The organism is Pseudomonas sp. NY15437, assembly GCF_048068435.1.
In the GTDB taxonomy this organism is placed as follows: Bacteria; Pseudomonadota; Gammaproteobacteria; order Pseudomonadales; family Pseudomonadaceae; genus Pseudomonas; species Pseudomonas nitroreducens_B.
Genome location: NZ_JBLUQC010000004.1, coordinates 1 through 55,323, shown reverse-complemented (window position 1 = coordinate 55,323; position 55,323 = coordinate 1). Strand labels below are relative to the sequence as shown.

Genomic DNA, 55,323 nt, shown 5'->3' with positions numbered 1-55,323 from the left:
ATGCGCGTGCTGGAAAATGCCCGCGACGCCAAGGGCCGCCAGCTGACCGTGCACAAGATCGTCATCCCCGGCCCGATCCACGCCACCGAGGCCGAGTGCGAAGGCATCGACCTGGTGATCGGCACCCAGCCGCGCGATCCATCGATCCGCCTGGCCGGCTCCTACGTCAACTTCCTGATCGTCAACGGCGGCATCATCGCCCCGCGCTTCGACGACCCGGCGGACGCCGAGGCCGAAGCGACCCTGAAGCGCATCTTCCCCGAGCACGAGATCGTCATGGTGCCCGGCCGCGAAATCCTCCTGGGCGGCGGCAACATCCACTGCATCACCCAGCAGCAGCCGGCACCGCAGCAGCGCTGATTCGCCAGCGGCAAAAAAGGCCGTCGCTCCCTGCGGAGCGACGGCCTTTTTCATTGCACCGCACATGCAGGAACGGGCCACACCCGTGACCGTGAACATCGTCCGCGGCCCGCGGCAAGTCCGCAGCGCCGTGAGCCCTGCTCACGGATCGCGGGCATGGCCCGCTCCTGCAAACGCTGCCCATGAAAAAGCCGCCGCCTCTTGCGAGGTCGGCGGCTTCTTTTCAGCCCGCAGGAATTACAGCAGCGGGATGGTGTAGCTGACGATCAGGCGGTTTTCGTCCTGGTCGCGCTGGGTCGCGGTGCCCGAGCCGCTGACCGGCAGACCGCTGCGCAGCGCGGCGTTCTTCCAGGTGAAGCCCAGGCCCTTGAGGGTGCCATCCGGGATCACGTAGGCCAGGGAGATATCACGTTCCCACTCGCTCTTGTCGCCGTACTTGGTGTCGATGTTGTCACCGTGCAGGTACAGGGTCTGGAAGGTCAGGCCCGGCAGGCCAGCCTGGGCGAAGTCGTAGCCGTAGCGGACCTGCCAGGTGCGCTCGCCGGCGCGCAGGAACTTGCCGATCTGCACGTCGGTGATCAGGTAGGCGGTAGCACCGTCGCCGTTGTTGATGAACGGGAAGTCGCTGTCGCCGCTGAGCTGCTGGTAGCCGGCGCCGAAGCTGTGACCGCTGACGGTGTAAGTGAACAGGCCGCTCCAGGCGCGGTTGTCGACTTCACCCTTGGTCACGCCGTTACCGTAGTAGCCGTTGGTGTAGTAGGTCTTGTCGTGGCCGTTTTTGCCGTCGTCGCTGCTGTGGAAGTAACGCAGGTCGGATTTCAGTACGCCCGGGCCGATGGCCCAGTTGTGCTGCAGGCCGAGGAAGTGCTGTTTGTAGAAGTCCTGCAGGTTGCCGTAGTAGTACTGCAGCGTCAGGTCCTTGGTCAGCTTGTAGTCGGCGCCGCCGTAGTAGAACTTATTGACGAACTGGCCAGTCTGCGCGTTGTTGGCGCCGGCGATGGACAAGCCTTCGTTGTTGCTGGAGCTACGGCCCTTCATGTGTTCCAGCTGACCACCGAGCAGGGTGAGGTCCTTGAACTCGTTAGAGGTAACCTGGCCACCCTCGAAGGTTTGCGGCAGCAGGCGGCCGTCGTTGTAGGTCACGACCGGCAGCTTCGGCAGCAGAGTGCCGTACTGCAGCAGCGTGTTGGAGACCTTTACCTTGCCGGTAGCGCCTAGGTGAGCGAAGTCGTCCACCGCGCGGCCGTCGCTGTCGGTGGGGAACACGGTACCGGAAAACGCCGAACTGGTCGGGTTGTAATGGGTGCCCTTGCCACTGTCCAGACGTACGCCCAGCAGGCCCAGTGCATCGACGCCGAAGCCCACGGTGCCTTCGGTGAAACCGGAGGTGTAGTTGAGCAGGAAGCCCTGGCCCCACTCTTCGTACTTGCTCGGTTGAGACGAGGTTACGGGGCCGTTACGGTTGTCGGTGTTGATGTAGAAGTTGCGCAGGGTCAGGTTGGCCTTGCTGTCTTCGATGAAGCCAGCGGCGACGGCAGATTGCGCGAGGCCCGCGGCAGCGATGGCGAGCGCGAGGCCCGATTGCGTGAGAGTGCGGCTTTTCATTGGAATTTCCCCATTTTATTGATCTTGGAAACACGCCATTCGCGACAACGACTGGCTCCCCCGGGAGTCCGACCGAACGGCAGCGGCCACGGCGCGCAAGCACGACGGGCATGCAGGATTCGTTGGTTGTTTTCGACGCCCCGCTAGGCGGGAACGAAGCGCAGGCAGGCGGACAGGGATACGGCAGAAGATGGGAAGGGCATGGATCGATTCTCGTGTCTTGTTGTTGTGGCGATGCGCTGGGCATTCGCCACCTGACAAGGCAATCCCCAGGCCAACCGGCGAGCCTTGTCGAACACCCCCGTTTATCCGGCCCCCGGCTCGCCTGACGAGCCATTTCCCCGGGCCGGATCAGCGGAAAACCGCCATCCCGTCACCTTCGGCTGGCGGTTTACCGCCAGCCGCTTCCGTTCTGTCCGAGACAGCTCGCGGCAACGCAGGGGCAACGATAAAAGAACGGCAATAAATCCAAAAAGAATTAATTCTTAATATGTAATTTCTTTATGGAATATATGATACAGCTCTCGCTGGCGTGCTGCAGTCCCTCGCGAGGGGTACCTCCAACGGCGCGTCGGGCGTGGGCCCCGGCCGGAGCGCCGGGCAAAAAAAACCCGCCGGCGCTGCAACGCGGGCGGGTTCGGGGTCTTGTGCTAGGGGAAGACCCCAAAGAGAGCGGTGGAATGGCCTCCACCCAAGGGATGGTGCGTCCTTGCACCCGATGGCCGGATGATGGCGACCACCCCGTGAGGAGTCGATTCCAGCATTCCGCCATGGGCCATAGGAATAATCCTCAAGCCGTCGCGGCGGCCCGCGCCTCAGGCGCGGGCAGCATGTCTTGCGCTCAGTTGCCGCCGATGGCGGCGCTGGTGCTGACGATGTTGGCCGACGGCAGCAGCTGGCTGATGAAGCGGTTCCAACGGGTGATGTTGGCCGGGCCGATGAACACCACGTCCTGCGGCTGCATGGCGAATTCCTTGGCCAGCGCATAGGCCGTCGGGCGCTTGGCTTCCAGGTGGAAAACCTGCGCCTGGAAGGTACTGGGCGCCGTGCCAGCGGCCGGTTGCGGGGTGCCGCGGATCACGTAGACCGAGTCGCCGTCGGAGGTTTCCGGGGCCAGGCCGCCGGCGTTGCCGAGCACTTCCAGCAACGACAGGCCGGTGGTGCGGTAGGTGACCACCTGCGGACGCTCCACTTCACCGACCACATAGACTTTCTTGCGGTCGTTGTACGGCAAGTGGATCTGGTCGCCGTTCTTCAGGTAGATGCCGCTCAGGGTCGAGCCTGCGCGGTTCAGCGCATCGACGTCGAGCTGGTATTCGCGGCCGTCGCGCTTGAGCACCAGGCCGGACAGGTCCGCCTCGCCGGTGATCACGCCGGCCTTGCTGACCGCCTGCACCAGGGTCGTGGGCGTGTTGTTCAATTCCACCTGCCCGCCGTTCTGGAAGGCCCCGGACAGCACCACGTGCTGGCTGGCATAGCGCAGCACGGTGACGTCCACCTGCGGATCGACGATGCCTTTCTTCGCCAGCTGGCTGGCCAGGCGTGTGCGCAACTGCGCCGGCGTCTGCCCTTCGGCGCGCACCACGCCGGCATAGGGGAAGAAGATGTTGCCGTCGGCGCCGACCACGCGGCCGTTGGCTTCCATCTGCTGGGTGGAGCCGGGGCTGGTCAGTTCCGGGTGGTCCCAGACGGTCACCAGCAGCACGTCGCCGCCGCCGATCACATAGTCCTCCTGGGGCGGGCGGTAGTTGAGCAGCTCCGCGGGGACGCCGGGCTTGGCGGCGAAGGCGGCCTCCTGGCGTTGCAGCACCTGGGGCGTGATGGGCACGAGGGTGATGTTCATCCCCTGTTTCTGTGCCTCGCTCTGAATATCGGAATCCGTCATGTGCTGACCGGGGGAGAACACGCAGCCTTGTAGCGCCAGACTGCCGACTACAAAGCTGAAAGCGAGCAGGTTTTTCATGGCAATCCTTCCTTGAAGCGTGTGTGGAAACTCAATAGGCATTGCGGTGGACGAAACCCTTGAACAGGGTCAGCAAGACGATTTTCAGGTCCCACCAGACGGACCAGTTCTCGATGTAGTCCAGATCGAACTCGATGCGTTTCTGCATCTTTTCCAGGGTGTCGGTTTCGCCGCGCCAGCCGTTCACCTGGGCCCAGCCGGTGATGCCCGGCTTGACCTTGTGACGCAGCATGTAGCGGCTGACCTGACGCCGGTATTGCTCGTTGTGCGCCACGGCGTGGGGGCGTGGGCCGACCACCGACATGTCGCCGAGCAAGACGTTGAAGAACTGTGGCAATTCATCCAGCGAGGTGCGCCGCAGGAAGGCGCCCAGCGGGGTGATGCGGCAATCGTTGCGCGAGGCCTGGGTGACGGCGGCGCCGTCCTCCATGACCGTCATGCTGCGGAATTTCCAGACGCGGATGGGCCGGCCATCCATGCCGTAGCGCGTCTGGCGGAACAGCACCGGGCCGCGCGACGTGAGCTTCACCGCGATCGCGATGAGCAGCATCGGCACGGCGATCAGCAGCAGGATCAGCGAGGCCAGCACCACGTCCTCGATGCGCTTGAGCACGGCGTTGGGGCCGTCCATGGGCGTGTCGAAGATGCTGATGGTGGCCAGCCCGTTGATGCTCTCGCTGCGGGCGTGCAGCAGGTCGAACATGAACAGGTCGGGGATCAGGTAGACCGACACCGTGGTGTCGGAGAGCTCGCGGATCAGCTCGTTGAGCAGCGGCTCGCGGGACAGCGGCAGGGTTAGGTAGACCTTGTCGATCTGCCCCGAGCGGGCGGCCTCGATCAGTGCCAGGCGGTCGCCTTTCACCGGCACCCGTTCGCCCAGTTCCATCTGTTGCGGGCGGTCGTCGTAGAAGCCGATCAGGCGCAGGCCCATCCAGGGCGCGGCGAGGATGGTCTCGGCCAGCCGCGCACCGACTTCACCCGTGCCGTAGATGGCCACGTTGCGGCTGTTGAAGCCATGGCGGCGGGCCACGCGCAGCAGCATGCGGATGGCCAGGCGGTAGCCGCACATGATCAGCAGCGCGACAGCGAACCAGCCCAGGCGCCGGGGTTCTTCCAGTTCCACGTGGCGCAGGGAGATGTCCAGCAGCAGCACGGCGAAGAACGCCAGCGACCAGTACAGGGTGACGCTGAGCGATTCGCGCAGCAGCGACTCGCCGCGCCAGGAGCCGTAGAGCTGGTTCAGCTCGCCGAGCCAGTGGAACAGCATCACGCAGAGCAGCACCGAGACCCAGATCTGTGCGTCCAGCACGCCGTTGCCAGCGCTGAGCAGGACCACGCCGGTGAGCACGATCACCACGATGTCGCTCAGGCGATGCGCCAGCGAGATCAGCGATTGGTGGGCGCGCAGGATTCCTTTCGTCTTGTTGGGCATGATGACCTCACGACTGCCGGCGTCGCTCCTGGCGCCGCTGCATCGCAGTCCGTTATCGGGCGCAGTGCCGGCCAGCCCGCCTCGGGCTCGCCGGGTGCGGGTTCACTGTCGCTTGTCCAGCAACAGTTGCTGCAGGTAGCGGCCATAGCCGGTCTTGCTCAGGCGCTCGGCCTGCAAGGCCAGCAGCGTCTCGCTGAGCCAGCCCTGCTGGAAGGCGATTTCCTCCAGGCAGGCGACCTTCAGTCCCTGGCGCTCCTCGATGGTCTGCACGAAATGGCCGGCTTCCATCAGCGACTCGTGGGTGCCGGTGTCCAGCCAGGCGAAGCCACGGCCGAGCAGGCTCACGTGCAGTTCGCCCAGAGCCAGGTAGAGGTTGTTGATGTCGGTGATTTCCAGCTCGCCGCGCGCCGAGGGGCGGATCTGACGGGCCATCTCCACCACGCGGTTGTCGTAGAAATACAGGCCGGTGACGGCATAGTTGGAGCGCGGCACGCGGGGCTTTTCCTCGATGGACAGCACGCGCCCCGCCGCGTCGAACTCGACCACGCCGAAGCGCCCCGGGTCCGCCACCTGGTAGCCGAACACCGTGGCGCCGTGGGGGCGTGCGGCCGCCTCGCGGAGGGTTTCGGTGAAGCCCTGGCCGTAGAAGATGTTGTCGCCCAGCACCAAGCACACCGAGTCGTCGCCGATGAATGGCGCACCGATCAGGAAGGCCTGCGCCAACCCGTCCGGCGAGGGCTGCACGGCGTATTGCAGGCGCACGCCGAACTGCTCGCCGTCACCCAGCAGGGCGCGGAAGTTGGGCAGGTCGCCGGGGGTGCAGATGAGCAGGATGTCGTCGATGCCGGCGAGCATCAGCACCGACAGCGGGTAGTACACCATCGGCTTGTCGTAGATCGGCAACAGCTGCTTGGACACGCCCAGGGTGATCGGGTGCAGGCGCGTGCCGGAGCCGCCGGCGAGGATGATGCCTTTCATGATCTGCCTCCTTGCTTGGCGATCTGTTTGGCGTCGAAGCGCACCGGGAAGTCCGCGCGCTCGGTCAGAAAGGTGTCGATCAGGCTGGAAAGCCGCAGCGCGGAAATGTCCCAGGAGTAGCGCAGCACGTTCTCCTGCCCCAGGCGGCGCAGGTCGGCGCGCAGCTGGTGGTCGAGCAGCACGCGGCGCAGCGCGGCAGCGATGCCGGGCGGGTCCAGCGGGTCGAAGTAGAGCACCGAGTTGCCCAGCACTTCGGGGATCGAGGCACTGCGGGCGGCCACCACCGGGCACCCGCAGGCCTGGGCCTCCAACGGGGGGATGCCGAAGCCCTCGTACAGCGAGGGGAAGGCGAACACGGCAGCATTGCGGTACTGCTCGATCAACTGGTCGTCGTCGAGCCGGCCCAGCCAGCGCACCCGGTCGCCCTGCCCGCTCTGCTGCAGTTGGGCCTCGACGAAGCTGCGGTTGGCGGCGCCGACGATGCGCAGCTCGACGTCCAGCTCACCGAGCAGGCGAAAGGCTTCGATCAGCCGGGCGAAGTTCTTGTGCGTGGCCGGCGAGGACACCGCCAGCACGTAGGGGCGCTCCAGCAGGGTCGGCTCCAGGCCGGTGCAGAACTCGGCGGACACCGCGTTGGCGATCACATGGATGCCATCGGGGTCGATGCCGTAGTGCGAGGCGATCTCCTGCCGGGAGAATTCGCTGACCGTCACCTGCGCCAGCGAGCGCCGCAGCATCAGCGGGATCATCAGCCGGTACAGCGCGCGGAATTTCCACGAGAAGCTCCCCGGGTGGCGCACGTAGGTGATGTCATGGTGCGTCACCACCTGCCTGCCATAGGCCAGCGGCGCCGTGCTGCACAGCGACACCAGCAGCGGCCGGCCGTGGCGGGCCAGCCACAGCGGCAGGTCGAGCTGCTCCCAGAGGTGGCCGCCGTGGCTGCCGATCTGCTCGACCTGCAGTTGCCGGGCGATGTCCGGACGAAGGATGTCCCCGGGCGGCGCGACGAAGTGAAGGTCGCTGCGCAGCCGCGCCAGCGACAGCGAAATCTGTTCGGCGAAGCGCTGCACACCGCTGATGGGCTGGGTAAGGAAACGCGCGTTGATCACGATCATGGGAGGTCTCCGCGAGAGGGTCAGCGCAACGACAGCTGCGGGGCCGACGCGCTGCGCAGCAGCGTGAGCGAGGCGTCGATGCGGATGCTGGCCTGGCAATCGCCGCCGCTCTCGGGGCATTGCCAGGGCACCGGCCGGCCCTCGCGGCGGGCGATGCCTTCCACGGCGTCGAGGCGCCAGAGGGTGTCGCTGCTGCCGGGCTTGCTGGTGATGTCCAGGGTCTGTTCGTGGCCCAGGGTCCAGGCCACCAGGATTTCCTCGCTGGCCTTGGCGAAGCGCAGCAGGTAGACGTTGGGGTCCTGGTTGGGCACGCGGCCGACGAAGCGGTAGCGGCCGATGATGTCGGCGATGCTGGCCATGGCGTGGTACGCCGGCTTGGGTTCGCCGCTGGCGGTGAGCAGGCCGAAGTTGTGCTCCATGTCCGTGCGGTCGATGCCGTCGTCCACCAGGTCGTACCACCAGGCGCCCTTCACGTTGGGCAGGCTGCGCACCAGCACATAGGCGCGGGCCAGGTAGGCGGCCTGGCGTTCGCGGCTGATGCCGCAGGCGCCGTCGTGGGCCGGCCAGCTGAACTCGGTGAAGTACAGCGGCACCGGCTTGCCGGCGGCGCGCTCGAGCTTCTGGTTGACGCCCTGGAACCAGTCCAGCCAGGCCTCGGGGGTGGACATCTCGCCCTCGCAGTACACGGACGGGTGCAGCGAAATGCCGTCGACGACGTCCAGCACGCCGCCTCCGGCGATGCGCTCGGCGAAGCCCTGGCGAATGCCCTTGAGGGTGACCGCGCCGGCCAGCACCCTGGCCTGCGGGTCTTCCTCGCGGATCACCTTGGCGGCGGCGCGCACCAGGGTCAGGTAGTCGTCGCTGAAGTCCTTGTCGGTGGCGTTTTCCGAGTCCCACTCATTCCACACTTCGTAGAAGGCGACCTGGCCCTTGAAGCTGCGCACCACGTAGCGCACGTAGCGCAGGTAGCCCTCGCGGGAGGCCTCGTCGCGCGGCTTGGCGTTGCCGTAGAACTGGTTCTCGTTGCCCAGGATCAGCAGCGTGTCGATCCCCAGGCTGCGGGTGCTGCGCAGCTGGGCGCGCCAGGCGGCGTCGATGGACAGCACGCCGCGCTCGCGCTCGACGCTGGACCAGTAGGCATCGTCGCGGAACGACAGGATGCCGGCCTCGCGGGCCAGGCGATTGATGCCGTCGCGGTTACCGGGGCGGATGTTCTGATGGGTGCTGGCGCCGACGATGAATTCCGCCGGGCCGAGGCTTTCCACCGGCGCCTCCTTGGCCATGCTGGAGGGCGATTGCAGCAGGCCGCCGATCAGCAGCGCGCAGCCCAGCAGGCTGAGCATGCCGCCCTGCAGGCGCAGGGTGCGCGGCGCCGGTTGCGGCGCAGCCTCGCCCGGCAGGCGCAGGGCGCGGCCGATGGCCAGCCCGAGGAACAGGCTGGGGATCGGCGATTCCAGCACGTCGCTGGTCCAGGCGATGAGCAGGATGCAGTAGGCGATGCCGAGCAGCGCGCGGGCCTCGCGGCCGGGCTGGCGTTGCAGGCGCATCAGCATCGGCACGGCCAGCAGGTACAGCGCGCCGCCGGCCACGCCGAACAGGCACCAGAGGTAGAGCAGCGAGTTGTCCGCCACCGCCAGTTGCTCGACGCCGAAGATCGGGAACGCCGCGTAGGCGCTGCCGGTCATGCCCAGCCCCGCGCCGGTGTAGATCCAGCCGTTGTAGTCCATCACCTTGATCAGGTTCGGCCAGGTGTTGACCAGGCGATCCACCATCGACCCCATCAGGTTGTCGCCGGTGGCCGTGGCCAGGTACGGGTCGACATGGCCGTACAGGCCGTAGAGCGGCAGCGCCAGCGCGCCGAGCACCACCAGCAGCGCGGCGAGCAGGAACAGCAGACGCCGGCGGCTGATGCTCATCACCAGCAGGGCCAGGAAGAAGGCCCCGGCGGAGGATTTGTTGGTGGTCAGCACGATGCCCACCAGCGCCACCAGGTAGATCAGCCCGCGAATCGGCAGGATCAGGCGGAACGAGCCCAGGTACAGGCTGAACACCGCCAGCATCATCGCCAGGCTGGAGGACATCCGCGAAAAACCGGCGATGCGGTCCAGCCCGTAGGCGCTCCAGGAGCGGTTGCCGCTGATCTCCACGCCGCCCATGGAATAGGTGTACCCCTTCCACGGCACGTTGATGGTGAGGTCCAGGGCGATGCCGGCCAGGGAGGCGATCAGGCAGAAGAAGATGAGCCAGCCCACCGCCTTGCGGTGCATTTCCAGGTACTGGCCGCAGAGCAGGCCGAACAGCAGCGGCGCGTAGATGAACACCGAGAAGAAGCCGCTCTTGAACTCGGCGCCATGCAGCCGGCCGAGCAGCAGCGAGGCCGCCGCGAGGATCAGCAGCAGCCACAGGCCGCGCTGCTGCGGGCGGGTGAACAGCTCCCAGCCGACCGCGACGATGCAGGCCACCTTGGGCAGGTAGACGATGGCCGACAGCCCGGCCTGGTCGGTGTAGAAGCGCAGCGCGCCGTTGAAGGTCTCCACCAGCAGCAACGCCACCAGCACCCCGAGCGCCAGCAACGAGCGGTCGAAGGTCACGCGACGGTCGAGCTCAAAGCGGGGATACGGGGATTGCAGTTCCATGCTGGACTCCGCGGGTAAGCAGGGTGTGGCGCAGGATGGTTTCGTACTCGTCGAGCATGCGTTCCACGCTGAGCATCGGCGCCACGACCTCACGGGCGCGCCCGGCCAGGCGCTGGCGCAGCGCCGGGTCACGCACCAGGCGGGCGATGGCGTCGCCCAGCGAGGCGGGTTGCTCGGGCGAGCAGAGCAGGCCGTTGACCTCGTCCTGGACGATCTCCGTCAGCCCGCCCATGCGCGAGGCGATCACCGGCAGGTGGTGGGCGCAGGCTTCCAGCGCCACCAGGCCGAAGGACTCCGGCGCCAGGCTGGGGACCACGGCGACGTCGATCTCGGCGAAGAACTCGGCGGCCTTGCGGTAGCCGACGAAATGCACGCGCTGCGGGTCGGCGAGGGATTTCAGCTGGTTCACGTAGGCGCTGTCGCCGCGCCCGGCGATCAGCAGCGAGGCATCCCCGCCGCGGGCCTGGAACTGCTCGATCAGCCACTCCACGCCCTTGTTCGGGGTCAGCGCGCCGATGAAGCCGAAGCGCAGCGGACGCCGCCCGCTGACCGGCGGCGTAGCGGCCGACGCGGCCAGCGGCGTGCCGTTGTAGACCACATGGGCCTGGCTGCCGGTGAAGTACCCGGCATCGAGCAGGGCATGCAGCTGGTAGCGGCTGACGCCGACCACCGTCTCGACCGCGCCGGAGGCGGCGGCATGGGAACGCCGCAGCAGCGCGCAGGGCGCGCACGGCTGCCGGCAATGGCGACCCTGGTGGAAGCGCACGCCGCGCGGACAGGTCAGGTACTGGTCGTGGAGGATCTGGACGATGGGCACGCCAGCGGCGCGGATCGCATCCCAGGCGGCGATCGACCAGCCCGACAGGTTGTGGCAGACCACCACGTCCGGCTCGACCTCCTTCAGCACCTTCGCCAGCAGCCCGCGCATGGCGCGGTTGTAGCGGTCCAGCACATGCCAGGCGAGGCGCTGGAGCGCACCGTGGTCCTGCTCGTCGAAGGGCCAGTAGAGGTTGCGCAGGCCGGCGCGCAGCACCGGCACGCCATTCACGGTCTCGCGCTGCAGCCCTGCCCGCGGGCCGGTGCACAGCACCTGCACCTGGTGCCCGCGCGCGCGCAGGCCCTCGGCCATGTGCTGCAGCATGACCTCCGTCCCGCCACCGATGTGCGGGGCGTAGAGGGTGTTGAGCAGCAGCACTCTCATAGCGGGTACGCCCGGTTCATGCCCAGGGCGCCGGCCTCGCCGTCACGGATCGCCTGCAGCAGCAGGGCCAGGCGGCTCTCGCGCTGGTGGCGGCGGGCGAAGAAGTGCAGCAGGCGGATGAACACCCAGCGGTTGAAGCGGTACATCCAGGGCGAGGTGACCCACAGGTTCTTGTCGAACCACGCCTGGTTGCGCGCGGCGTAGTAGGCGCGCAGGTCGGAACTGCCCAGCAGGTAGGTCTCGTAGATGTTGGCAGTGCGCTGCTTGATGTTCCAGGAGTGCTCCAGGTCATCCAGCCCGGCCTCCGGCACCAGGTAGAGGTGCCCACCGAGGGCGCCGATGCGGAAGGTGTATTCGGTGTCGTCGGCGTAGAGCACCAGGTCGCGGCGCGGCAGGCCGATGCGGCGGAACAGGTCGGCATGGCCGAGCAGCCCGCCGTAATAGGCGAACGGCAATTCCAGCAGCGCTTGCGCCGGGCGCGGCGTCGGCTTGCCCCAGGGCGTGCGGCGCCAGAGCTTGTAGGGCAGCTGGCGGACGTGGAACCCGAAGTAGCTGGAGCGCGGCGGCGCGATGAAACGGGTCGGCACGCCAGAGGCGACATCGGCCTGGTGGGTCGGGCGGAAGCCCAGCACGGCGGTGTTGTCGGTGCCGTGGCGCAGGGCGCAGTCGATCAGGCGCTGCTTGAGCAGGGGGAAGGAACCGGGCGTCGGCGCGTTGTCGTCATCCATCAGCCAGATGAAGTCGCAGCCGCTGTCCAGCGCAGCCTCGATGCCCACCGCGTAGCCATTGGCCGAGCCGGTGTTGCTGTCCAGCTCGATCACCTGCACGCGGTTGGGCCAGAGCATGAACAGTTGGTCCAGCTCCGCCACCGAGGCGTTGCTGACGACGATGGCGCGGGTGATGTCCTTCTCGCGGAAGGCCCGGGCCAGCAGCTCCCGCAGGTATTCCAGGCGATCGCCATAGGTCAGCGTCACCAGCACGGTCGATCCATTCATTCGCCACTCCTCCTTGTCTCTGGCCTGTTCGGGGTTGGCCGCCTCAGGCGCGCCAGCCGTCGTTGCCGCCCACTGCCGACAGTTGGCTGAGCGGGACCCGGATGCGTTGTTCGCGTTGCAGCAGGTGGAGCAGGATCAGCGCGCGTTCGGTGCCGTCGTCGCAGAGGAAGATGGCCTCCACTTCGCACTCGCCGGCGCACTTCAGGCGCACCACCTGGCCCTCGTGGAAGCCGCTGGAGGGCCGCTCGGGCATGGCCGCCAGGCGCAGGCGGATGCCTTCCACCAGTTCGTCGGCCACCGCCAGCGGCTGCGCGCCGAAGCTGACGATGCGCGCCACCCCGCGGGTGGAGCGGATCGGGAACCAGTTGTCGTGCTGCTGATCGAGACGGATGAACAGGTAACCGGGGAACAGCGGCTGCGCTCGGCTGCCCTGCTGCACCAGCGGGCGGTAGCAGGGGAAGCCCTGGCGCCCGAGGTTTTCCTCGGCGCGCAGCTCCTGGTGCGGTTTGGTCTGGATCAGGTACCAGCGGTATTGCGCGGCTTGCAGGTCCACGCTGACAAAGGAATTCATGACTCGCTCTCCATGGCGCGTTGGCTGCGCCCAGGCAGGTGCGACGAGGGAGCGGGCCGCTCCAGGGTGTAGCGGCCCAGCAACCGCTGCATCTCGTCCGGCGGGTTGAACATCAGCACGTCGATGATCGACAGGCTGGGGACGAAATCCGGGCTGAATTGCGGGTAGCTCAGTTCGTCCATGCGCAGGAACTGCAGCTCCAGGCCATGGGCCTGGAACACGTCCGGCGAGTACAGGTGGCGGCCGCCCTGCGGGTTGAGGTAGACGTCGCCGCCGCTTTGCTTCACCGCTTCGATCAGGCGCTGGTCGCGGCCGATGTCCTCGCCCAGCGCCAGCTCCGAGGCGCGCACCATCGGCGTGTCGATGCCGAGGTAGTGGCAGATGCGACGGATCGAGTGCTCGGCGAAATGCGACAGGTTGCGCTCGGGGTGCGCGAGGATCTCCTCCAGCAGCGGCATCACCTGGCCGTAGCACGGCGCGCGGTGGTACGCATGTCGAATGGTGTGCAGCAGGCGCTGGTTGTTCCGGCGCAGCTCCCCGCTCAGCCGTCGCTCGTTGATCGCCTGGCTCTGCGAGCCCTGCTCCAGCGGGAAGCTGAACTGCCAGATCTTCCCGCCGACCAGCAGGCGATTGCGGTTGATCCACCCACGCCGGGTGTACTGCAGGCTGTCGCCGAGGATGAACAGGCTGCTGGCGGCGATCAGCTGGAAGTACCCCAGGTAGGGGAACAGGTACGGCTGCATGAGGCTGACGATGTGGACCATGGTGGCATCCCTTCTCCGAATTCCCTGTTCAGTCCTTGGCGTCGTAGCGGTAGGCGTAGGCGCCGTAGTCGTACGCGGCCGTCGATGCCTTGCGTTTCACCCCGTTGAGAATCGCGCCCTGCAGGTGGATGCCGCTCTGCCCCAGGCGCCGCCGCGCGGTGTCGATCTCGCTGGCCGGGCTCTGGCCGAAGCGCGTCACCAGGAGGCAGATGCCGCACAGCCGGCCGACCAGGGCGGCGTCGGTCACCGCCAGCACCGGCGGGGTGTCGACGATCACCAGGTCGTACATCGACGAGGCATCGCGCAGCAGCTGGGCGAAGTTGTCGTGCATCAGCAGCTCGGACGGGTTGGGCGCGGCGAAGCCGCAGGAGATGAAGTCCAGCTCCGGCACCTCGGTGGGCAGGATCACTTCGCTGAGCGGGCGGTGCGAGCTCAGCGCGTCGGACAGGCCGTGGCGCGGCGTCAGGCCGAACACCCGGTGCAGGTAGCCCTTGCGCATGTCGGCGTCGATCAGCAGGGTGCGCAGGCCCGATTGGGCGACGATGGCCGCCAGGTTGCTGGAGACGAACGACTTGCCGGCGCCCGGCGCCGGGCTAGTGAGCATCACCACGTTGTTGCGCGCTTCGAGCAGGGCGAAGTGCAGGTTGGTGCGCAGGCTGCGGATCGCCTCGTTGGCCAGGTCGCCGGGGGTGGAGGCCGCAAGCAGCTTGGGCGTGTGCCCGAGGACGTCGCCCTTGCGCTCCTTCTCCAGGCGCTCCTGCTGCCGCGAGTAGGGGATCGCGGCGAGCACCGAGAGGCCGAGCTGTTCGATCGCCTCGGGGTTCTCCACGCCGCGGTAGAAGGCCTGGCGCAGGAACAGCACGCCGAGGGCGACGCAGAAGCCGAGCAAGGTCGCGAGCAGCACGATGACCTTGCGCATCGGCTTGGCCGGCTGCTCGACGTTGGCCTGGGCGGTGTCGATCACCCGCACGTTGCCGATGGTGCCGGCGCGGATGATGTCCTGCTCCTGGGCCTTGTTCAGCAGGCTGGTGTAGGTCTGCCGGGTGACCTGCATGTCGCGGGACAGGCGCAGCAGTTCCTGCTGGGTGACCGGCAGGGTCTGGATGCGTTTCTGCAGTTGCGCCTTGCGCTCCTGCAAGCTGCTGACCTGCTTGAGCAGGGCCTGGTAGGTCGGGTGGCTGGGGGTGTAGAGGCGGTCGTACTCGTCACGCTTGAGCTTGAGTTCGGAGAGCTGGTTGTCGATGCCCACCACCTGGTCCAGCACGCCGCGGGTCTCGACGCTGATGTCGGCGGACTTGGCGGTGGTCTGGTAGGCGTTGTAGGCGGCTTCGGCCTTTTCCAGGTCCATGCGCACCACCGGCAGTTGCGAGCGCAGGAACTGCAGGCGCTGCGACGCTTCGGCGGAACTGCGTTCGACGTTCTGCAGCACGTAGAGGTGGCTGATCTTGTCGAGGATGCGATCAGCCTGCTGCGGGTTGGGGTCCTCCAGGGTCATGTAGATGATCCCCGAGTCCTTGCCGGCCTCGACCACCTTGAGCAGCTTCTGGTAGTTCAGGGTGGTGGTCAGCAGGCGGTTCTTGGCCACGATGAATTCGGTGCCGGGACGCGCCACCAGTTCATCCACCTCGATGCTGAAGCCCTTTTCCACCACGGGCTTCTTCAGCTCGCCGCGCAGGATCAGCTGGTCGTCGGCGTTGAGCAGGTGATAGGCGTCGCCGCCATCGGCCACCAGGGTCAGCGGCTCGCCCAGGTACTCCTCGGGCACGTCCAGGGAGAACACCTTGATCTGCTCGCCGCCCCAGCCATAGGCGCCCATGCCCAGCCAGGGCGCGGCCAGGGCCTGCCCGGCCTCGGGCTTGTAGCGCCGGGCCAGGTAGTCGCCGATCAGCGGCAGGTGCCTGGGCTTGGCGACGATGTCCAGCTTCAGCAACTCGACGGCCCTGCCCAGCACCGCGCGGGATTTCAGCAATTCGATCTCGGTGGCGGCGATGGACACCGAGTCGGGGCGGTTGATCACCTCCGGCGTGCCGTTCAGGCCGTTCTTCTTCTGCTCGATCTGGATCATCGCGCCGGACACGTAGATTGGCGTGGCGACCACCGCGTAGAACAGCCCGAGCAGGGTGAACAGGCCAGTGATGGCGAGGATCATCTTCTTGTGATCGAACAGCAGGCGCAGCAGGCCGGCAACGTCGATGCGGGTGTCCTGGAGCGTTTCCAGGGACGAGCGGGGCATGACACTCATGGACTTCCATCCTCCATTGAGGTGGCGCGGCTCAGCGCGCCTGAATCGGGTTCAGCCGCTTGAGCAGGTTGGCGCCGTGGTTGCCGATCAACATCAGGAAGGCCTGCACCTTGCGCATGGGCGAGACGGCCGCCATGGACATCCGGCAGACCTGCATCAGGAAGTACTCGTTGAGTTCCTGGTTGCCCAGGCGCTGGTAGTAGCGCGACAGGCAGTAGTAGGTGTGCAGGGTCATCTGCTGCTGCACGCGGTCGGCCTGCATGGAGAAGATCCCGCCCTGGTGCACGCGGTAGGCGGCCGGGCGGATCTCCTCGATGAAACGGCCCTTGCCGTAGGCGCCCAGCAGCGACCACCAGCACAGGTCGACCATGCGCGTGGTGCGCAACTCCTCGGGCATCTCGGTCAGAACGTTGCGAAAGCAGGTGGTGAGCGTGGAGATCGGCCGCGCCTTCTGCAGGTCCAGGCGGCTGGCGTCGCGGCGGTACTTGCCGGTGAGCTGGCGCGGCTTGATCACGCCATCCTCGTTGTAGGTGTAGGCGTCGTGGTAGGTGATCACGTAGTCCGGGTTCTTCTCCAGGAAGTCGACCTGGATCTGCAGCTTGCGCGGGTCGGTCCAGTAGTCGTCGCCTTCGCAGTAGGCGATGTAGCGGCCACGGCACTTGCGGAACACCGGCAGGCCGTGGGAGACGCCCTTGGAGTACTGGTTTTCCTTGTGGAAGATCGGCTTGATGATGTGCGGATAGCGCGCCGCGTAGTCGGCGATCAGCTCGCTGGTGCCGTCATTGGAGGCGTCGTCGTTGACCAGCACTTCGAAGCGGAAATCGGTGACCTGCTCGAGGAAGCTGTCCAGCGTGCGGCCGATGTAGTTCACCTGGTTGTAGGCCAGGCAAACGATGCTCAACAGAGGCGTCGGGTCTTCCGGCCAGTTGGAAAGGATCTGCAGCTCGGAGCGGATATCCATGTCTAGACACTCGGCTTGTGGGACGGTTTGAACAGGCGCAGCAAAGCCGGGGCAGAGCCCGCGCCCACGAGGAACAGGGTGATCAGGCCGCACACGGCCAGCGCCGCCAGCAGCCAGAGGCGCTCGCCGGAGCGCGCCAGCAACGCGTAGAAGGGTTCGCCCAGCAGCAGCCCGGCGGCGCTCAGCGCGGCGATCTGCAGGGTGTCGCGCAGCCACAGGCCATGCAGGCCGGGCGCGAAGGTGTGGTGCACGATCGCCGGCCAGATCAGGAACGACACCAGGCGCAGGCCGAACCAGCACAACGCCACGCCCTGCACGCCGTAGAGGTAGGCGCTGGCGATCACCAGCGGTACGGTCACCCCGGTGGAGATGACGCTGTACCAGACGTGCATGCGCAGCTGGCCATGGGCGTACTGCAGGTAGAACTGGAAGCTGGCCACGGCCAGCAGGCCGGCGCCGAGCACGTACCAGGCGAGGATCGGCCGGCACCAGTTGGCGGCCACGGCATCGCCGCTCCAGGCCAGGATCAGGTCATGGCCATGGGCGGCGATCACCGCAACCATCGGGAACAGCAGCACGCAGACGAAACGGTTCGCCTTCAGGTAGAGCTGCTGCATGTCGTCGTGGCGCTCCTCGGCGACCAGCATGGTCATGCGCGGCAACAGCGATTGCGCCAGCGGGTTGACCAGCGTGAGGACGCCGCCGGAAACCAGCGCCACCAGGGAGAAATAGCCGTACTGCTGCAGGGGCAGCAGGTTCGACAGCAGGACCTTGTCCAGCTGGGTGAGGACGATCCACAGGCCCGAGGCGAACGACATGCCCAGGGCGAAGGGCAGCACCGGGCGCACCGTGTCCCAGCAGAAGCGCGTCAGCAGGCGCACGTCCATCCACAGGTAGGCCTTGCCGCCCAGCAGCAGCGCCTCGATCAGCGATACCGCGACCTGGAACTGGAAGAACACCAGCGGGTCCTGGCTGACCTGCGCCACCAGCAGCAGGCCGCCGAAGTAGCGCAGCGTGGTGATGAACACGTTCACCGCGTTGATGAAGCCATGCAGCTCCTGGCCCTGCAGCGCGCTGCGGTACAGGGTGGCGTACAGCCGCAGCGCCACCAGCAGGCCCATCAGGCCGATGCACTGCGCCACCAGGTCTGGCGAGAGCTGCTGCACGTTCAGCCATTGCCCGGCGATCCAGCGGCTGCCGCCCCACACCGCCAGGCTGCTGAGCACGGTCAGCGGCAGCAGGATCAGCTCGAAGGAGCGCAGCAGGCGCGCCTGGTCCTGGCCTTCGCCGTGGACACCGCGACCGTGGGCGACCTGGCGTACCAGCGCCGGGGACAACCCGACATCCAGCAGCAACAGCCAGCTCTGCAGCACCGCGAAGAAGCCGATCAGGCCATAGGCCTCGGCGCCCAGGTGGCCGAGGTAGAACGGCTGGATGAGGATGCCGATGACGATGGCGTACGCCTGCCCTGCGTAGTTGAGCAGGGTATTGCGGACCATCGACAGCGAGCGTGCGGTGCGCATGGTCGTCCCCTTACACCGCGACGGCGACGCGGCCGCTCTCCAGCAGCAGCACTTCGATCACCGCGCGCTGCACGTCCTGCGGCAGGCCGGGGTACAACGGCAGGCAGAGGATGCGCTGGCTCAGCTCGCGCGACAGCACCTGCGGCACCTGGGGAGCCAGGTAGTCGAGGGTGTCCAGCGACGGGTAGAAGTAGCGCCGCGGGTTGACCCCGATCTGGTTCAGCGCGCTGCGCACGCGCAGCACCTGGGCCTCGTCGCGCAGGCCGATGGGGTAGTAGCTGTTGTTCAGCCGCGCGTAGCTCTCGCTGGCCTGCAGGTCGTAGTAACCGCTGAGGGCGGCGGTGTAGCGCGCGGCAATCTCCTCGCGCTGGGCGAGGATGCTGTCGATCTCGTCGAGCACGCACAGGCCCATGGCGGCGGAGAACTCGTTGAGCTTGGCGTTGATCCCCAGGCCGACGATCTGGTCGACGCCGGCGATGCCGAAGTTGCACATCAGGCGGATCTGCCTGGCCAGCTCGTCATCGGAGGTGACGATGGCGCCGCCCTCGATGGTGTGGAACAGCTTGGTGGCGTGGAAGCTCAGGGTGGTGGCATCGCCCCAGGCCAGCACCGAGCGGTCGCGGTAGCGCGAACCGAAGGCATGGGCGCCGTCGTAGATCACTTTCAACCGGTTGCGCTGGGCCACCGCCTGAATCTCCTCCACCGCACAGGGATTACCGAACACGTGGGTGGCGACGATGGCGGTGGTATCCGGCGCAAGGCTGGCTTCGATGCGCGCAGGGTCGAGGTTCCAGGTCCGCGCATCGATGTCGGCGAAGCGCGGGCGGATGCTCTCCCACTGCAGCGTGCTGCTGGTGGCAACGAAGCTGAAGGGGGTGGTAACGGCACTGCCGGTCACGCCCAGGGCCCGGTAGGCCACTTGCAGGGCGATGGTGCCGTTGTTGGTGAGAATCACATGGCGAACGCCGAAGTAGTCCTGCAGGCGTTCTTCCAACTCCGTGACGAAGGGCCCGTGGTTGGTGATCCAGCCGGAGGCATAGATCTGTTCCACGTAGGCCTTGAACTTGTCCAGGTTGCCCAGGTAGGTCTTGGTCACATTGATCACGGTCGCATCCCTCAGTTGGATGGAAAGTCCGTTGGCTGGTGCATTCAGAGGCGGCGCGGGCGCCGCTCAACCCAGTGCCGAGAGCGCGAAGGGCGCGTCGTCGATGCGCGTCTCCAGGGCCTGCGCCGGCAGGCGGCTGGCCAGGTGCTCCTGGATGGCTTCGATGACCCGTCCGCTGGCGTCGTGGTGGAACTGCCAGACGCCGTAGATGCGGCTGTCGAAGGAGCGCTCGCTGCCCAGCATCGGGTTCGCCGCCAGGCCCGAGCCCAGGCCGAAGCTGTAGAGCCCCGGAATCGGCCGGCCGGTGTGGTCGCGCAGGCAGCCGGCGGCGTCGGAATCCAGCCCGCCCTTGCTCTCGCGCACCTGCAGCGGCTCGCCGTTGGCGCGGCGCAGCGCCGGCAGGCACGGCTGGTAGCCGATGGCCTGGACGATCACGCCGTCCTCGCTGCAGCACTGCTCCAGGCGCTCGCGCACGGTGGGCGAGCGATCGCCCAGGCGCAGCAGCTCGACCTTCACCCGCGTGCCGCTGACCACGCCGCGGGACAGCACGTCGGTGCCGACCTGGTGGGCGCGGTAGCGCAGGCCGCCGGAGCGGTTGACCCGCCCGGAGACCGGGCAGACGTCCATGCCCTCGTCCACCACGTAGCCGGCCGCACGGGCTTCCTCGACGCTCTCGAAGAACAGGCGGATCGGCGCGCGGTGCAGCAGGGTGATCTGCTCCAGGCCCAGGCAATCGAGGGCGCAGGCAAGGTTGTCGAGAATCGAGAAGGCGCTGTGGGAGCCGCCGACCACGGTGAAGCGGCTGCCGGGGGTCACCCGGTCGCCGAACAGTTCCACCAACTCGGCCGCGGAGAGGCTCAGCAGCGCGTCGGAGGAGTACACCGTGGGGCCGTCGTGGGCCAGGTGCAGGTCCTGTTCGGCCAGGCTCCAGTTGAGGTATTCGCGGTTCTGCCGGCCGCCCAGGTTCATCACCAGGGCGCCCGCGTCGATCTGCGTGACGTGGGAGCCGCTGCGCAGCGCCAGCTGGAAGCTGCCGTCGTCCTGCGCGGTGATCTTCTCGATGCGCGTGCCCAGCGCCACCTCGACACCCAGGTGCTCGGTGACATAGCGCATGAACAGGGTCGAGGCATGCGCCAGCAACTCGCCGACCTGGGTCAGCAGCGGCGCGCCATGAGGGTCGTTCTGCAGCGCGCGGAAGGCCTGGGAATGCGCCAGCGGGGCGAAGATCGGCAGCAATGCCGGGTCGCGCAGGCAGTCGAGGAACACGTCACCCACCGAGTTGGCGGTGATGTGATAGTCCCCCAGGCGGCCACGGCCGACCGCCAGCGCCGCGTCCACCACCAGCAGACCCTCGCGCGCCAGGCTGGCCAGCGCACCGGTCTTGTAGGTGTTGAACAGGAAGCCCATGCCTGCCGGGCCGGCGCCGCCGACCACACAGGCATAGTTGGAACGAAGCGATTTCTCGGCCATCAGCCTTGACTCCCAGCGCGGCGTGGCGCGCGGCTCTCGTGATGCCGGCCCTGTCGGCCGGCAGGGTGGCGGCGAACGCGCCGGGATTCCGTCACTTGCGGCGCAGCCGCCGTCGCGCGGCTCTTCCTCGGAAGGGTCGCGGGATTCAGTTCGGAATGAGGGGCGGACGCCTGCAGAAACACTTCGGCAGAGGCGCGAAGTTGCTGTTTCAGAGATGAAACAACCAGCGTCTGGTACGGCTCTGATTCAGCGGAAAGTTCATCGCTGTTACAACCGAATCGACAATGTGAAAGATCGGCGTAACAAAATTCCGAACTAAGCGCGCGAGCCCGTCTAAACTTTTTATTAGCGCTCCGGGGAGGAGCGCCACACTTCCGCAGTTTCACTGGCGAAACACTTTTCGCCTGGGAAACGCTGCTCTTTTTGCCTGAAAGGACAGCACGTGAAGTACCGTCCATTTCCATTCTTCCAGCGGCCATCGTCACTCACTCCAGTCCAGGAGATGCTCTGCGCCGGGCCAAATGCAAAATTCGAAGACAAGGCTACCGCCCGAGTTCGAATGACCCGATTCAATTAATGACAATCAACTGTTCGTCCCTGGAGTGGCCGTTATATTTCGCCGGGCAAAGCTACCGCCCTTCGGCCAAGTTCCGAAAATCTGGAAAAACAAAAAGCAAAAAACTATCGCCCTTCCACAGCGAGGTGCTGACGGAAGTTGTCAGGCAGCGATAGGAAAGTGACAGGAAGAAGAGGTGGCAGAATCTTCCATGACACACTGCTCGTGCGACTGCTCCCTGAGGTGTCTCATCCAGACACCACACGATATTGCTATGTGGATAGTAATAGTGGGGGGTATGAAGGCATGTCAATGAACGAAGCCCAGAGACGCCAAGAATCCGACAAAAGGCAATTCTATCCTTGTAACCTGTTGATTACTAAGGCGCCATAAACCCGACACAAGCCTTTTGACGACGAATACCACCCGCGCGCCTCTGCGCGGAGGTATTAATCAGAAAGTATTAATCGGGCGATGCGGGGCGCGGGGAAGTGTTTCATCCCTGAACAATGCGGTCCTTGCCGGTCCGTTTGGCCTGGTACAGCGCCGCGTCGGAACGGCTGTAGAGAGCGGAAAGATTCTGGTCATCGGGCTGCAACAGCGTCAGCCCCTGGCTGATGGTGACGCTGAAGAAATGCTCGCCCTCGTTGAAACGCAGGCGCTGCACTTCGCGCTGCAGGCGCTCGCCGATCTGCCGCGCCATGTTCTCGTCGCAGCCGGGCAGCAGCACGGCGAACTCCTCGCCACCGATCCGGCCGAACAGGTCCCCGCGACGCAACGCGCCGGCGCCGCACTGGGCGATGCGCTGCAGCACCACGTCGCCGACCTGGTGGCCGTAGACGTCGTTGATCTTCTTGAAGTCGTCCACGTCCAGCAACAGGAAGGCCAGCGGCGTGGAGGTCGCCTTGCAGTCGCGGAACGCCTGCTCGGCGCTGTCGAAGAAGTAGCGGCGGTTGCTGCTCTGGGTCAGCACGTCGGTGGTGGCCAAGCGGTGCAGCTCGGTCTCCAGGTGCTTCTTGTCGGTGATGTCTTCGGCGATGCCGACGATCATCAACGGCAGGCCGGCCTCGCTGTGCTGGCTGACGAAGCACTTGTCGCTGAGCCAGCGCACCTCGCCATCGGCACGCAGGATGCGGTATTCGCGCTGCTCGATGGCGCCGCGCTCGAGCACTTCCTGCAGGGTGCTCTGGGCATAGTCCAGGTCATCGGGGTAGATGCAGTTGCGCCACTCGTTGTAGTCCGCCAGCAACAGCGCGGCGGAGCGGCCGAAGATGCGCTCGTACGCCGGGCTGACATAGACCATGCGCTGGCTCTGCCAGTCGAAGGCCCAGAGTACCGAGTTGACGCTCGCCAGCAGGGCGCTGAAGAGCTGTTCGCGCTCCTTCAGGCGCGTCACTTCGGCGCGGCTGTGCAGCAGCGCCAGCAGGGCCTCTTCCTGATCGGCCGGCAATTTGTTCTCGTCCATGTATCAGCGTCCTCCCGCTCATTGACCGGGGCTATGACCGCAAACTACGCCTTGCTGCTGCAAATTAAACGAAAAGCCCGCCGAACGGCGGGCTTTTCTGAGACGCATCTCTCAACGTCCTAGGACGATTCCGTCAATCAGACGGCGGGACGCAGGGAATAGGTCTTCAGTTGCTCGGCGAATTCGCGCAGGGACTGGATGCCGCTGGCTTCCGCCTCGTGCACCCACTGCTTGATCGCGGCGAGCATGTCGTGGCCGTTGGCGCTGGTTTTTACCCAGATCTGCTGCAGGGCCAGACGCTTCTCGTAGATCACCTGCAGCGACTGGCTCTGTGCGAGCAGGTCCTGGATGCGGGCATGGTGGCGCTCTTCCAGCAGGCTGGTTTCACGCGAGAGCAGGCGCTTGGCGCGGCGGAACAGGTGGCGCACCGACTCGTCGGCCTTGGCCAGTTCCTGCTTCACCAGCGGGCCGATCACCAGCTTGCGGTACTGCGCCATGATCTGGAAGCGGTTGTTGAGGATGGCCATGGCGGTGTCCATGTCCAGGCTGCCCTTGCCTTCCACCCGGTGGGCGATCGGCGCCACGCGGGCGACCTTGGCCAGCCCGAGGAAGCTGAACAGCTTGATCCAGGCCCAGCCCAGGTCGAACTCCCACTTCTTCACCGACAGCTTCGCCGAGTTCGGGTAGGTGTGGTGGTTGTTGTGCAGCTCCTCGCCGCCGATCAGGATGCCCCAGGGCACCAGGTTGGTGGCGGCGTCGCGGCATTCGAAGTTGCGGTAGCCGATGGCATGGCCCAGGCCGTTGATGACACCGGCGGCCCACACGGGAATCCACATCATCTGCACCGCCCAGACGGTCATGCCGAGCGCGCCGAACAGGGCGAGGTCGATGATCGCCATCAGCACGATGCCGCCGATGGGGTAGCGTGAGTAGACGTTGCGTTCGAGCCAGTCGTCCGGGCAGTTCTTGCCGTAGATGCGCAGGGTGTCCTGGTTCTGCGCCTCTTCACGGTAAAGCTCGGCGCCGCGCCGCAGGACGGTGCCCAGGCCCTTGTACACCGGGCTGTGCGGATCGTCGGCGGTTTCGCACTTGGCGTGGTGCTTGCGGTGGATGGCCGTCCACTCGCGGGTGTTCATGGCGGTGGTCATCCACAGCCAGAAGCGGAAGAAATGCTGCAGCGCCGGATGCAGATCGAGCGCGCGGTGCGCCGAGTAGCGGTGCAGATAGACGGTGACGCTGACGATGGTGATATGGGTCAGGACCAGGGTGACCGCCACCAGTTGCCACGGCGACAGGTCAAGGAAACCGTTGTACCACATAGGCGATACTGTACCTCGGAAGGGGTGTGGACTAGGTTCCCGCCAGGCAGGAACAGCCCGCATTATCACCATGCGGGTCCGGATTACCATCCGGTCTTTTAGATACGAACGGGGCCGACTGGCCATTTTTTATACAGCACAGCCAATAAATACAACCCACTACCGCATGAATCCAAGCCTCAGCGCCCTGCGCATCAGTCTCCTGTACCTGGTCGCCGCCACCCTCTGGGTCTGGCTGGGTGACCAATGGTTACAAAATGTCCTGCTCGACCCCGTTTCGCTGGCCCGGGCGATGGAGCTGAAGAAGTACGGATTCCTCGCCATCACCTTCTTCGTGCTGTTCTTCGTGCTCTGGCGGCATTTCAGCCAGCAGCACGCCGCCTACGTGGACCTGGCCGACAACGAGCAGCGCCTCCGGCGCGCCCTCGCCGTGGTCGAGGATGGCGTGTGGGACTGGGACCTGGAAACCCAGCGCGTCCATTACTCGTCCGGCTACGCCACGCTGCTCGGCCTGCCGGTGGAACACCTGAGCGACGACCTGCTGCTCTGGGAGAACCGCCTGCATCCGGAGGACCGCGCGCGCACCCTCGCCCTGCACCGAGACTGTATCCAGGGCCTGCGTACTGCCCTGGAGTGCGTCTACCGCATTCGTCACAGCGATGGCAGCTACCGCTGGGTGCGCAGCAGCGGCCGGCTGACCCGCGGCGAAGATGGCCGGCCGCTGCGCCTGACCGGCGTCAATCGCGACATCACCCACCAGCGCAGCAACGAAGAGCACCTGCGCCAGGCCGCCGCCGTCTTCGAGGCGACCCAGGAAGGCCTGCTGGTGACCGACGCCCGCGGCGTGATCGTGCACACCAACCCGTCCTTCTCGCGCATCACCGGCTACAGCGCCGAGGACGTGCTCGGCGGCCAACCGTCGCTGCTCAAGTCCGGCCGCCAGGACGCCACCTTCTACCAGGGCATGTGGGCCGCGCTGCACGAGCACGGCGTGTGGAGTGGCGAGATCTGGAACCGCCGCAAAAGCGGCGAGGTGTACCCGCAGTGGCAGCACATCCGCGCCGTGCGCAACGAGGAGGGCGAGCTGACCCACTACGTGGCGGTGTTTTCCGACCTCAGCAGCCTCAAGCGCTCGCAGCACGAGCTGGATTTCCTCGCCCACCACGACCCGCTCACCGGGCTGCCCAACCGCCTGCTGCTGCGCGAGCGCATCGAACAGGCGCTGGCCCGCGCCGAGCGCGAACAGGGCGGCGGTGCGCTGTTGAGCATCGACCTCGACCACTTCAAGCACATCAACGACAGCCTCGGCCACGCCATTGGCGACCTGCTGATCCGCGCCGTGGCCGAACGCCTGGAAAACTGCCTGGACGACCGCTGCTGCCTGGCGCGGCTGGGCGGCGACGAATTCGCCGTGGTCCTGGAAAGCCAGCAGCCCCACCAGGCCAGCAGCCTCGCCCAGCGCCTGCTGGAAGCAATGAGCGCGCCCTTCGACGTCAACGGGCAGACCATCTACATGTCGGTGAGCCTGGGCGTCAGCCTGTTCCCCGAGGACGCGCGCAACGTCGACCACCTGCTGCAGCACGCCGACGCCGCGCTGTTCCAGGCCAAGGCCAGCGGCCGCAACCTGTACGCCTTCTATACCCCCGAGCTGACCGCCCGCGCGCGCTCCCACGTGGAAGTGGAGTCGGCCTTGCGCCACGCGCTGGACCACGACGAGCTGCGCCTGTATTTCCAGCCGGTACACGACCTGGCCAGCGGTCGCATGGTCGGCGTGGAATCGCTGGTGCGCTGGCAGCATCCGCAACACGGGCTGGTGCCGCCCAGCGAGTTCATTTCGGTGGCCGAGGAAAGCGGCCTGATCACCGCCATCGATGCCTGGGTGCTGGAGCAGGCCTGCCGGCAGATGCGCCGGTGGCTCGACGCCGGCATCGCGCTGGACTTCATCGCGGTGAACGTCTCCAGCCGGCTGTTCGGCCGTGGCGGCCTCGAAGAACGCGTCGCCCTCGCCCTGGAGCAGAGTGGCCTGGCGCCGCATCACCTGGAGCTGGAAGTCACCGAAAGCGCGGTGATGGAAAACTTCGACCAGGCCCTGGAGCTGCTCTGCCAGCTGCGCTTGCTGGGCGTGCACCTGGCCATCGACGACTTCGGCACCGGCTACTCCTCGCTGATGCGCCTCAAGCGCATGCCGGTGCACAAGCTGAAGATCGACCAGGGGTTCGTCGCCGGCCTGCCGGATGAGTCCGACGACGCCGCCATCGCCTGCGCCATCATCGCCCTGGGCCAGAGCATGGGCCTGCAGGTGGTCGCCGAGGGCATCGAACGGCCCGACCAGGCGGCCTTCCTCCTCACCCATGCCTGCAACTTCGGCCAGGGTTACTGGTACGGCGCACCGCAGCCGGCCGAGGTCCTGTTGCCGCAATTACCGCGCAGCACCGCGTGATTTCGCGCTAAAAACTTTCAGATATATAAAAATTCTTAAACAGTATTTTTAAGAATATCCAGCTCCTGCCTAAGATGCGCTCACACCGCACGCGCCGTTGGTGAATCGGCCGGTGGTCAACCCATTAGGAGCAGATACCCATGAGCGCAACCCTCCGTAGCCTGGACGGCCAGGACGAAGCCAACATCCTGCGCGAAGTGCAGAGCGCCCTGCGTGGCCTGCGTTTCGGCGCCGTCGAGATCACCGTGCACAACGGCCAGGTCGTGCAGATCGAGCGCAAGGAAAAATTCCGCCTGCAGCAGAGCCCCGGCAAACCCGCCTGAGCCCTGAGGCAACCGACTGGACATCCGGAGCGTCGCCATGATCGCCCTGCCCCACCGGTACTGCAGCAGCCAGCCACGAATGCGTGGCTGACATAGCCCCCCGAAAGACCCTGCCAAACAAACACTAAGAACTGCATTTTTTTCAGGAGCTGCACATGTCCATCCGCCGTTTCGCCCTGGCCGCCCTGGCCAGCGCCCTGATTGCCGGCCCGGTTTCCGCCGCCACCCAACTGCTGAACGTTTCCTACGACCCGACCCGCGAGCTGTACCAGGCCTACAACGCCGCCTTCATCAAGCACTGGAAGGCCCAGGGCGGTGACGACCTGACCGTGCAGCAATCCCACGGTGGCTCGGGCAAACAGGCTCGCGCCGTGATCGACGGCCTGAAGGCCGACGTGGTGACCCTGGCCCTGGCCGGCGACATCGACGAACTGAACAAGCTGGGCAAGCTGCTGCCCGCCGACTGGCAAGCGCGCCTGCCCGACAACAGCACCCCCTACACCTCGACCATCGTGTTCCTGGTGCGCAAGGGCAACCCGAAAGGCATCAAGGACTGGGGCGACCTGACCAAGCAGGGCGTGGAAGTCATCACCCCGAACCCGAAGACCTCCGGTGGCGCCCGCTGGAACTTCCTGGCCGCCTGGGCCTGGGCGAAGAAGCAGTACGGTAGCGACGAGAAAGCCCAGGAATACGTGCAGAACCTGTACAAGCACGTGCCGGTTCTGGACACTGGCGCCCGCGGCTCGACCATCACCTTCGTCAACAACAACATTGGCGACGTGCTGCTGGCCTGGGAAAACGAAGCGTTCCTGGCCAAGAAGGAACAGGGCGGCGAGAACTTCGAGATCGTCGTACCGTCGGTGTCCATCCTCGCCGAGCCGCCGGTGGCGGTGGTCGACAAGACCGTCGACAAGAAAGGCACCCGCAAGGTCGCCGAGGAATACCTGAAGTACCTGTACAGCGAAGAAGGCCAGCGCATCGCCGCGCAGAACTTCTACCGCCCGCGTAATGCCAAGGTCGCTGCCGAGTTCGCCAACCAGTTCCCGAAACTGAACCTGGTGACCATCGACAAGGACTTCGGCGGCTGGAAAGTCGCGCAGCCCAAGTTCTTCAACGACGGCGGCATCTTCGACAAGATCTACCAGGCGCAGTGATGCGCCACCCGCCCGGCCTTGCGCCGGGCGACCCGATCCGCGCGGGCCGGTGCACAGCCCGCGCGGAACGAAAACCCCCGCCCAATGGCGGGGGCACAGAACCTGTTTACGATCTTGCGAGCCAGGGCAGGACAAGGCGAAAACAGGCGAGGAAGCGCAGTTTACGAGCGGTAAATGAGCATCCGAGCCCGTTTTTAACGCAGTCATGCCGACGCGCAGCAGATCGTAATCAGGTTCTCAACGCGTTAACGAGAAAGGACAGCAAATGTCGCGACGCATCTCCCCGGTCATACCCGGCTTCGGGCTGACTCTGGGTTACACCCTGGTGTATATCAGCCTGTTGGTGCTGATTCCGCTGGGGGCCATGTTCCTCAAGACGACCCAGCTCTCCTGGGATCAGTTCTGGACCATCATCACCGCGCCGCGAGTCATCGCCGCGCTCAAGCTGAGCTTCGGCACCGCGCTGATCGCCGCCCTGATCAACGGCGTGATCGGCACCCTGCTGGCCTGGGTACTGGTGCGCTACCGCTTCCCGGGACGCAAGATCATCGACGCAATGATCGACCTGCCCTTCGCCCTTCCCACCGCCGTGGCCGGTATCGCGCTGACTGCGCTGTACGCCCCCAGTGGCCTGGTCGGCCGCTTCGCCACCGAGATCGGCCTGAAGATCGCCTACACCCCGCTGGGCATTACGCTCGCGCTGACCTTCGTGGTCCTGCCGTTCGTGGTGCGCACGGTGCAGCCGGTACTGGCGGACATCCCGCGTGAAGTCGAGGAAGCCGCCGCCTGCCTGGGCGCCAAGCCGCTGCAGGTGTTCCGCCACGTGCTGCTGCCCGCCCTCCTCCCGGCCTGGCTGACCGGCTTCGCCCTGGCCTTTGCCCGCGGCGTCGGCGAGTACGGCTCGGTGATCTTCATCGCCGGCAACATGCCGATGAAGACCGAGATCCTGCCGCTGCTGATCATGGTCAAGCTGGACCAGTACGACTACACCGGCGCCACCGCCATCGGCGTGCTGATGCTGGTCGTCGCCTTCGTCCTGCTGCTGCTGATCAACCTGCTGCAACGCCGCATCGAAACGCCCTGAGGAGCGCGCCATGAGTACCGCAAGCCTTTCCGCCGCGGCCGCTGCCAACGCGGCTCGCCGGGGTAATGTGTGGGGCCGTCGCGCCCTGATCGCGCTGGCCTGGCTGGCCTTCGCCGTGTTCCTGCTGCTGCCGCTGTTCGTGGTGCTGAGCGAGGCGCTGAAGCAGGGCTTCGGCACCTTCTTCGAAGCCATCCTGGAACCCGACGCGCTGGCCGCGCTGAAGCTGACGCTGATCGCCGTGGGCATCTCGGTGCCGCTGAACCTGGTGTTCGGCGTCGCCGCCGCCTGGTGCGTGACCAAGTTCGAGTTCCCCGGCAAGAGCATCCTGGTGACCCTGATCGACCTGCCGTTCTCGGTCTCGCCGGTGATCGCCGGCCTGATCTACGTGCTGCTGTTCGGCGCCCAGGGCTACTTCGGCCAGTGGCTGTCGGACCACGACGTCCAGATCGTCTTCGCCGTGCCGGGCATCGTGCTGGCCACCATCTTCGTCACCTTCCCCTTCGTCGCCCGCGAACTGATCCCGCTGATGCAGGAACAGGGCACCCAGGAAGAGGAAGCCGCGCGCCTGCTCGGCGCCAATGGCTGGCAGATGTTCTGGCATGTCACCCTGCCGAACATCAAATGGGGCCTGATCTACGGCGTGGTGCTCTGCACCGCGCGGGCCATGGGTGAGTTCGGTGCGGTGTCGGTGGTCTCCGGGCACATCCGCGGCGTCACCAACACCCTGCCGCTGCACGTCGAAATCCTCTACAACGAATACAACCACGTCGCCGCTTTCAGCGTCGCCACCCTGCTGCTGCTGATGGCCCTGGTCATCCTGCTGCTCAAGCAGTGGAGCGAGTCCCGCCTGACCCGCGCCAAAGTCAAAGCTGACGATGAATAAGTGAGAGCCACGCCATGAGCATCGAAATCCGTAACGTCAGCAAGAACTTCAACGCCTTCAAGGCGCTGAACGACATCAACCTCGACATCCACAGCGGCGAGCTGGTCGCCCTGCTCGGCCCGTCCGGCTGCGGCAAGACCACCCTGCTGCGCATCATCGCCGGCCTGGAAACCCCGGACGCCGGCAACATCGTGTTCCACGGTGAGGACGTCTCGCAGCATGACGTGCGCGATCGCAACGTCGGCTTCGTGTTCCAGCACTACGCGCTGTTCCGCCACATGACGGTGTTCGACAACGTCGCCTTCGGCCTGCGCATGAAACCCAAGAAGGAACGCCCGAGCGAAGCGCGCATCGCCGAGAAGGTCCACGAACTGCTGAACATGGTGCAGCTGGACTGGCTGTCCGACCGCTACCCGGAGCAGCTCTCCGGCGGCCAGCGCCAGCGTATCGCCCTGGCGCGCGCCCTGGCGGTGGAGCCGAAGATCCTGCTGCTGGACGAACCCTTCGGCGCCCTCGACGCCAAGGTGCGCAAGGAGCTGCGCCGCTGGCTGGCGCGCCTGCACGAGGAGATCAACCTGACCAGCGTGTTCGTCACCCACGACCAGGAAGAAGCGATGGAAGTCGCCGACCGCATCGTGGTGATGAACAAGGGCGTGATCGAGCAGATCGGCTCCCCTGGCGAGGTCTACGAGAACCCGGCCAGCGACTTCGTCTACCACTTCCTGGGCGACTCCAACCGCCTGCACATCGGCGGTGACGAGCACGTGCTGTTCCGTCCGCACGAGGTCTCGCTGTCGCGCTCCGAAGTGGCCGAGCACCGCGCCGCCGAGGTCCGCGATATCCGTCCGCTGGGCGCGATCACCCGGGTGACCCTCAAGGTGGACGGCCAGGACGAGCTGATCGAGGCCGAAGTGGTGAAGGACCACGACAGCCTGACCGGCCTCGCCCGCGGCGAGACGCTGTACTTCAAGCCGAAGGCCTATCAGCCGGTGGCGAATATCTGATCCGGCCGGCCTTCCACCTCATGCTCCAGCGTGGGGGCTTGCCCTCTCCCTAACCCTCTCCCTGAAGGGAGAGGGGACCGTTCGGAGTGAGATGGTTCAACAGAGCCCGCCGGACAAATTGGGCGCAGGGAGCAGTATTCTCTCAGCCGGCACGGATGGCTCCCTCTCCCTTCAGGGAGAGGGCTGGGGAGAGGGGCACGCTTTCCCCTGAAGCCCAAAGCCCCGTATCCTGCCGGCCTTGCTTTCAACAAGGCCCGGCCATGTTCGACGCCCTCCCCCAACACCTCGAACTGATCGTCCTCACCTTCCTCCTCGCCGGCCTGGTGAAGGGCGTGGTGGGGCTCGGCCTGCCCACGGTCGCCGTCGGGCTGCTCGGACTGGTGATGCCGCCGATGCAGGCGGCGGCCATCCTCGTCGTCCCCTCCACCGTCACCAACATCTGGCAACTCGCCGCCGGGCCGCGCTTCCTCGGGCTGCTCAAACGCCTGTGGGGCATGCTGGTCGGCATCGTCATCGGCACGCTTGTCGTCGGCTGGCTGCTGGCGGGGCGCAACTGGCCAGCGGCGACGCCGCTGCTGGGCGTGGCGCTGATCCTCTATGCGCTGCTGGGACTGTCGAACAAGCGCTTCAGCGTGGCGACGGCGCAGGAGCGCTGGCTGGCGCCGCTGATCGGCGTGATCACTGGCGGCATTACCGCGGTGACCGGCGTCTTCGTGATTCCCGCCGTGCCGTTCCTGCAGGCACTCGGGCTGGAAAAGGACGATCTGGTGCAGGCGCTGGGATTGTCCTTCACCGTCTCGACGCTGGCCCTGGCGATCACCCTCAGCCAGCACGGCTCGCTGCTGCAGGCGGACGTGCTGGGCCTGTCGCTGCTGGCTCTGCTGCCGGCGCTGGCGGGCATGTACCTGGGCACCTGGCTGCGCTCGCGCATCAGCCCGCTGGCGTTCCGCCGCTGCTTCTTCGGTGGGCTGCTACTGCTCGGCGCCGACCTGGCCATCCGCGGCCTCTGACCCGCACCGACCTGCTTTTCGTAGGAGCGAGCTTGCTCGCGAACCATCTCCGCAACAGTGCCGGGTTCGCGAGCAAGCTCGCTCCTACAGGCCCCGCTCAGCCGTAGGGCGCATAACGCCTACGGCGTTATCCGCCATCCCGGCGGATAACCCGTGCCGGGTTATGCGCCCACGGGACTTGTTCGCGAGCCAGCTCGCTCCTACAGGTCCGAACTCTGGTCGATATGGCGCAGCAGGAAATCCCGGCTCGACTCGATGACCGCCTTCTGCGTCTTCTCGCTGGCGACCATCCGCGCCACCACCAACGCGCCGATGCACTGCGCCAGCAGCGCCCAGGCGTCCTCCGGCGAGCCAAGCAGCTCGGCCCAGGCCTGCTGCAACTCCAGCAGCGCCTCCTCGGCGCTCTGCCGCACGGACGCGTCGGCGCGGGCGATCTCCGCGCCCAGCGCCGGAATCGCGCAACCGGCGCTGGCATCCTGCACATGGGCAATGCTCAGGTAGCGCTTCAGGCTGCGCTCCAGCCGTGCGCGGTCGAGCACCTTACCCTTGCCGGCCAGGCGCTCGACGCTCTGCTGCAACTCGCGGGCGACGATGGCGGCGAAGAGTTCGTCCTTCGAGCCGAAGTGGTTGTAGAACGCGCCGCCGGACAAGCCCACCGCTTTCATCAGCCCATCCACGCCAGTGGTGGCGAAGCCGCCCTGCTTGGCGAGCGCGCCGCTGCTGTCGAGCAGGCGCTGGCGGGTTTCTTCCTTGTGGGTGGCTGAGTAGCGCATCGGGGCGACTCCGGCGAAGCGGTTGACGATGCCGCACAGATTAACATAACGTTCGTTTACCTAACGACCGTTTACCAAAGAAGCGCACCGCAGAGGAAACGAGCATGTCGAACAAGAAAGTCGTCCTGGTCATCGGCGCCGGCGATGCCACCGGCGGCGCCATCGCCCGTCGCTTCGCCCGCGAAGGCTACGTCGCCTGCGTCACCCGGCGCTCGGCGGACAAACTGCAACCGCTGGTGGAGCAGATCCGCGCCGAAGGTGGCGAAGCCCACGGCTTCGCCTCCGACGCCCGCAAGGAAGAGGCGGTGATCGAGCTGGTGGAAACCATCGAACGCGACATCGGCCCCATCGAGGCGTTCGTTTTCAACATCGGCGCCAACGTCCCCTGCAGCATCCTCGAGGAGACGGCGCGCAAGTACTTCAAGATCTGGGAAATGGCCTGTTTCTCCGGCTTCCTCACCGGCCGCGAGGTGGCCAAGCGCATGGTCACGCGCCAGCGCGGCACGATCCTGTTCACCGGGGCCACCGCCGGCCTGCGCGGCGCCTCGGGCTTCGCCGCCTTCGCCGGGGCCAAGCACGGCATTCGCGCGCTGGCCCAGAGCATGGCCCGCGAGTTGGGGCCGATGGGCCTGCACGTCGCCCACGTGGTGGTGGACGGTGCCATCGACACCGAGTTCATCCGCGACACCTTCCCCGAGCGTTACGCGCTCAAGGACCAGGACGGCATCCTCGATCCCGAGCACATCGCCGACAGCTACTGGTACCTGCACAGCCAGCCGCGCGACGCCTGGACCTTCGAACTGGATCTACGCCCGTGGATCGAGCGCTGGTGAAAAATCGAAAGACGACTAGCTGCGCGTCGGCCAGGCGTCGTTGGAATCCAGCAGGGGCTGCTCATTTACAAACGCTGACTATCAAAGCAAAAGGTCCGCGCCCCTGCTGGATTCCGCCTAGCCTGGCTCTAGCTCGCAAGGTCGTCTGTCGATGTTGCGAACCTACAAAAAGAGAGAGCCACTCATGAGCAAGAGCGTCGAGTTCTACTTCGATTTCGGCAGCCCGACTTCCTATCTCGCCTACACCCAGTTGCCGCAGATCTGCGCCGAAACCGGCGCCGCACTGGTCTACCGGCCCGTGCTGCTGGGCGGCGTGTTCCAGGCCACCGGCAATGCCTCGCCCATCGCCATCCCGGCCAAGGGCCGCTACACGATGATCGACATGCAGCGTTTCGCCCGCCGCTACGGCGTGCCGCTGCAGATGAACCCGCACTTCCCGATCAACACCCTCACCCTGATGCGCGCCGCCACCGGCGTGCAGTTGCGCCAGCCGGAACGCTTCGAGGCGCTGCTGGCCTGCGTGTTCAAGGGCATGTGGGTGGCGGCGTTGAACCTGGGCGACCCCGCGGTGCTCGGCCCGTGGCTGGCCGAGGCGGGCTTCGATCCGCAGGCACTGCTGGCGCTGACCGCCGATCAGGAAGTGAAGGACGCGCTGAAGGCCAATACCGAAGCGGCGATCAAGCGCGGAATGTTCGGTGCACCGACGATGTTCGTCGGCGACGAGATGTTCTTCGGCCAGGATCGCCTCGACTTCGTTCGTGAAGCCTTGGCGTAAAGCGGTTCGCATCCCGCAGAGTCGCCGACGAGCGCCGACGTGGATGGCGTGGAGCACAGCGATACCCATCGATTCCGCGCACCGACCGCATGGGTATCGCTGCGCTCCACCCATCCTACAAGGTTCATCTGCGAAGTTTGGCGTGAAGCGGTTCGCGAGCAAGCTCGCTCCTACAGGCCAGCGCCGGAGTGCTCTTCGTAGGAGCGAGCTTGCTCGCGAACATCACAGCGCCAGACTCTCCGACCGGCGCAGGCCGAAGAACTCCAGCTCGGCCAGCAGCAGGACCACCAGCGCCTGGCTGATGACGAAGGCGTAGCCCAGGGCGGTGGGCTGCACGTAGCCGGTCACCAGCAGGGCGATGCTCTCCACCACCCACAGCGCGTTCAAGGCGATCACCGCCCAGACGCCGGTGCGCGACAGCAGCGTCTGGTTGCTCATCCAGTAGAGCACCAGCGCCAGCGGCAACAGCACGATGCCGGCCACCAGCAGCAGGACGAAGGGCAGGGCCAGCAGTTCGCCCAGCGGTTGTGCGGCCAGGGCCATCAGCAGGCCCATGGCGCCACCGGCGATGGCATCGACTTTCAGGGTCAGGCGAAGCAGCGGGGAAGGTTGCAGCAGAGTCATGGCGAAGCTCCTTCAGGGGTCGCCACCGGTTGGCGGCGTGTGGCTGAAGAATCCGCTCCGGACGTAGGTGCGTCGATTACCTGCCAGGTAATGGCCGTTACCCGGCGGCCGGTCTATCGTTCGATGCCATGGCCAGTCCCGCTATGAACGGTCCGACGATGAACAGCCCCGCCAAGAACACCCCGGCCCAACCGGTCGGCACCCTGCTCCGCCAATGGCGCCAGCGTCGCCGGCTCAGCCAGCTCGACCTCGCCTGCGACGCGGATATCTCCACGCGCCACCTGAGCTTCGTCGAAACCGGCCGCGCCCTGCCCAGCCGCGAAATGCTCCTGCACCTGGCCGAACAGCTGGACATTCCGCTGCGCGAGCGCAACCGCCTGCTCAGTGCCGCCGGCTATGCCCCGGTGTATTCGGAGAAGGGCCTGGACGACCCGGCGCTGACCGTGGCCCGGCAGGCCATCGATCAGTTGCTCAAGGCCCATGAGCCGAACCCGGCCATGGTGGTGGACCGCCACTGGAACTTGCTGGCGTCCAACCGCACGGTGGATATCTTCCTGATCGGCGTCGACCCGCAGCTGCTGCTGCCGCCGATCAACGTGCTGCGCATGAGCCTGCACCCCAAGGGGCTGGCGCCGCGCATCCTCAACCTCGGGCCGTGGAAGGCGCATGTGGTGGAGCGCCTGCAGCGCGACTTCGAGGCCAGCGGCGACCCGGCGCTGGCGGCGCTGCGTGACGAGGTGGCGGCCTATCCGGCGCCGCCCTACGACGAAGCGGCCAACGGAGACATGGTGCTGATCCCGGTGCAACTGCAGACGGAGCTGGGCGTGTGCAGCCTGATCGGCACCATCACGGTGTTCGGCACGCCGGTGGACGTGACACTGTCGGAGCTGGCCCTGGAAACCTTCTTCCCGGCCGACCCCGACAGCGCGCGCATCCTCCGCCAGCTCAGCGGGTCTGAGTGATCAGGCGGTCGCCTTCTTCTCGCGGATGCAGGTAGGGCCGGCGCGTTCTTCCACGGCGTGGCGCACGTCATCGCGCAGGCCCAGCAGGAAGGCCGCTTCGGCGGCCACGAACAGCGGGCCGACGATCAGCCCGGTGAGGTCATCGACGAAGGCCGGCTTGCGCCCCTCGTACCAGTGACCGACGAACTGGATGATCCAGCCCACCACGAACAGGCCGATCCCCCAGCTGAGCCAATAGGCCGTGCTGCCGGCCGCCAGCGCCGCGCCGACCCACAGCGACAGCGCCAGCAGTGCGGTCATCAGCAGGCCGAAGCGCAGGTCCAGGCGCAGGTAGAAGACCACCGAGGCCAGCGCCAGCAGCGTGGCAGGCGAGAGGAGCAGGCCGCCGAGTTCGATGCCCGGGCGCGACAGCAGGGTGGCGATGGCCAGCACGATCATTGGAATGCCGATGAAATGGCTGACGATGTTCCGCCGGTCACGATGGTAGGCGGCATATTGAGCAAGGTGATCGACCAGAGTTTTCATTGTTGTTCTCCCGCAAGGTACTGGCATGATGGCGAGGTGCGCCTCGCCACTCTGTCAGTTAGCCGACATTGCCCATGACCGACGCCAAGCCCTACCTCTCCAGCCTGCACGATGGCCGCTGGTTCCAGACCCTCCCCGAGGGGCTGCGCCAGGCCTTGTGCGACGCCGCCGTGGTGCGCCGCCTGCCCGCCGGCCAGCGCCTGTTCGCCCGCGGCGACGCGCCGTGCGGCCTGTATTGCGTGGTGGAAGGCGCGATGCGCGTGAGCGTGGTCGGCGAATCGGGCAAGGAAGCGCTGCTGGCGCTGGTGGAAGCGCCCAACTGGTTCGGCGAGATCTGCCTGTTCGACGGCCAACCGCGCACCCACGATGCCTATGCCGAGGGCGCCACGGTGCTGCTGCAGGTACCCCTGGCGCCGTTGCAGGCGCTGCTGGCGCAGCACCCGGAATACTGGCGCGACTTCGCCCTGCTGATGAGCCACAAGCTGCGCATCACCTTCGCCGTGCTGGAGGAGTTGTCCCTGCTGCCGGCCGCGCCGCGCTTGGCCCGGCGCCTGCTGATGATTGCGGAGGGCTACGGCGAGTCGGCCATCGCCAAGCGCGAACTGCACCTGCCGCAGGACCAGTTGGCCGCCATGCTGTCGCTGTCGCGGCAGACCACCAACCAGATCCTCAAGGACCTCGAAGCCCAGGGCATCGTCCGCCTGAGCTACGGCGGCATCGAGATCCTCGACCGCGAGCGCTTGCGCCAGGCCGCCCACGCCTGATCCCGCCCTGCCGCGTCTAGAACAAAAGCCAGGCCACTCTCGACACGCTTCGATGGTCGCGCCCCCGGCCACCCCGCTCTAATGCCCCGCCGCCGCGCTGGCGCCCGAATAGCCGCGCCAGGGTGGCACCCGAACCTTCCGCACGACAGCAAGGCGGCCGGCGTCTGCGCCAGCCGCAAGGGAATCCTATGCGCCTTTCGAAACTCCTCTGCGCCCTCGCCCTCACCACTCCGGCCCTGGCGATGGCCGACGACAGCGGCCTCTATGTCGGTGGCGGCGTCACCCGCCTCGAGATCGACGACCGCTCCTTCGACGACCATGACAACAGCTACAAGCTGTATGCCGGCTACCGCCTGAACAACTACCTGTCCCTGGAAGGCGCGGTGGTCGACTTCGGCGAGATGAGCGATGGCAACCAGCACTTCGACGGCGAGTCGCTGCAGGCCAACGTGCACCTGGGCTTCCCCATCGGCCAGCGCATCCGCCTGTACGGCATCGCCGGCGTACACGCCTGGCACGCCGACGACGACGCCGCCGGCAAATCCGACGATGTCGACCCGCTCTATGGCTTCGGCGGCGAGATGGACCTGATCGGCGGCCTGGGCGTGCGCCTGGAGCAGGAGTACCTGGACGTCGGCGACATCGACCTCGACCAGACCACCCTTTCCGCCTACTGGCGCTTCTGACGCCAGCCCGCAAAGCCCGGCGGAAGGTCAGGCTCTCTCCCCAGAGCGGTCCTCCCCCTCCGACCTTCCGCCGGCACCTCCATCGGACGCAAATCACTCTTTCGGTCGGTTGCAGCGCACGCGTTCGCGGCTAGCCTAGGGATAGCTGCGTTTCTGGCGCCAGAAAGACTTACATGCGGCGAATCGCGCGGCTCACAATAACAATAAGGACGCCTCCGCCATGTTCGATCTCGTTCGCGGGTTCATGCTGTGCTGTCTCGGACTCTTCGCCCTCGCCGCCCAGGCCAACCTCCCTAGCGAGGAACTGCAGCTGCAGACCCTGCAGGTCTACACCTGCCGCTCGATCAACAGCCTGTTGCTGCTGCGCGGCGAAGGCTTCCAGGAAACCCACGCCGCCCAGCTGGAGAAGGACCTGGCGACGCTGGACAATGCCATCAAGGGCTTCCCCAAGGCCGACGAGGCGCTGAAGAAGGCGCATGCCGCCTTCGTTACGCAGATTCGCAACGGCGTTTCCTACGGCCCCAAGGAAGAAGACCTGCCCTGGCGCTACAACCAGGACCTGAGCCGCGCCCTGCGCGACCTGCTCAACCAGGCGGAGCGCTTCGTTCCCGCCAGCGCCGACGCCAGCCAGATTCCTCTGTGGGAACTGCCGGTGCGCGTGGAATACCTCGCCACCCAGTACTTGGGCCGCGCCTACATGAGCGGGCTGGAACTGGCCCGCGAGCAGCCCCAGGAATACCTCGGCCAGGACGAAAGCGTGCTGGTGCCCTTGCTCTCCCAGCGCATCGGCCAACTGCCCGACAGCGACGCCACCAAGAAGCTGCGCACCCGCTGGGAGTACCTGAGCAAGGCGCTGCTGGACATGAACAGCAAGAGCAACGCCCTGGTCAGCGCCTCCGGCCGACCCTGGGCGCCAATCATCGTCGATCGCAACGCCCGCGCCGTGTCCGGCCAGCTCATGCTGATCAGCCAGCAGTGACTCAGGCCGGGATCGCCTCCTCGTCCGGCTCGACCCGCTCGATGGCCGGGCTGGCGACCTTCGCCACGGGCGCCGCCTTCATCTCGTCGCGGTCCAGTTCGGCGGCGCGCCCCACCAGCAGGTGGTCCGGGGCATGGGCGATGTGCAGGTCCTTGCCCGGGTAATCCAGCGTGTGCAGGAAATGCCGCAGGCAGTTCAGCCGCGCGCGCTTCTTGTCGTCCGACTTGATCACCACCCAGGGCGCATCGGCGGTGTCGGTGTGGAAGAACATCGCTTCCTTGGCCTGGGTGTAGTCGTCCCACTTGTCCAGCGACTGGATGTCGATGGGCGACAGCTTCCAGTGCTTGAGCGGGTCGTCGCGGCGCGAAACGAAGCGGCGCAACTGCTCCTCGCGGCTCACCGAGAACCAGTACTTGAAGACGTGGATGCCGTTGCGCACCAGCATGCGTTCAAGCTCGGGGGTCTGCTGCATGAACTCCAGGTACTGGCGCGGCGAACAGAAGCCCATGACCCGCTCGACCCCGGCGCGGTTGTACCAGGAGCGGTCGAAGAAGACGATTTCGCCGGCGGTGGGCAGGTGCTGGATGTAGCGCTGGAAATACCATTGGCCAAGTTCGGCGTCGCTGGGTTTTTCCAGGGCGATGACCCGTGCGCCGCGCGGGTTCAGGTGCTCCATGAAGCGCTTGATGGTGCCGCCCTTGCCGGCGGCGTCGCGGCCTTCGAACAGCACGACGACGCGCTGCCCGGTCTCCTTCACCCAGTTCTGCACCTTCAGCAGTTCGATCTGCAGCTCGGCCTTGGTCTTTTCGTATTCGCGGCGCTGCAGGCGCGTGCGGTACGGGTAGCTGGCCGGCAGCTCGGCGGAGGTGGAGTCCTCATTGGTGCCACGCGGCGCCATGGCCACCTTCAGGGCCACGGGACCGCTGCTCTGGGCGCGGATTTCCGCACCGCCGGTGGTGGGGACGGGTAGGTCGACGGCGCTCGGCTTGGGCGCGCGGGTCTTGTTGTCGGACGGGGGCATGTTCTCCTCCTTAAGGGGTGGCGAGGGTTGATGGGACTCCCTCACTTTGCGCACCACCGGCGCCACCTCACTTGACCGACATCAATCCCCAATCAGGAGTAGAAGTCAGGAAATTCCTGAATAACTCCGACTTTTCCTACAACCAGCCTTTGTACTTGAACCAGTAGTAGGGAATGATCGCCGAGATCACCATCGCCACCAGGGCCATCGGGTAGCCGGCCAGCCACTGCAGCTCGGGCATGTGCGCGAAGTTCATGCCGTACACCGTGCCCACCAGGGTCGGCGGCAGGAACAGCACCGCGGCGATGGAGAACACCTTGATGATGCTGTTCTGCTCGATGTTGATCAGCCCCAGGGTGGCGTCCAGCAGGAAGGTGATCTCCCCGGCCATCTTCGTCTGGTACTCGCTGAGCGAGCGCACGTCGCGCTCCACGGACTTCATGCCCAGCTTCACCTCGTCGCTGATCCACTCGTTGTTGCTGCCCTGGCGGAAGTAGCCCAGCGGCCGGCTGATGCTCAGCAGGCTCTCGTTGAGCTTGGACAGCAGCGAGTTCTTGCGTCCCAGTTGCTTGACCACTTCCTGCAGGTCGGCCTTCTCGGCCGCCTGGCCCTCGCGGAAGATGTCGTTGCCCAGGCTGTCGAGCTGCTTCTGCACCGTCTCCAGCACGTCGGCGATGCGGTCCACCACGCTGTCCATCAGGGTCACGAACAGCTGGTCGCTGCGCCCTTCGCAGCCGCCGCGCTGGGTGCGCGTCTCGAAGGTGCGGAAGGCCAGCAGGTCGGTGTAGCGCACCGTCACCAGCCAGTTCGGCGTCAGCACACAGGTGACCTCCGAACTGCTAGGCTTGTGCTCGCGGATGCCGCCGACCACGGTGGTGGTCATGTACAGCGCGCCCTTGCTCTCGTAGAAGCGCGAGGAGTCCTCGATCTCGGCCATCTCCTCGCGGGTCGGCACGTCCACCTCGATGATGGACTCCAGCAACTGCTCCTCCTCCGGCGTGGGCTGGAACAGGTCGATCCACAGCGTGTCCTTGGGCATGCCATGGCACTCGTTGCCGTTGTGGCGCACCAGGCGGTCGCCGACGAGGGTGTAATAGGTGATCATGTCGCCCGACGATCCTTTTACGCATCGGAAGTTGCCCCGCAGGTTGGCCAACTTCCCGGCGCTTCACAAGCCCAGCGGAGCACACTGTGATGAGCGAGCACGACGATGGCGAAGAGTCCTTCGCCGAAGACACCCTGGTCCAGGCCATCGAGAACCAGATCGAAAACGAGAGCCCCGCGGCGGCCCGCGCGGTGTTCAACAAGCTGACCCTGGTCGGCTACGAGCGCGAGGACGCCCTGCACCTGATGGCGCTGGTGCTCGCCCACGAGATCGAGGCGATGTTGGCCGAAGACCGCCCGTTCGACGGCCAGTGGTACGAGCAGGCCCTGCGCGCACTGCCGACCCTGCCCGACGGCAGCGAGGCGTAACCGGTTGAGACACGAGACCGCTTGCCGAACCGGTCGGACTTGAGACTACACTGGAGCTTCATTGACCATCGGGAGTTAGGCGAATGGCTTTCACGAAAGAAATGGTTGAGGAACTGGACCTGCTGGCGCTGTATGACCTGGAGAACAGCCAGGCGGGATTGAAAGTCCACCATGACGCCTCCGCCGAGGCTGTGGCGGCCGCCGGCCGGCTCCACGCCAAGGGGCTGATCGATCAGCGCGATGGCGGTTACCTCACCAGCCTGGGTCTCGACGCCGCCGAGCACGCCCAGGTCCTGCTCGGCATCCTGCGCGGCTGATCTCAAGTTCCCCCGCGAGCGGGCGATAACCTGGCACACTTCCGAGCGCCGCATGACCTGATGCGGCGCCGCTGGCCAGGCTGCAGTACGCCATGACGCTCACCCCCGAGATACGCCCGGACATCGACGACGGCATCGACCGAAAGGTGCTGACGCAGTTGCGTCAGCGCTTCCTCAAGGTCAATGCCGCGCGTCTGCAACGGGCCAGCGATGCGCTGTCCACGCGCCAGCAACTGGTGCTGAAGCTGCTACCGCTACTGCTGGACGTGAACCACCCGCTGCTCCCCGGCTACGTCTCGGCCAGCACGCCCGCCGGGCTGTCGAACTTCGTCCCGGACGACGAGATCCTCGCCGAAGCCCAGCGCCTGACCCGCTCCTTCAGCTACAAGCCCCGCCGCGGCAACCCGCCGCTGCCGATCCATGGGCTGTTTCTGATGGGCAGCCTGGGCACCGTCGCCCAGGCCGAGCAGAGCGACCTGGACCTGTGGGTCTGCCACGCCTCGGACCTCGCCGAAAAGGAACTGGCCGAGCTGCGTCGCAAATGCGAGCTGCTCGAACACTGGGCCGCCACCCAGGGCGCCGAGGTGCACTGCTTCCTCGTCGACCCGCAGCGCTACACCCAGGGCGCGCGCGAAGCGCGGCTGACCTCCGATGACTGCGGCACCAGCCAGCACTATCTGCTACTGGACGAGTTCTACCGCACCGCCATCTGGCTCGGCGGGCGCACGCCGCTGTGGTGGCTGGTGCCGGTCTACGAGGAGAGCCGCTACGCCGAGTACTGCCAGACACTGCTGAGCAAGCGCTTCATCCGCGCCGAAGACGTGCTCGACCTCGGCCACTTGGCGCGCATCCCCCCCGGCGAATTCATCGGCGCCGGTATGTGGCAGCTGTTCAAGGGCATCGAGTCGCCGTACAAATCGGTGCTCAAGCTCCTGCTCACCGAGGTCTACGCCAGCGAACACCCCCAGGTCTCCTGCCTGAGCCTGCGCTACAAGCAGGCGATCTATGCCGGCCGCCTGGATGTGGAGGAACTGGACCCCTACGTCATGCTCTACCGCCGCCTGGAGGAATACCTCACGGCGCGCGGCGAAACCGAGCGCCTGGAGCTGATCCGCCGCTGCCTCTACCTGAAGGTCGGCAAGAAGCTCAGCCGCCCGCCGCGCCAGGGCCACAAGAGCTGGCAGCGCAAGGTGATGGAGCGCGTCTCCGCCCCCTGGAAATGGGACAACCGGGCCTTCGCCCAACTCGACAGCCGCAGCCAGTGGAAGGTCCGTCAGGTGCTGCTGGAGCGCCGCGCGCTGGTCAACGAACTGACCCACAGCTACCGCTTCCTCTCCCAGTTCGCCCGCCTGCAGCACGCCGCCAGCGGCATCAACCCGCGGGACATGGGCATCCTCGGCCGGCGCCTGTACGCCGCCTTCGAACGCAAGGCCGGCAAGGTCGAGTTCATCAACCCGGGCATTGCCCCGGACATGGCCGAAGACATCCTCACCCTCGCCCAGCTGCCCGGCGGCGAGGCCGGCAAGCCGCCGTACTGGGCGCTGTTCGGCGGCAACCTGTCGCTGGTGGAGATGGCGGACTTCGCCCCGCTGCGCCGCGCCCGCGACCTCATCGAACTGCTCGCCTGGAGCCACCGCAACGGCGTCATCGACGCCACCACGCGGCTGTCCCTGCAACCGGGCGCCAGCGACCTGACCGAGTTCGAGCTGCAGAACCTGCTGGGCTGCCTGCAACAGGCCCTGCCGCTGCCGCTCTCCGAGGTGCCGGAAAGCGCCCTGTTGCGCAGCGCGGTGCCGTCCCAGGTGGTGCTGCTGGTCAACGTCGGCGTCGACCCGCTGCGCCAGCACAGCCAGATGAACGTGCACATGACCACCGAGCGCACCGACTCCCTGGGTTACTCCGGTGTGCGCGACAACCTGGTGCTGACCCTCGACCAGATCACCCTCAACAGCTGGAACGAACTGCTGGTCAGCCGCTACGCCGGCCCCCACGCATTGCTCGACTGCCTGCGCGAATTCCTCAACGCCCTGCCCGGCGACGCCCCGCCGCCGCGCCTGCTGGTGCGCTGCTTCTGCCGCAACCGCGCCGGCGCCATCGCCCAGCGCGTGGAAGACCTGTTCCGCGATGCCCACGCGCAACTCGCCAGCGGCAAGGGCGGGCGCTACCTGCTGCAGGTGCGCCAGCACTTCCACCTGCTGCACCTGATTCCGGGCAGCGTCAGCCACCGGGTCATCGAGGGGTTGCCGGCGCTGGTCGAGCACCTGGGCGACACCCAGGACGACAGCGGCTTCCTGCAACTGGACCGGCACGCACTGGAGGGCGACGACCTGGCGATGATCCTGCCGCTGGGCCGGGCCAATACCGTGCAGGTGTTCTACCGCCTGGACGAGGGCAGCGCAGAGATCACCATCCTCGACGAGCGCAATGCCCTGTGGCGGCGCCGCCAGGACTACGACACCGAGGAAGGCCTGCTGCTGCCGCTGCAGCGCTTCCTGCAATCGGTGCAATACCGCCGTAACGCGGTGATCTCGCTACTGGAAGACCAGGGCCCGGTGGGTGCCGATATTCTTTTCTACGAAGTGGTGAGCAACGGCCACCAGCGCGCCCAGCGCATCGAGCGGCGCAACGCGCCGCAGCCGCTGGAAGCGCTGCCGTACTACAACGTGCAGGCCATCGTCGAACCGGGCGAAGGCCAGCGCGCGCGCACCACGCTGTTCTGCAACCACCGCGAATTCTCGGAGCTGGAGTTCGGCAGCGAACTGTTCCAGGCCGTGGCCCGGCACATCCTCGACCGCCGCCGCGGGCAGGAGCGCTATCCCTGCTACATCACCGACCTGGACCTGTCGGCCATGCGCGAGGGCGGCGAGCTGCAGACGGTGCATTTCCTGCGCTACAAGCAGAGCCTGGAGCAGGCTCTGAACCGGGCGCTGGCCGAGGCCTGAACGGCCGGACCGGGCGCCCGGGGAGGGAACTTCCCGGGCGGGAACTCAGCGGTCGTATTCGCCGGCCGCTTCGGGCTGGTATTCCACTTCCAGCAGGGTCAGCTTCAGCGTCTTGCCGCTGGGCGCCGGCCAGTCGATGGTCTGGCCGGTGGTCAGGCCCAGCAGCGCCGTGCCCACCGGGGCCAGGATCGACACCTTGCCCTCGCCGCCGACGTCAGCCGGGTAGACCAGGGTCAGGTGGTATTCCTTGCCGCTGCCTTCCTCGCGGCAGCGCACGGTGGAATTCATCGTGACCACGCCCGGCGGAACCTCGTCGTGGCCGACCACGGTGGCGCGGGCCAGCTCGGCCTCCAGCGCCTCGGCCGCGGGGCCGTACTCATCCAGGCTGTCGAGCAGGCGCTCCAGACGTTGCAGGTCGAGTCGAGTCACGGTGATGGGTGGCGTGGTCATGATGGTTGGCAGTCTCCTTACAGGAGAGCCCCGGACGCTCGCGCGTACGGGGCCCTGGGTGTTCTGGCAGTAGTGACGTCCGGCGGGCGACCACCGCGTCAAATTCGAAAAAAGAAAAACCCCGCCCAAGGCGGGGTTTTCCCGGACACTAACACAGCACAGAAAATAAGCAACACCGACCAGTCACCACTTCGGCGAGTGGTTGTTTCGGCGCTTTTCGCAGTCCGCCAGGATCGCCCGGCGGCGCTCGCCGCCGGCCTGGTTCCATTCCAGTATCTCGCCCAGGGTGCGCCCGCAGCCGACGCAGATGTCCGCGTCGTCCAGGCAACAGCGCCGGCAGCAGGGCGAGGCGACGCTCGCCTGCGGCTCAGATGCCGGGGAAGTCGACATCCTCACCGGCCTGTTCCAGGGTCGCGCGGTTGAGCAGCGCACCCAGCGGTTCGCGGGTGCTGTCGCAGATCCACAGCGAGCCGGACTCGTCGTAGTCGAAGTGGAAGCCGCCGGAGCGCGCCGCCACCCACAGCTGGCGCAGCGCCGGCTGGCGGCTGAGGATCAGCTGGGTGCCGTTCTCGAAGCGTACGGTCAGCACGCCGCTGGAGTTTTCCAGGTCCACGTCCAGGTCGCTGTCGTCGAAGGCGTCCTCCACCGTTACCTGTACGGCGTCCACCAGGTCATGGAAGCGGGCTTCGCTCAAAGTGCTCATGCATCGTCCTCGGAATCAGTCAAAGGCACCAGTCTACGCCGGTATTGGCCCAGACTCTGCCCCGTCCAGCGCCGGAATGCCCGGGCGAGCGAGCCGGCCTCGCTGAAACCCAGCAGGTAGGCGATGTCGGCACTGTCCAGCGCCGGGTCGTGCAGGTAGTGCAGCACCAGTTGCTGACGGGTTTCGTCCACCAGCTGGCTGAACGACAGGCCGCTGTCGCGCAGCCGCCGCTGCAAGGTGCGCGGGCTCAGCGTCAGCGTCTGCGCCAGGCGCTCCAGCTCCGCGCCCTGCTCCGGCAGCTGCCGCGCCAGCGCCAGCCGCGCGCGGTCGAGCACGCTGTCGCCCTTGTTGATCTGCGCCAGCAGGCGCTCGGCATAGGCGTCCAGGGTGCGCTGCACCTGGGCGTCGGCCTGGCCGAGCGGCAGCCCCAGCAGGCGCTTGGGGAAGACCAGGGCATTGTCCGGCTGGTCGAACAGTACGGGGCAGCGAAAGATGCGCTCGTGCTCGCTGACATCGGCCGGCGCGCTGTGACAAAAGCGCACCTCCACCGGCGGCTCGTCCACACCGCTGACCCAGTGGCCGAAGCTGACCCAGCCGGCCAGCGTTTCCTCGCTCATCTGCCGCTGCTGTTGTGGCAGCAGCGGCGTCCAGCTGTGCCTGACCAGCGCCTCGCCGCCCGGCCGCGGGGGTTCGTCGGCCAGCTCGACGCGGCCCAGGTTGCCCACCAGCGCGGCGTAGCGCGCCTGGCGGTGCAGGGCGTCGGCGAGGGTCGCGCAGCTCATGATCAGGTAACCGAGCACGCCGTAGTAGCCGGGCCGCACGGCCTCGCCCAGATGCAGGCCGAGGTTGTCGTCGCCGCTCAGGCGCACGCCGGCGCCCACCAGCTCCAGGTAGGCGCTGGCGGCGATGCGCTGGTCGCGCTGGGCGAGGATCGCCGGCTCCAGGTGCACCGTCGCCAGCAACCGCGACGGCGCCACGCCCTGGCGCTGCAGATGCTCCACGAGGCCTTGCAGGTAGGCCACCGACACCGAGCTGGGCAGGGGATCGCGATAGTCCATCGGCACGTCCGTTTTTGCCCACCATCATAGGGCCACTCGCCCGCCGCTGCGAGCCACAAGCCCCGCCGGGCGGGAGCCCGCTTGAATAGGCAAGCCGGCGGGGGGTCGGTATACTCCGGGGCAATCGACGCTTTATTACAAGGATTCCGCCATGAAGCGACTGCTGCTTCCCTTCGTCGCGCTCGCCGTGTTCACCGCCGCGCTGGCCGGCTGTGGCCAGAAAGGCCCGCTCTACCTGCCGGACGACCAGAAGGCCAAGAGCGAACACAGCAAGGACCGCTACGGTCTCTGAGGGCGTTTCCCATGGACGCCTTCAACGTCCGCGACGGGCAACCGATCGCGGGGGACGTGCCGTTTGCGGCGCGCGCCGGGCGCTTGGGCGCTGGCGGCGAAGTCTCCCCGGCGTCTTGCCATCCCGCCCCGAAAGAAGGTGACCCGCTGGCTGTCCATTGCGCCGGCGCCTATGGTTTCGTCATGAATTCCAACGATAACACCCGGGGCCGCGCCGCCGAGGTGCCGGTGGATAGCTCGGCCGCAGCGGTGCTGCGTCGCCACGAGCTGACCGCCGGCGAAAGCCTGCTGCCGGACTGAGGCCGAGACGACGATGCTTCTGCGCTTTACCAAGATGCACGGGCTGGGCAATGACTTCATGGTCCTGGACCTGGTCAGCCAGCACGCCCACGTGCAACCACGCCACGTCAAACAGTGGGGCGACCGCAACTTCGGCGTCGGCTTCGATCAATTGCTGATCGTCGAGCCGCCGAGCACGCCGGACGCGGATTTCCGCTACCGCATCTTCAACTGCGACGGCACCGAGGTCGAACAGTGCGGCAACGGCGCGCGCTGCTTCGCCCGCTTCGTGGTGGACAAGCGCCTGACCGCGAAGAAGACCATCCGCGTGGAAACCAAGGGCGGCATGATCGAGCTGACCCTGACCAACGACGGCCAGGTCACCGTGGACATGGGCCCGCCGCGCCTGGCGCCCGAGCAGGTGCCGTTCCAGGCGGATGCCGAGGCGCTGAGCTATCCCGTCGAAGTGGACGGCCAGCAGTACCCGCTGGCGGCCATCTCCATGGGCAACCCGCACGGCGTGCTGCGTGTGGATGACGTGGACAGCGCCCCGGTGCGCACCCTCGGGCCGAAGCTGGAAGTCCACGAACGCTTCCCGCAGAAGGCCAACATCGGCTTCCTGCAGATCGTCAATCCGCACCAGGCGCGCCTGCGCGTCTGGGAACGCGGCGCCGGCGAGACGCTGGCCTGCGGCACCGGCGCCTGCGCCGCCGCGGTTGCCGGCATCCGCCAGGGCTGGCTGCAGTCGCCGGTACAGATCGACCTTCCCGGCGGACGGTTGTCCATCGAGTGGGCAGGACCGGGTCAGCCCGTTATGATGACCGGGCCCGCCGTGCGGGTGTTCGAAGGCCAGGTACGTCTATAACCGGGACGCTTATGACCGATACTCCGCAGGACCCCACCGTTACGCTCGAAGCCGAACAGGTCGCCGACTATCTTCGCCGGCACCCTGAATTCTTCGTCGACCATGACGAGCTGATCCCGGAGATGCGCATTCCGCACCAGCCGGGCGATGCCGTGTCGCTGGTGGAGCGCCAGGTGCGCCTGCTGCGCGAGCGCAACATCGAGATGCGCCATCGGCTGTCGCAGCTGATGGACGTGGCCCGCGACAACGACCGCCTGTTCGACAAGACCCGCCGCCTGGTGCTCGACCTGCTCGATGCCACCAGCCTGGAGGAAATCGTCAGCACGGTGGAGGACAGCCTGCGCCACGAGTTCCTCGTGCCCTACGTCAGCCTGATCCTGTTCAGCGACAACAACCTGCCGGTGGGCCGCTCGGTGAGCAGCGCCGAGGCGCACCAGGCCATTGGCGGCCTGCTGTCGGGCGGCAAAACCGTGTGCGGCGTGCTGCGCCCCCACGAGCTGGCCTTCCTGTTCTGCGAAAGCGAACGCGACCAGGTCGGCTCCGCCGCCGTGGTGCCGCTGACCTTCCAGGGCCTGCACGGCGTGCTGGCGATCGGCAGCCCCGACCCGCAGCACTACAAGAGCTCGCTGGGCACCCTGTTCCTGGGCTACGTCGCCGAAGTGCTGGCGCGAACCCTGCCGCGCTTCGCCACGCCACTGCGCTCGGTACGCTAGCGCGACGCTGCAAGCTATAGGCTGCAAGCCGCAAGCGGTCGCAGTACGCTGGGCGGGGACTGTGCTTTTCACCTGGAGCTTGTCGCTTGGAGCTTGAAGCTGGCATCAACGCCTACCTGGAACACCTGCGCAGCGAGCGCCAGGTGTCCGTCCATACCCTCGACGGCTATCGCCGCGACCTGCTGCGCCTTGCCGCGCTCTGCGAGAAATCCTCGCTGACCGAGTGGCCCGCACTGCAGGTGCGCGACCTGCGCCTGTTCGTCGCCCGCCTGCACCAGCAGGGTCTTGCCAGTCGCAGCCTGGCGCGCCTGCTGTCGGCCACCCGCGGGCTGTTCCAGTACCTGATCCGCGAAGGCGTCTGCCGGCACAACCCCGCCGACGGCCTCGCCGCGCCCAAGGGCGCGCGCAAGTTGCCGCGCACCCTGGACACCGACCGCACCGCGCAGTTGCTCGACGGCGGCGTCGAGGACGACTTCATCGCCCGCCGCGACCAGGCGCTGCTGGAGCTGTTCTATTCCTCGGGCCTGCGCCTCTCCGAGCTGGTCGCCCTCGACCTGGAATGGCTGGACCTCCAGGACGGCCTGGTGCGCGTGCACGGCAAGGGCAACAAGGTGCGCGAACTGCCAGTCGGCCGCGCCGCGCGGCAGGCCATCGAACAGTGGCTGCCGCTACGGGCGCTGGCATCGCCCCAGGACAACGCCGTGTTCATCGGCCGCAGCGGCAAGCGCCTGACGCCCCGCGCCGTTCAATTGCGCGTGCGCGAGGCTGGGGTGCGCGAACTCGGCCAGCACCTGCACCCGCACATGCTGCGGCACTCTTTCGCCAGCCATATGCTGGAGTCGTCCCAGGACCTGCGCGCGGTGCAGGAGCTGCTCGGCCACGCCGACATCGCCACCACGCAGATCTACACCCACCTCGATTTCCAGCACCTCGCCACGGTCTATGACCAGGCGCACCCGCGGGCACGCCGTAAACCCGGAGCAGAAGAATGAGTATCCGTCTGGTCACCTTCGACCTCGATGACACGCTGTGGGATGTCGCCCCGGTGATGAACAGCGCGGAAGCGACCCTGCGCGACTGGCTGGCGGTGAACGCCACGCAGTTGGGCCCGGTGCCGATCGAGCACCTGTGGGCGATCCGCTCGCGGCTGATGGAGCAGGACCCCATGCTCAAGCACCGCCTGAGCGAGCTGCGCCGGCGCATCCTGTTCCATGCCCTGCTCGATGCGGGTTATCCACAGGCCGAGGCCAGCGAACTGGCCGAAGCCGGCTTCCAGACCTTCCTCCACGCGCGGCACCAGGTGGCGCTGTTCCCCGAGGTGCACCCGACCCTGGAGCAACTGGCCAACCGCTTCATCCTGGGCGTGCTCACCAATGGCAACGCCGACGTGCGCCGCCTGGGCCTGGCCGATTACTTCCAGTTCGCCCTCTGCGCGGAAGAGCTCGGCGTCGGCAAGCCCGACCCGCATCCCTTCCAGGAAGCGCTCAAGCGCGGCGGCGTGGCGGCGGAGCACGCCGTGCATATCGGCGACCACCCCAGTGACGACATCGCCGGCGCGCGCCGTGCCGGCATGAAGGCCATCTGGTTCAACCCGATGCGCAAGCCGTGGGACGGCGAAGAGGCGCCCAGCGCGATCATCCACAACCTGTCCGAACTGCCGGGTGTGCTGGCCAAGCTCTGAAGGCTTTTCGTAGGAGCGAGCTTGCTCGCGAACTGCCTGAACCCTGCGGTTTCCAGGAGCCCTGGTTCGCGAGCAAGCTCGCTCCTACAACGCAGGACCGTAGGGCGCATAACCCGGAACGGGTTATCCGCCGATTGCGTCGCGGCGCGTTCGCTCGCGCGATCTGCTCCCTCTCCCTTTGGAGCGGGGCGCATGGCCAGGGCTGGGGAGGGGACTGTCCGCATCGCGCCGGCGTCCAATCGCGGACGGAGTCCGCTCCTACGCTCATGACAGATCGCAGGAAATAAACGGCTAAGAAAAAGCCCCGCCGCTCCGAGGGAGCGACGGGGCTGTTTTCATGAAACCTCAGATATCAGATAGGGCGGCTGCCGTATTTGCTATCCGGCTTCTTGGGCGGGTCGGCCACGACGTTCGGCTCGATCTCCTGCACCTTGCCACCGCGATTGAGGAACTCCTCCATCGCGCGGGCCAGGGCGTCACGATCCTTCTGCTTGGCTTCGACCGAGGGCAGTTCCTCTTCTTCAGCAGCGGCCTTGGCTTTCTTGCCACCGCCCTTCGAAGCAGGGGCTTCATCCCCGTCGCCGCTGTCGGCGTCGACTTCGCTGTCGTCAGCTGCGGCGAGCTCCTCGCCATCATCCTCGTCAGCGCCGTCCAGCTCGTCCTGTTCCAGTTCTTCGTCGCTCATTATTCAACCTCTGTGGTGCTGCAAAGCACGTTAGTTATAGCCCAGCTGCGCGGTTTGACGAACGCAGCCGGAAAAAATTCATACAAGCTCGCCCTGCCAGGTCGCCACTATCCGCCGCGGGCCGCCGTGATCGCGGTGCTCGCCCAGATAGATACCCTGCCAGGTGCCCAATGCCAACCCTCCTTCCTGTATCGGCAGGGTCAGCTGGCAGCCCAGCAGGCTGGCCTTGAAATGCGCCGGAAGATCGTCCGGGCCCTCGTAGTCGTGCTCGTAGCCGCCTTCCCCCTGGGGCACCAGGCGATTGAAGAATCGCTCGAAATCGCGGCGCACCGAAGGGTCGGCATTCTCGTTGACCGTCAGCGAGGCGGAGGTGTGCTGCAACAGCAGGTGCAGCAGGCCGACCCGGCAACGCGACAGCTCCGGCAGCGCGGCCAGGATCTCGTCGGTGACCAGGTGGAAACCTCGCGGGCGAGGGCGCAGGGTGAGGGTCTTCTGCTGCCACATGGCGGGCAATCCTTCCGTCGCTAACGGTGATGCGCGCGCATTCTAGCGTGCTGATCGAAAAAACAAAGGGCGCCCGAGGGCGCCCTTCGTCGAACGTGCGCGAACCCTTACAGGTTGTAGCCGCGCTCGTTGTGCAGGGAGAGGTCCAGGCCCACGGTTTCCTCTTCCTCGGTGACGCGCAGGCCCATGACCAGGTCCAGGACCTTGAGGATCACGAAGCTGACGATACCGGTGTAGACGATGGTGAAGGCCACGCCCTTGAACTGGGTGAACAGTTGCGCGCCGATGTCGGTCACGGTGCCGAAGCCGCCCAGGGCGGGTGCGGCGAACACGCCGGTGAGCAGGGCGCCGACGATACCGCCGACCGCATGCACGCCGAAGGCATCCAGGGAGTCGTCGTAGCCGACGGCACGCTTGAGGCTGGTGGCGGCGAAGAAGCAGATCACGCCGGCAGCCAGGCCGATCACGATGGCGCCCATCGGGCCGCAGGTACCGGCGGCCGGGGTGACGGCAACCAGGCCAGCCACGACGCCCGACGCGATGCCCAGGGCGCTCGGCTTACCGTGGGTGATCCACTCGGCGAACATCCAGCCCAGGGCGGCAGCAGCGGTGGCGATCTGGGTGACCAGCATGGCCATGCCGGCGGTGCCGTTGGCGGCGGCGGCGGAGCCGGCGTTGAAGCCGAACCAGCCCACCCACAGCAGCGCGGCGCCGATCAGGGTGTAGCCCAGGTTGTGCGGCGCCATGGCAGCGGTCGGGTAGCCCTTGCGCTTGCCGAGCACGATGCACGCCACCAGGCCAGCGATACCGGCGTTGATGTGCACTACGGTGCCGCCGGCGAAGTCCAGCACGCCCCAGTCCCACAGCAGGCCGCCGTCACCGCTCCAGACCATGTGGGCGATCGGTGCGTAGACCAGGGTGAACCACAGCGCGGTGAAGATCAGCATCGCGGAGAACTTCATGCGCTCGGCGAAGGCGCCGACGATGAGGGCCGGGGTGATGATCGCGAAGGTCATCTGGAACATCACGAAGACGCTTTCGGGGAACAGCGCGGCCGCCGAGGTCAGGCCGGTGCTGGTCAGGCCGCTGAGGAAGGCCTTGTCGAACCCGCCGACGAAGGAGGCGAAGTTGACCACGCCCTTCTCCATACCGACGGTATCGAAGGCCAGGCTGTAGCCGTAGACGACCCAGAGGATGCTGACCAGCGCGGTGATCGCGAAGCACTGCATCATGATCGACAGGACGTTCTTGGCGCGCACCATGCCGCCGTAGAACAGGGCCAGGCCGGGGATGGTCATCAGCAGCACCAGTGCGCTGGAAATCAGCATCCAGGCGGTGTCGCCGCTGTTCAGGACGGGGGCCGCTGCCTCGTCGGCCATGGCCAGGCCGGGCATTGCGAGGGGCAATAGGGCGCCTAGCCCTGCGTATTTGCGCAGAGTCATTGTTGTTTCTCCTGGGGCGTGGGGTTCGGTGTGGGCTTGGCTTAGATCGCGTCGGTGCCGGTTTCGCCGGTACGGATACGAATGGCCTGTTCCAGATTTACGACAAAGATCTTGCCGTCACCGATCTTCCCGGTGTTGGCGGCCTTGGTGATGGCTTCGATAACACGATCCAGTTGGTCATCGGCAATGGCGACGTCGATCTTCACCTTGGGCAGGAAATCGACAACGTATTCCGCGCCACGGTACAGCTCGGTGTGGCCCTTCTGCCGGCCGAAGCCCTTGACTTCGGTCACAGTGATGCCCTGCACGCCGATCTCGGACAGCGACTCACGAACGTCGTCCAGCTTGAACGGCTTGATGATGGCTGTGACTAGCTTCATGTAACTCTCTCCCGTGTTTTGGTGGACCCGCCCCAGGAAGAACGAACCCGGGGACAAGTCTAAGCGCAGTGTCTGGCTTTTGTAATGCGCCGGCCGCCCTACCTCAGCACTCCGACTGCGTTGACCGAAGCGATCCTCCGCCTCGCCTGCAGCACCGGAACTGCATCGGTGCACGCCCTATCTGCCCCAAAGCATGAAGCTTGCCAGTTCGTGAAAAGCCCCGTGGCATCAGCTACTTGGGCTCAAACGAGGATTTCTGGCGAAACGCCAGCGCCGCGTTGGCGCACCGAAAGCGCGCACGGCGAGCGGGCACACTGCTCAAAAAGCGTGCAACCCCGGGCGCCGCAGCCAGCGCCGGCTGCGTGATAGACTGCGCTCTGATTCAATCCGGAACCCATGAACCATGCTGCCGCCCAAAGCCTTCCTCGATGCCATCAGCCAACAAGCCGGACGCCTGTTCGGTGGCGAATCGCCCCTGCCGAAGGCCGAGCTGGAAGCCCAGTTCAAGGTTCTGATGCAGAGCGCCTTCAGCAAGCTCGACCTGGTCAGCCGCGACGAATTCGACAGCCAGATGGTCGTCCTCGCGCGCACCCGCGCCCGCCTGGAGGCGCTGGAAGCCAAGGTCGCGGAGATGGAAGCCAGGCTGTCCGCGCCTGCCGATACCAACGCCCCCGCCGCCGAAGAATAGGCCCCGCCTGGCGGGTGGCATGCGATCCAGGAGTGATCCATGTCCCTCGCCATCGTCCATAGCCGCGCCCAGGTCGGCGTGGAAGCGCCCGGCGTCACCGTCGAGGCGCACCTCGCCAACGGCCTGCCGTCGCTGACCCTGGTCGGCCTGCCCGAAGGCGCCGTGAAGGAAAGCAAGGACCGCGTGCGCAGCGCCCTGCTCAACTCAGGCTTCGATTTCCCCAACCGCAGAATCACGCTCAATCTCGCCCCGGCCGACCTGCCCAAGGACGGCGGGCGCTTCGACCTGGCCATCGCCCTGGGCATCCTCGCCGCCAGCGGCCAACTGGCCGATGCCGCCGGCCTGGAGGAGCTGGAATGCCTGGGCGAACTGGCGCTTTCCGGCACGCTGCGGCCGGTGCCCGGCCTGATGCCTCCGCTGGACGAAGACGAGGCGCTGCAGGTGGCCGCGATACATTCCGTCGCCGGGCGCGGGCCGCTGACCCACTGGCCGCAACGCCCGTTCCGCCAGCCGCACCACACCGCCTCCGCGCCAGCGCTGGTCGGTGGCGGCAGTCGCCCGCAGCCGGGGGAAATCACCCTGGCGCACGAAGGCGTGCTGTTTCTCGATGAGTTGCCCGAGTTCGACAGGAAGGTGCTGGATTAGTTACCCCAGATTAAAGTCCTAAAATTAGTTTTCTTATGAAGAATCGATAGAAATCTAAGCTTGAAGTCTCATAGCGCCTGTCTAGCCTGAAGTGCCATCAATTCCC

Annotated in this window: 53 protein-coding genes and 2 pseudogenes (1 of these 55 only partly in view); 25 read left to right on the top strand and 30 right to left on the bottom strand. The window is 66.4% G+C overall.

The annotated features are described in order from the left end of the window. On the top strand, positions 1-360 hold the end of the coding sequence (gene aguA, locus ACNFIA_RS10565) for an agmatine deiminase (protein WP_259757999.1). It extends 750 nt beyond the left edge of the window; the window shows 360 of its 1,110 coding nt (coding positions 751-1,110); the start codon falls outside the window, past its left edge; its stop codon occupies positions 358-360. Positions 361-597: 237 nt separating this feature from the next. Here aguA and ACNFIA_RS10560 read toward each other — a convergent pair whose 3' ends face one another. From ACNFIA_RS10560 to desA, 17 genes are all read right to left on the bottom strand, one after another. Further along, positions 598-1,965: an OprD family porin gene (locus ACNFIA_RS10560; protein WP_416784698.1), complete on the bottom strand. Its 1,368-nt coding sequence runs from the start codon at positions 1,963-1,965 to the stop codon at positions 598-600. Between the two features lie 841 nt (positions 1,966-2,806). Then, positions 2,807-3,928, bottom strand: a complete 1,122-nt coding sequence (locus ACNFIA_RS10555; protein ID WP_259758002.1) for a polysaccharide biosynthesis/export family protein — start codon at positions 3,926-3,928, stop codon at positions 2,807-2,809. Positions 3,929-3,959: 31 nt separating this feature from the next. Then, complete coding sequence (locus tag ACNFIA_RS10550; RefSeq protein WP_416784696.1) at positions 3,960-5,360, bottom strand: undecaprenyl-phosphate glucose phosphotransferase; 1,401 nt, start codon at positions 5,358-5,360, stop codon at positions 3,960-3,962. Between the two features lie 102 nt (positions 5,361-5,462). Next, positions 5,463-6,338 (bottom strand): glucose-1-phosphate thymidylyltransferase RfbA, encoded by an 876-nt coding sequence (gene rfbA, locus ACNFIA_RS10545; protein ID WP_416784694.1) that lies wholly within the window; start codon positions 6,336-6,338, stop codon positions 5,463-5,465. After that, positions 6,335-7,453 (bottom strand): glycosyltransferase family 4 protein, encoded by a 1,119-nt coding sequence (locus ACNFIA_RS10540; protein WP_416784692.1) that lies wholly within the window; start codon positions 7,451-7,453, stop codon positions 6,335-6,337. The genes rfbA and ACNFIA_RS10540 overlap by 4 nt, the downstream gene beginning before the upstream one ends. 20 nt (positions 7,454-7,473) lie before the next feature. After that, positions 7,474-10,089, bottom strand: a complete 2,616-nt coding sequence (locus ACNFIA_RS10535; RefSeq protein WP_259758006.1) for a GH39 family glycosyl hydrolase — start codon at positions 10,087-10,089, stop codon at positions 7,474-7,476. After that, positions 10,058-11,290, bottom strand: coding sequence for a glycosyltransferase family 4 protein (locus ACNFIA_RS10530; RefSeq protein WP_416784690.1), 1,233 nt, complete (start codon positions 11,288-11,290; stop codon positions 10,058-10,060). The genes ACNFIA_RS10535 and ACNFIA_RS10530 overlap by 32 nt, the downstream gene beginning before the upstream one ends. After that, positions 11,287-12,285, bottom strand: a complete 999-nt coding sequence (locus ACNFIA_RS10525; RefSeq protein WP_259758008.1) for a glycosyltransferase — start codon at positions 12,283-12,285, stop codon at positions 11,287-11,289. The genes ACNFIA_RS10530 and ACNFIA_RS10525 overlap by 4 nt, the downstream gene beginning before the upstream one ends. Positions 12,286-12,328: 43 nt before the next feature. Continuing rightward, positions 12,329-12,856: a transcription/translation regulatory transformer protein RfaH gene (gene rfaH, locus ACNFIA_RS10520; RefSeq protein ID WP_259758009.1), complete on the bottom strand. Its 528-nt coding sequence runs from the start codon at positions 12,854-12,856 to the stop codon at positions 12,329-12,331. Further along, the gene (locus ACNFIA_RS10515) at positions 12,853-13,620 is read right to left on the bottom strand and encodes a WbqC family protein (RefSeq protein ID WP_416784688.1); all 768 of its coding nucleotides are present in this window, start codon (positions 13,618-13,620) and stop codon (positions 12,853-12,855) included. Before ACNFIA_RS10515 ends, rfaH begins: the two co-directional genes overlap by 4 nt. A 28-nt stretch (positions 13,621-13,648) precedes the next feature. Beyond that, complete coding sequence (locus tag ACNFIA_RS10510; RefSeq protein ID WP_259758011.1) at positions 13,649-15,862, bottom strand: polysaccharide biosynthesis tyrosine autokinase; 2,214 nt, start codon at positions 15,860-15,862, stop codon at positions 13,649-13,651. A 31-nt stretch (positions 15,863-15,893) separates the two neighbouring features. Next, complete coding sequence (locus ACNFIA_RS10505) at positions 15,894-16,823, bottom strand: glycosyltransferase family 2 protein (protein WP_259758012.1); 930 nt, start codon at positions 16,821-16,823, stop codon at positions 15,894-15,896. 2 nt (positions 16,824-16,825) lie between these two features. Further along, positions 16,826-18,346, bottom strand: a complete 1,521-nt coding sequence (locus tag ACNFIA_RS10500; RefSeq protein ID WP_416784685.1) for a lipopolysaccharide biosynthesis protein — start codon at positions 18,344-18,346, stop codon at positions 16,826-16,828. A 10-nt stretch (positions 18,347-18,356) separates the two neighbouring features. Continuing rightward, complete coding sequence (locus ACNFIA_RS10495; protein ID WP_259758015.1) at positions 18,357-19,451, bottom strand: DegT/DnrJ/EryC1/StrS family aminotransferase; 1,095 nt, start codon at positions 19,449-19,451, stop codon at positions 18,357-18,359. A gap of 66 nt (positions 19,452-19,517) precedes the next feature. Further along, entirely contained in the window at positions 19,518-20,921 is a 1,404-nt protein-coding gene (locus ACNFIA_RS10490) for a hypothetical protein (protein ID WP_416784683.1), read from the bottom strand. Positions 20,922-21,973: 1,052 nt separating this feature from the next. Continuing rightward, positions 21,974-22,942, bottom strand: coding sequence for a GGDEF domain-containing protein (locus tag ACNFIA_RS10485; protein ID WP_259758017.1), 969 nt, complete (start codon positions 22,940-22,942; stop codon positions 21,974-21,976). Positions 22,943-23,079: 137 nt separating this feature from the next. Then, positions 23,080-24,261 (bottom strand): delta-9 fatty acid desaturase DesA, encoded by a 1,182-nt coding sequence (gene desA, locus ACNFIA_RS10480; RefSeq protein WP_259758018.1) that lies wholly within the window; start codon positions 24,259-24,261, stop codon positions 23,080-23,082. Between the two features lie 166 nt (positions 24,262-24,427). Between desA and ACNFIA_RS10475 the strand changes: the two genes are divergently transcribed. The 7 genes from ACNFIA_RS10475 (at position 24,428) to ACNFIA_RS10445 (ending at position 32,159) form a co-directional block, all read left to right on the top strand. Beyond that, a complete protein-coding gene (locus ACNFIA_RS10475) occupies positions 24,428-26,701 on the top strand; it encodes a putative bifunctional diguanylate cyclase/phosphodiesterase (protein WP_416784681.1) in 2,274 nt (757 codons plus the stop codon). Positions 26,702-26,841: 140 nt separating this feature from the next. Continuing rightward, on the top strand, positions 26,842-27,024 hold the full coding sequence (oscA, locus tag ACNFIA_RS10470) for a sulfur starvation response protein OscA (RefSeq protein ID WP_017520779.1): 183 nt from the start codon (positions 26,842-26,844) through the stop codon (positions 27,022-27,024). A 155-nt stretch (positions 27,025-27,179) separates the two neighbouring features. Continuing rightward, a complete protein-coding gene (locus ACNFIA_RS10465) occupies positions 27,180-28,178 on the top strand; it encodes a sulfate ABC transporter substrate-binding protein (RefSeq protein WP_259758020.1) in 999 nt (332 codons plus the stop codon). A gap of 265 nt (positions 28,179-28,443) precedes the next feature. After that, positions 28,444-29,262 (top strand): sulfate ABC transporter permease subunit CysT, encoded by an 819-nt coding sequence (cysT, locus tag ACNFIA_RS10460; RefSeq protein ID WP_416784678.1) that lies wholly within the window; start codon positions 28,444-28,446, stop codon positions 29,260-29,262. A 10-nt stretch (positions 29,263-29,272) separates the two neighbouring features. After that, positions 29,273-30,145 carry a sulfate ABC transporter permease subunit CysW gene (gene cysW / locus ACNFIA_RS10455; RefSeq protein ID WP_416784676.1) on the top strand — a complete coding sequence of 291 codons (873 nt, stop codon included), beginning with the start codon at positions 29,273-29,275 and terminating at the stop codon, positions 30,143-30,145. Between the two features lie 14 nt (positions 30,146-30,159). After that, positions 30,160-31,149 (top strand): sulfate/molybdate ABC transporter ATP-binding protein, encoded by a 990-nt coding sequence (locus tag ACNFIA_RS10450; RefSeq protein WP_296290304.1) that lies wholly within the window; start codon positions 30,160-30,162, stop codon positions 31,147-31,149. A 260-nt stretch (positions 31,150-31,409) separates the two neighbouring features. Continuing rightward, a complete protein-coding gene (locus ACNFIA_RS10445) occupies positions 31,410-32,159 on the top strand; it encodes a sulfite exporter TauE/SafE family protein (RefSeq protein WP_416784674.1) in 750 nt (249 codons plus the stop codon). Between the two features lie 200 nt (positions 32,160-32,359). Here ACNFIA_RS10445 and ACNFIA_RS10440 read toward each other — a convergent pair whose 3' ends face one another. After that, a complete protein-coding gene (locus tag ACNFIA_RS10440) occupies positions 32,360-32,932 on the bottom strand; it encodes a TetR/AcrR family transcriptional regulator (protein WP_416784672.1) in 573 nt (190 codons plus the stop codon). Positions 32,933-33,036: 104 nt separating this feature from the next. On the opposite strand from ACNFIA_RS10440, the gene ACNFIA_RS10435 reads away from it, so the two are divergent. Together ACNFIA_RS10435 and ACNFIA_RS10430 are read left to right on the top strand one after the other, a co-directional pair. Continuing rightward, entirely contained in the window at positions 33,037-33,765 is a 729-nt protein-coding gene (locus ACNFIA_RS10435; RefSeq protein WP_416784670.1) for an SDR family oxidoreductase, read from the top strand. Between the two features lie 184 nt (positions 33,766-33,949). After that, a complete protein-coding gene (locus ACNFIA_RS10430) occupies positions 33,950-34,540 on the top strand; it encodes a 2-hydroxychromene-2-carboxylate isomerase (protein ID WP_416784668.1) in 591 nt (196 codons plus the stop codon). Positions 34,541-34,762: 222 nt separating this feature from the next. Here the strand turns inward: ACNFIA_RS10430 and ACNFIA_RS10425 are convergent, their stop codons facing one another. Next, the gene (locus tag ACNFIA_RS10425) at positions 34,763-35,164 is read right to left on the bottom strand and encodes a hypothetical protein (RefSeq protein WP_416784666.1); all 402 of its coding nucleotides are present in this window, start codon (positions 35,162-35,164) and stop codon (positions 34,763-34,765) included. Positions 35,165-35,322: 158 nt separating this feature from the next. Between ACNFIA_RS10425 and ACNFIA_RS10420 the strand changes: the two genes are divergently transcribed. Next, positions 35,323-36,126: a helix-turn-helix domain-containing protein gene (locus ACNFIA_RS10420; protein WP_416784664.1), complete on the top strand. Its 804-nt coding sequence runs from the start codon at positions 35,323-35,325 to the stop codon at positions 36,124-36,126. On the opposite strand, the gene ACNFIA_RS10415 is transcribed toward ACNFIA_RS10420, so the two are convergent. Next, entirely contained in the window at positions 36,127-36,651 is a 525-nt protein-coding gene (locus tag ACNFIA_RS10415) for a DUF962 domain-containing protein (RefSeq protein WP_416784662.1), read from the bottom strand. It abuts the gene before it with no gap. A 74-nt stretch (positions 36,652-36,725) separates the two neighbouring features. Here ACNFIA_RS10415 and ACNFIA_RS10410 point away from each other — a divergent pair, with 74 nt between their 5' ends. The 3 genes from ACNFIA_RS10410 to ACNFIA_RS10400 all read left to right on the top strand — a co-directional run bounded on the left by ACNFIA_RS10410 (position 36,726) and on the right by ACNFIA_RS10400 (position 39,080). Then, on the top strand, positions 36,726-37,415 hold the full coding sequence (locus ACNFIA_RS10410) for a Crp/Fnr family transcriptional regulator (RefSeq protein ID WP_416784661.1): 690 nt from the start codon (positions 36,726-36,728) through the stop codon (positions 37,413-37,415). A 188-nt stretch (positions 37,416-37,603) separates the two neighbouring features. Next, the gene (locus ACNFIA_RS10405; protein WP_416784659.1) at positions 37,604-38,101 is read left to right on the top strand and encodes a porin family protein; all 498 of its coding nucleotides are present in this window, start codon (positions 37,604-37,606) and stop codon (positions 38,099-38,101) included. 220 nt (positions 38,102-38,321) lie between these two features. Continuing rightward, positions 38,322-39,080: a hypothetical protein gene (locus tag ACNFIA_RS10400; protein WP_416784657.1), complete on the top strand. Its 759-nt coding sequence runs from the start codon at positions 38,322-38,324 to the stop codon at positions 39,078-39,080. 1 nt (position 39,081) lies between these two features. On the opposite strand, the gene ppk2 is transcribed toward ACNFIA_RS10400, so the two are convergent. Next, positions 39,082-39,996 carry a polyphosphate kinase 2 gene (gene ppk2 / locus ACNFIA_RS10395; protein ID WP_259759497.1) on the bottom strand — a complete coding sequence of 305 codons (915 nt, stop codon included), beginning with the start codon at positions 39,994-39,996 and terminating at the stop codon, positions 39,082-39,084. Between the two features lie 241 nt (positions 39,997-40,237). Next, positions 40,238-41,206: a magnesium transporter CorA family protein gene (locus ACNFIA_RS10390; RefSeq protein WP_259758035.1), complete on the bottom strand. Its 969-nt coding sequence runs from the start codon at positions 41,204-41,206 to the stop codon at positions 40,238-40,240. A gap of 89 nt (positions 41,207-41,295) precedes the next feature. On the opposite strand from ACNFIA_RS10390, the gene ACNFIA_RS10385 reads away from it, so the two are divergent. From ACNFIA_RS10385 to ACNFIA_RS10375, 3 genes are all read left to right on the top strand, one after another. Further along, the gene (locus ACNFIA_RS10385) at positions 41,296-41,574 is read left to right on the top strand and encodes a hypothetical protein (RefSeq protein ID WP_416784654.1); all 279 of its coding nucleotides are present in this window, start codon (positions 41,296-41,298) and stop codon (positions 41,572-41,574) included. 83 nt (positions 41,575-41,657) lie between these two features. Further along, the gene (locus ACNFIA_RS10380) at positions 41,658-41,891 is read left to right on the top strand and encodes a TIGR02647 family protein (protein ID WP_259758038.1); all 234 of its coding nucleotides are present in this window, start codon (positions 41,658-41,660) and stop codon (positions 41,889-41,891) included. A gap of 92 nt (positions 41,892-41,983) precedes the next feature. Beyond that, positions 41,984-44,833, top strand: coding sequence for a class I adenylate cyclase (locus ACNFIA_RS10375; RefSeq protein WP_416784652.1), 2,850 nt, complete (start codon positions 41,984-41,986; stop codon positions 44,831-44,833). A gap of 45 nt (positions 44,834-44,878) precedes the next feature. Here ACNFIA_RS10375 and rnk read toward each other — a convergent pair whose 3' ends face one another. The 4 genes from rnk to ACNFIA_RS10355 form a co-directional block, all read right to left on the bottom strand. Continuing rightward, the gene (rnk, locus tag ACNFIA_RS10370; RefSeq protein ID WP_259758040.1) at positions 44,879-45,283 is read right to left on the bottom strand and encodes a nucleoside diphosphate kinase regulator; all 405 of its coding nucleotides are present in this window, start codon (positions 45,281-45,283) and stop codon (positions 44,879-44,881) included. Positions 45,284-45,466: 183 nt separating this feature from the next. Beyond that, positions 45,467-45,673, bottom strand: coding sequence for a DUF1289 domain-containing protein (locus ACNFIA_RS10365; RefSeq protein WP_259758042.1), 207 nt, complete (start codon positions 45,671-45,673; stop codon positions 45,467-45,469). Next, positions 45,651-45,986, bottom strand: coding sequence for an iron donor protein CyaY (gene cyaY, locus ACNFIA_RS10360; RefSeq protein WP_259758043.1), 336 nt, complete (start codon positions 45,984-45,986; stop codon positions 45,651-45,653). Before cyaY ends, ACNFIA_RS10365 begins: the two co-directional genes overlap by 23 nt. Next, on the bottom strand, positions 45,983-47,044 hold the full coding sequence (locus tag ACNFIA_RS10355) for an AraC family transcriptional regulator (protein WP_416784649.1): 1,062 nt from the start codon (positions 47,042-47,044) through the stop codon (positions 45,983-45,985). Before ACNFIA_RS10355 ends, cyaY begins: the two co-directional genes overlap by 4 nt. A 151-nt stretch (positions 47,045-47,195) precedes the next feature. On the opposite strand from ACNFIA_RS10355, the gene lptM reads away from it, so the two are divergent. The 6 genes and pseudogenes from lptM to ACNFIA_RS10325 all read left to right on the top strand — a co-directional run bounded on the left by lptM (position 47,196) and on the right by ACNFIA_RS10325 (position 50,873). Further along, positions 47,196-47,336, top strand: coding sequence for an LPS translocon maturation chaperone LptM (gene lptM / locus ACNFIA_RS10350; RefSeq protein WP_081515193.1), 141 nt, complete (start codon positions 47,196-47,198; stop codon positions 47,334-47,336). Positions 47,337-47,353: 17 nt separating this feature from the next. Beyond that, positions 47,354-47,635: pseudogene (locus ACNFIA_RS10345) on the top strand (diaminopimelate decarboxylase); the annotation flags it as partial. Between the two features lie 13 nt (positions 47,636-47,648). Then, on the top strand, positions 47,649-48,479 hold the full coding sequence (dapF, locus tag ACNFIA_RS10340; RefSeq protein WP_259758045.1) for a diaminopimelate epimerase: 831 nt from the start codon (positions 47,649-47,651) through the stop codon (positions 48,477-48,479). An 11-nt stretch (positions 48,480-48,490) separates the two neighbouring features. Beyond that, positions 48,491-49,192: a DUF484 family protein gene (locus tag ACNFIA_RS10335; RefSeq protein WP_259758046.1), complete on the top strand. Its 702-nt coding sequence runs from the start codon at positions 48,491-48,493 to the stop codon at positions 49,190-49,192. Positions 49,193-49,278: 86 nt separating this feature from the next. Then, on the top strand, positions 49,279-50,184 hold the full coding sequence (xerC, locus tag ACNFIA_RS10330) for a tyrosine recombinase XerC (protein ID WP_416784645.1): 906 nt from the start codon (positions 49,279-49,281) through the stop codon (positions 50,182-50,184). Further along, positions 50,181-50,873: an HAD family hydrolase gene (locus tag ACNFIA_RS10325; protein ID WP_416784643.1), complete on the top strand. Its 693-nt coding sequence runs from the start codon at positions 50,181-50,183 to the stop codon at positions 50,871-50,873. Before xerC ends, ACNFIA_RS10325 begins: the two co-directional genes overlap by 4 nt. A gap of 352 nt (positions 50,874-51,225) precedes the next feature. On the opposite strand, the gene sutA is transcribed toward ACNFIA_RS10325, so the two are convergent. The 4 genes from sutA to glnK form a co-directional block, all read right to left on the bottom strand. Continuing rightward, the gene (gene sutA / locus ACNFIA_RS10320) at positions 51,226-51,558 is read right to left on the bottom strand and encodes a transcriptional regulator SutA (protein WP_017520751.1); all 333 of its coding nucleotides are present in this window, start codon (positions 51,556-51,558) and stop codon (positions 51,226-51,228) included. A gap of 78 nt (positions 51,559-51,636) precedes the next feature. Next, positions 51,637-52,062, bottom strand: coding sequence for a secondary thiamine-phosphate synthase enzyme YjbQ (locus tag ACNFIA_RS10315; RefSeq protein WP_259758051.1), 426 nt, complete (start codon positions 52,060-52,062; stop codon positions 51,637-51,639). A 107-nt stretch (positions 52,063-52,169) separates the two neighbouring features. Beyond that, positions 52,170-53,504: an ammonium transporter gene (locus tag ACNFIA_RS10310; RefSeq protein ID WP_259758052.1), complete on the bottom strand. Its 1,335-nt coding sequence runs from the start codon at positions 53,502-53,504 to the stop codon at positions 52,170-52,172. A 41-nt stretch (positions 53,505-53,545) separates the two neighbouring features. After that, complete coding sequence (gene glnK / locus ACNFIA_RS10305; protein ID WP_003457590.1) at positions 53,546-53,884, bottom strand: P-II family nitrogen regulator; 339 nt, start codon at positions 53,882-53,884, stop codon at positions 53,546-53,548. A gap of 403 nt (positions 53,885-54,287) precedes the next feature. Here glnK and ACNFIA_RS10300 point away from each other — a divergent pair, with 403 nt between their 5' ends. Both ACNFIA_RS10300 and ACNFIA_RS10295 read left to right on the top strand, forming a co-directional pair. Continuing rightward, positions 54,288-54,572 carry an accessory factor UbiK family protein gene (locus tag ACNFIA_RS10300; protein ID WP_416784640.1) on the top strand — a complete coding sequence of 95 codons (285 nt, stop codon included), beginning with the start codon at positions 54,288-54,290 and terminating at the stop codon, positions 54,570-54,572. A gap of 39 nt (positions 54,573-54,611) precedes the next feature. After that, positions 54,612-55,205: pseudogene (locus ACNFIA_RS10295) on the top strand (magnesium chelatase domain-containing protein); the annotation flags it as partial. Positions 55,206-55,323: the final 118 nt, after the last annotated feature.

Bases quoted from the DNA above. Each gene is read 5' to 3' on its own strand.
- ACNFIA_RS10560 (WP_416784698.1), bottom strand. From the start codon at position 1,965: ATGAAAAGCCGCACTCTCACGCAATCGGGCCTCGCGCTCGCCATCGCT.
- ACNFIA_RS10555 (WP_259758002.1), bottom strand. From the start codon at position 3,928: ATGAAAAACCTGCTCGCTTTCAGCTTTGTAGTCGGCAGTCTGGCGCTA.
- ACNFIA_RS10550 (WP_416784696.1), bottom strand. From the start codon at position 5,360: ATGCCCAACAAGACGAAAGGAATCCTGCGCGCCCACCAATCGCTGATC.
- rfbA (WP_416784694.1), bottom strand. From the start codon at position 6,338: ATGAAAGGCATCATCCTCGCCGGCGGCTCCGGCACGCGCCTGCACCCG.
- ACNFIA_RS10540 (WP_416784692.1), bottom strand. From the start codon at position 7,453: ATGATCGTGATCAACGCGCGTTTCCTTACCCAGCCCATCAGCGGTGTG.
- ACNFIA_RS10535 (WP_259758006.1), bottom strand. From the start codon at position 10,089: ATGGAACTGCAATCCCCGTATCCCCGCTTTGAGCTCGACCGTCGCGTG.
- ACNFIA_RS10530 (WP_416784690.1), bottom strand. From the start codon at position 11,290: ATGAGAGTGCTGCTGCTCAACACCCTCTACGCCCCGCACATCGGTGGC.
- ACNFIA_RS10525 (WP_259758008.1), bottom strand. From the start codon at position 12,285: ATGAATGGATCGACCGTGCTGGTGACGCTGACCTATGGCGATCGCCTG.
- rfaH (WP_259758009.1), bottom strand. From the start codon at position 12,856: ATGAATTCCTTTGTCAGCGTGGACCTGCAAGCCGCGCAATACCGCTGG.
- ACNFIA_RS10515 (WP_416784688.1), bottom strand. From the start codon at position 13,620: ATGGTCCACATCGTCAGCCTCATGCAGCCGTACCTGTTCCCCTACCTG.
- ACNFIA_RS10510 (WP_259758011.1), bottom strand. From the start codon at position 15,862: ATGAGTGTCATGCCCCGCTCGTCCCTGGAAACGCTCCAGGACACCCGC.
- ACNFIA_RS10505 (WP_259758012.1), bottom strand. From the start codon at position 16,823: ATGGATATCCGCTCCGAGCTGCAGATCCTTTCCAACTGGCCGGAAGAC.
- ACNFIA_RS10500 (WP_416784685.1), bottom strand. From the start codon at position 18,346: ATGCGCACCGCACGCTCGCTGTCGATGGTCCGCAATACCCTGCTCAAC.
- ACNFIA_RS10490 (WP_416784683.1), bottom strand. From the start codon at position 20,921: ATGGCCGAGAAATCGCTTCGTTCCAACTATGCCTGTGTGGTCGGCGGC.
- ACNFIA_RS10485 (WP_259758017.1), bottom strand. From the start codon at position 22,942: ATGGACGAGAACAAATTGCCGGCCGATCAGGAAGAGGCCCTGCTGGCG.
- desA (WP_259758018.1), bottom strand. From the start codon at position 24,261: ATGTGGTACAACGGTTTCCTTGACCTGTCGCCGTGGCAACTGGTGGCG.
- ACNFIA_RS10475 (WP_416784681.1), top strand. From the start codon at position 24,428: ATGAATCCAAGCCTCAGCGCCCTGCGCATCAGTCTCCTGTACCTGGTC.
- oscA (WP_017520779.1), top strand. From the start codon at position 26,842: ATGAGCGCAACCCTCCGTAGCCTGGACGGCCAGGACGAAGCCAACATC.
- ACNFIA_RS10465 (WP_259758020.1), top strand. From the start codon at position 27,180: ATGTCCATCCGCCGTTTCGCCCTGGCCGCCCTGGCCAGCGCCCTGATT.
- cysT (WP_416784678.1), top strand. From the start codon at position 28,444: ATGTCGCGACGCATCTCCCCGGTCATACCCGGCTTCGGGCTGACTCTG.
- cysW (WP_416784676.1), top strand. From the start codon at position 29,273: ATGAGTACCGCAAGCCTTTCCGCCGCGGCCGCTGCCAACGCGGCTCGC.
- ACNFIA_RS10450 (WP_296290304.1), top strand. From the start codon at position 30,160: ATGAGCATCGAAATCCGTAACGTCAGCAAGAACTTCAACGCCTTCAAG.
- ACNFIA_RS10445 (WP_416784674.1), top strand. From the start codon at position 31,410: ATGTTCGACGCCCTCCCCCAACACCTCGAACTGATCGTCCTCACCTTC.
- ACNFIA_RS10440 (WP_416784672.1), bottom strand. From the start codon at position 32,932: ATGCGCTACTCAGCCACCCACAAGGAAGAAACCCGCCAGCGCCTGCTC.
- ACNFIA_RS10435 (WP_416784670.1), top strand. From the start codon at position 33,037: ATGTCGAACAAGAAAGTCGTCCTGGTCATCGGCGCCGGCGATGCCACC.
- ACNFIA_RS10430 (WP_416784668.1), top strand. From the start codon at position 33,950: ATGAGCAAGAGCGTCGAGTTCTACTTCGATTTCGGCAGCCCGACTTCC.
- ACNFIA_RS10425 (WP_416784666.1), bottom strand. From the start codon at position 35,164: ATGACTCTGCTGCAACCTTCCCCGCTGCTTCGCCTGACCCTGAAAGTC.
- ACNFIA_RS10420 (WP_416784664.1), top strand. From the start codon at position 35,323: ATGAACAGCCCCGCCAAGAACACCCCGGCCCAACCGGTCGGCACCCTG.
- ACNFIA_RS10415 (WP_416784662.1), bottom strand. From the start codon at position 36,651: ATGAAAACTCTGGTCGATCACCTTGCTCAATATGCCGCCTACCATCGT.
- ACNFIA_RS10410 (WP_416784661.1), top strand. From the start codon at position 36,726: ATGACCGACGCCAAGCCCTACCTCTCCAGCCTGCACGATGGCCGCTGG.
- ACNFIA_RS10405 (WP_416784659.1), top strand. From the start codon at position 37,604: ATGCGCCTTTCGAAACTCCTCTGCGCCCTCGCCCTCACCACTCCGGCC.
- ACNFIA_RS10400 (WP_416784657.1), top strand. From the start codon at position 38,322: ATGTTCGATCTCGTTCGCGGGTTCATGCTGTGCTGTCTCGGACTCTTC.
- ACNFIA_RS10390 (WP_259758035.1), bottom strand. From the start codon at position 41,206: ATGATCACCTATTACACCCTCGTCGGCGACCGCCTGGTGCGCCACAAC.
- ACNFIA_RS10385 (WP_416784654.1), top strand. From the start codon at position 41,296: ATGAGCGAGCACGACGATGGCGAAGAGTCCTTCGCCGAAGACACCCTG.
- ACNFIA_RS10380 (WP_259758038.1), top strand. From the start codon at position 41,658: ATGGCTTTCACGAAAGAAATGGTTGAGGAACTGGACCTGCTGGCGCTG.
- ACNFIA_RS10375 (WP_416784652.1), top strand. From the start codon at position 41,984: ATGACGCTCACCCCCGAGATACGCCCGGACATCGACGACGGCATCGAC.
- rnk (WP_259758040.1), bottom strand. From the start codon at position 45,283: ATGACCACGCCACCCATCACCGTGACTCGACTCGACCTGCAACGTCTG.
- ACNFIA_RS10365 (WP_259758042.1), bottom strand. From the start codon at position 45,673: ATGTCGACTTCCCCGGCATCTGAGCCGCAGGCGAGCGTCGCCTCGCCC.
- cyaY (WP_259758043.1), bottom strand. From the start codon at position 45,986: ATGAGCACTTTGAGCGAAGCCCGCTTCCATGACCTGGTGGACGCCGTA.
- ACNFIA_RS10355 (WP_416784649.1), bottom strand. From the start codon at position 47,044: ATGGACTATCGCGATCCCCTGCCCAGCTCGGTGTCGGTGGCCTACCTG.
- lptM (WP_081515193.1), top strand. From the start codon at position 47,196: ATGAAGCGACTGCTGCTTCCCTTCGTCGCGCTCGCCGTGTTCACCGCC.
- dapF (WP_259758045.1), top strand. From the start codon at position 47,649: ATGCTTCTGCGCTTTACCAAGATGCACGGGCTGGGCAATGACTTCATG.
- ACNFIA_RS10335 (WP_259758046.1), top strand. From the start codon at position 48,491: ATGACCGATACTCCGCAGGACCCCACCGTTACGCTCGAAGCCGAACAG.
- ACNFIA_RS10325 (WP_416784643.1), top strand. From the start codon at position 50,181: ATGAGTATCCGTCTGGTCACCTTCGACCTCGATGACACGCTGTGGGAT.
- sutA (WP_017520751.1), bottom strand. From the start codon at position 51,558: ATGAGCGACGAAGAACTGGAACAGGACGAGCTGGACGGCGCTGACGAG.
- ACNFIA_RS10315 (WP_259758051.1), bottom strand. From the start codon at position 52,062: ATGTGGCAGCAGAAGACCCTCACCCTGCGCCCTCGCCCGCGAGGTTTC.
- ACNFIA_RS10310 (WP_259758052.1), bottom strand. From the start codon at position 53,504: ATGACTCTGCGCAAATACGCAGGGCTAGGCGCCCTATTGCCCCTCGCA.
- glnK (WP_003457590.1), bottom strand. From the start codon at position 53,884: ATGAAGCTAGTCACAGCCATCATCAAGCCGTTCAAGCTGGACGACGTT.
- ACNFIA_RS10300 (WP_416784640.1), top strand. From the start codon at position 54,288: ATGCTGCCGCCCAAAGCCTTCCTCGATGCCATCAGCCAACAAGCCGGA.